Consider the following 55,516-nt stretch of genomic DNA (forward strand, 5'->3'; position numbering starts at 1 on the left):
CAACTCATAGGCATGGCCGATATGCGGCTTGCCGTTAGGATAGGAGATCGCGGTGGTGATGTAGAATGGTGTCTTGTCTGTCATGACGGTCTATCGACTTTACAGGCTGTTTTTTGGATAGACCGCTCTTAAACCATTGTGCGCAGCAGCGAAAGAAAAAGCGTACGTTTTGTACGACTGCTCGCAGACAAAGTGGATTTGGCAAACGCTTAGCATCCGCACTACCGTCACCCCGGACTAGATCCGGGGTCCAGCAGCGATCAAGTCCTTGATCGCGAAAGACTCATTCCCCACGGCACAGACGCGCCGTGGCTGGATGCCGGATCAAATCCGGCATGACGGAGGAGAGTTTATTCACCGTCAAATCGTACGTTCCATACGATTCCCGATCCTCAAACGCCGCGAATATCTTCCAGAATGGAGAGCACCATCTGCTTCTTGTCGAGATTATAGGCCTGCGCCACGGTAATGCGTTCCGAAAGCGCCGAGGAAAGCCGCGCATGCTTTTCCGCCGCCGCGATATCGCCTGCCACCGCCGCTGCCCGTGCGCGCTCCATCAGCTCTTCCGTCACATGCTCCATGAAGAAGCCGAGGACGATGTCTCCGTCCTTCTGCGCGAGAATCTCGGCAAGCTTGTGCATCTGCTTGCGCGCGCCCGGCCCTTCGGCTCCCATGACCTCGGCAAAGGCCTCGACGATGTCCGAGCCGCCGTAATTCAGCAGCTTGAGCGCCTGCGCGACGCTGCCCTTGGAGGCGGCAAGCAGGGCGTCGCGTTTTTCACCCGATGGGCTGATGCCGAGATGATCGAGCGATTGCACCATGGCCGCGTCGGAAAGCGGCAGGAGCCGGAGCGGCATGCAGCGCGAGCGGATGGTCGGCAGCAATTTTCCCGGCGCGTGCGACAGGACGAGGAACATCGCCCGCTTTGGCGGCTCCTCCAGTATTTTGAGGATCGCATTCGCGGCATTGCGGTTGAGATCGTCGGCGGGATCGATGATGACGATACGCCAGTTGCCGGTGCCCGATGTCTGCGAAAAAAAGTGCCCTGCCCGCCGCACCTCGTCCACGGTGATGGCTGATTTCACGCGGCCGGTCTTTTCGTCCACCGGACGGGTGAGATGCAGGAGATTATGCGAGGCCCCGGCGGTGATCTGCCGGCTGACCAGCGATTGCGGATCAGGATCAGCGAGAAAATCCGGCGCTAGCGATGGATCGGGATGACTGAGCACATGATTGGCGAAACGGAAGGCCAATGTCGCCTTGCCGATCCCCTCCGGCCCCTCGATCAGAATGGCATGATGGCCCTTGCCGGAACGATAGGATTGCGTGAGAAACGCTTCCGCCTCTTCATGGCCAAAAAGCTTCGTGTTCTGCTGTGGCGCAATCGCGCCGTCGAGAACGCCCTGAACCTCACTCATGCGCCGCGCCCGCTGCTGTTCCCAGCTGTTCAAGCAAAGGCTCGACGAAGGACAGGACATCCTCCGCCACCTTTCCTTCCGGCTGGTCGGCATTGACGATCCGGCAGCGACGCGGTTCGGCGAGCGCAATATCCAGATAGGCTTCCCGCCGCTTCTCGTGGGTTTCGATTTCCTCTTTCTCGAACCGATCAGGCGCAGCGCCCTCATCCGCACGCTTTCTGGCGCGGGCGAGCCCCTTTTCGGCGGCGATATCGAAAATCAGTGTCAGTTCGGGCACGACGCCGTCAATCGCGATGCGTTGCAGGGTTTCGATGAAGTCCGGCTCCAGATTGCCGGTCGTGCCCTGATAAACGCGAGAAGAATCGAGAAACCGGTCGCAGAGGACGATCTCGCCGCGCGCGAGCGCCGGGCGAATGACCTCTTCGACATGGTCGTTGCGGGCAGCCGCAAACAGGATTGCTTCCATGCGCACGCCGAAGGATTCGGCCGCACCCGACAGGATCACATGCCGGACAGCCTCCGCACCCGGCGAGCCACCCGGCTCGCGCGTCACGACCACCTCGAAACCACGGCCGCGAAGCGCCTCGGCAAGGGTGCGAATCTGCGTCGACTTGCCGGCGCCTTCGCCGCCTTCGAAGCTGATGAACAATCCGGTCTTTTCGGCCAATGTCACGTCCTGCACGGGTTTTCTGGAATTCGAAATGCCTGTTTACAGCATCGAACCGAAATGTGTGAAGCGCTTTTCAGAAAAACCGGTGCCTGAACAAAAGCATAGGAACAAGGCGATGCGTGGAACAGGCTTTCAGAGCCAGAACAGCAGCAGTTCCTTCAGCGCACCCGTTGCATTCTGGGTAAGCGATCCCTTGCCGACCGCCGCCTTCGTATAAAGCGGAACCTCCCGCAACAGGCGCTCACCCGAAAAAATCCTGAGCGTTCCGGCATTTGCGCCAACGTCCAAAGGTGCATTCAGCGGCCAGCGATAGACGATTCGTCCGGAAATACGCTCCGGATTATTGACTGGCACCAGCACGCTGACATCTTCCTTCGGCGAAAGATCGATATGCGCGACATCGCCGCCATAGACGCTGACCGACCCGACAGCCTCGTCCTTGCTGAAAAGATGGCGTTTCTCAAAGGCCGTCAGGCCCCAGTCCACCACCCGGCGGGCTTCCTCCTGCCGCGTCTTGTCGTCCACGATGCCTGAAAGCGCCAGATAGACCCGGCGGCCTTCCCGCTCGGCCGAGACGACGGCCGCAAAACCACTGCCTTCGGCAAAACCAAGCCCGAGACCATCAATACCGCTGCCTGGCATCAACAGCGTGTTCTTGTTGCGTTGGAAAATCCGGTTCCATTCGAAATCCGGCTTGGTGAAAAGCCCGTAACGGTCGGGATAGGTATCATGCAGATGCTGGGCAAGGCGCACCATGTCCCTGGCGGTCGTCTGGTTGCCGGGATCGGGAAGCCCCGTGGAATTGGTAAAGGTGCTGCGGCTCATGCCAAGTTCGCCCGCCCGCGCCGTCATGCGCTTGGCAAAGGCGGCATCCGAGCCCGTCATGCCTTCGGCGATGACAATGCAGCCATCATTGGCGTTCTGGACGATGATGCCGGTCAAGAGATCATTGATGCTGACGGAGGATTTCAGCGCCGCGAACATGGTCGAGGTGCGCGACGGCGCACCGCCCGTGCGCCAGGCATACTCCGAGACGGGATAAGCGGTCTCAGGCGTCACCTGACCCTTGGACAGCGCATCCAGCACCACCTCCACCGTCATCAGCTTGGCGAGCGATGCAGGTGGAAAAGGCTGATTCTCATTCTGCGAAAGAAGCACCGTTCCCGTTTCGGCATCGACCATATAGGCCTGTTCGGCCTTGGCGATGAAGGGGGCTGTCTGTGATTGCGCCGGGCCTGCACTGAAAAACGCAAGCGCAGCCGCCGTGACGACCGAACAATAGGAGCGATGAATGGCCTTGCGCATGAAACCGCCCAGTCCTGCCTGCCGCAACCGGCTGCCCGCGATAAAGGCGAGAGGCCGGCCGTATCCTTCAATCCGTCAGCGCGACTTCGCCTGCTGACGCTTCACATGGGCGAGTATCGATTGCTCATTGAGCGCGCCACGATCGACGAGCACGCTGTCAAAGGCGCTCGCGGTCCTGGAAACCGTAGCAGATTCTTCGGAATAGGCCGCGGCAAATTTGGAAGACGGCGTCGGCACGCGCAGATAATTGCCGCCGGGGGCAGCCGGCTCACGCATGAAATTGCCTTCCGGACGCTCGGCCAGGATAGGGCCGATTTCCGGCAGGATCGCGAATTGTTCGAAAACCGGCGCCGGGCCATTGACCAGCGGCATGGCCTGAAGCGCGGCATTCTTCTTGGAACCGACGAGCGCCGTCTGGGTAGAGCCGCCGTAATTCGGGTTGGAGGTGGGGGCGGGAACGAAATTCGGCGAAGCCGAAGCCACCATCACGCCCGTTGCGATCTGCCCTTCCGGTGCTACACCCGGCGAACGCGATCCCTTCGGAATGTAAGATGCCATCAGATAGGGCATGTCGTGACCGTCAAGCGGTGCGCGGCCGGCATATTGCACCCGCACATTCGCCGTTCCAGTGGCCTTCATGTCCAGAAGATCGGCCGTCTTGCTGGAAACGTCGATCAGGCGGCCTTCATGGAACGGTCCGCGATCGTTGACGCGCACGAGAACCGAAGCGCCATTCTCCATGTTGGTGATGCGCGCGTAGCTCGGCAGGGGAAATGTCGGATGTGCGGCAGAAAGATGTTCTTTGTCGTAGACTTCGCCATTGGCGGTCAGGCGGCCATGAAAGGCGGAACCGTACCAGGAAGCAAGACCGGTCTTGTTGTAACCCGGCTCTTCCTTCGGGAAATAACGGCGGCCCTTGACGGTATAGGCATTGCCGACCAGCTCGCGCCCGCCGCCCTTGGGAATGCTTTTGCCATCGGCCACACGCGGGCTGGCTTTGACGCCATATTCGGATTCGGAAAAATATTCCTTGCTGCGCTTGGGTTTAGGCTTGGTCTCGGACGTCGTGGAACACGATGCAGTCGCAGCGCAAAGCACGGAAATTGCGAGCCACTTCACGCCCGACCTGGCGTTGATGCCGAGTTTCTTGACCGAAGAATTCAAATCGTCTGCCCCACGCTGCTATTGGCTCGGAGAACCGCACCCTCACTTGCCTCGATAATTGCCCCTGCCATCGAAGCACCTAACAGTCGCTTAATCTTGTGCATAACGTGGCGAAAATGCGAACGACTTCTGCAAATTCGATAAAATTGTAACGAACGTGGTTAATGATTTCTATCTTTTAAGCCCGCCTGTCGGGCCCAATCTACCCACCTCGGCCTCCCTTCCCGACCGCATCCTCAAGGAACAAACGGACGACGACCGCGTTTTCTCCCCGCAAACAACGAGCTTCCGCCGGTTTCGGCTGAGGGAGGAAACATGATCAAGTTTATGAAAACCACAGGTCTGGCGATTGGCATCGCCCTCGTATCCTTCGCCGCACCAATCCCTGCAGGTGCACAGGACATGGAGCTCAGAATCGGCCCTGACGGCGTTCGCCCCGTCATCCGAGATCGTGACCGGGATATGGACCGCCGTGGCCCGCCCCGCATGCGCGGTTGCAGCGAACGCGAAGCCCGTGCCGCTGCCCGTGAGGCAGGTTTACGCGATCCCGAGGTCGTACGCGTCACGCCGGGTCGTGTCGTCGTTGAAGGCTTCACGCGCCGGGGACCGGATCGCATCACCTTCGCGAATGAACGGGGTTGTCCGGAAATCTGATCAAATTAGCCGCTCGGAACCCGCCGAAAGGCGGGTTTCCCATTCACGCCGATCTCCAGCCATTCCAAAGCAAAGCAACGCGATCGAAGCATCCTTCGTCGCTGCTCTTTTAGAATGATTTTCGGACTGAATGGCAGATGGGGTGGGATTCGAACCCACGGTACGCTCTCACGCACGCCGGTTTTCAAGACCGGTTCCTTAAACCACTCGGACACCCATCCATCGGTGGTGAGGCTTTATAGCGGTTTGAAAAAGGCCGTCAATCCCGCCCGGGCGAGCGGCGTCGTCCTTCTCTTTATGGTTGGCAGATCATTGCCCCGGGGTCGTTGCCGGCGGCAGCAGGGATCCGTCGCCTGAAGGTATCGACGGCACCTGCTGGGCCGAATCGAACAGCGTCAGGCTCAAAACAATTGCGATTAGCACTAGCAAAAGCGCCACGAAGAAAATTCCGGATTTATCCATGCGTCTGCTCATGTCACGTTATGTTAAAGGCGAATATGTGCAATTCGAGGCAATGCAAAGAATAAAGGGAAAGTCTGTCAAGTTGTCTTACAGATTTACCGAGCTCATCTTTTAAAAATCTGCTGATTGAACAAAATTTATGCGCGGGCGTACTGTTTGGGTCGGAAGTGGCCTATCGCGTCAGCACTCTTGTCACTTATATCAAGCCATCGCTCCCGGGCATTGCCCAACTTTCCCCGAGCGATCAACCTGCCCCGCCTATTTGCGGGGCTTTTTTTTATTTGCGATCACAGAGGCTGAAGCATGCCCGAGGGGCCGGCTACGCGCCAGACGCTCTCCCTTTAGACGCCGATGCCCGGTCCGCCATTGCCATGCCGGCCGTCGCCGCGAAGAATATCCTCGAACAGGTTCAGCAGAGCGGGCGGCAAGGTGTCTGACAATTCCGCGATGATTTCATTGGCGCGATTATAGGAATAGATGGCGCAGAGCGTCAGTACCAGGAGCAGGATCCACGGCCAGATCGGTTTGCGCCTTTGCGGCGCTCCATCAGGTTGTTGCGGTAAAGTCATGCGGGCACCTCCCGTTCAGGCCTTCACGCGCGGCTCGCCTCCCGGCGCATAGGCGGTTTTCTGCAGGAAACGGAATATATTGCCGCACTGGGCGCAACGGATCATGAAATCCGTCGGATCGCCCGAGACGCGCTCAGCGCGAAATCCCCTAGGCATTTCATCGATGCGAAAATCGACGTCACGGCGGCTCTTGTCATCCGATTCCGACGCTTCGGCAAAACCCTGATGACCACATTTGGAACATTCGAGCTTCCGGGAATATCTGTCGCGCGCTGCCATATGCCGTCCTTTGCTTGGTGGTTATCAGGTAGCAGCGGCAAAACATCATTTCAATGCCGATCGCCTCAGGTTAAAGCTTTGCACGGCTATTTCCCGTCCCGGAGAATCATCCGGCGGCCAACCGAATATGGAAGTCCATGAAAGACCAGAAACCCCTGCTTTCATCGTCAGTCATGCTCCGGACCGCCCTCATCGCCGGAATTCTTCTCATCTTTCTCGGCGCGCTCAATGTCGGCATCAAATGGTACGGCGAGCGGATTCTCCAGGCGGGCCATACGGCGGCCACCGAGGACGTGGAGATCGTCATCGGCAACGACCGGCTGAAGCTTGCGAAAAACACCCTGCGAGCGCCTTCCGAGCGCCTCAGCGGAGAACGCGAACGCATCGATCTTTATCTAAGCTGGCCGGACCTCAGGGGCTATGAGGATGCGAATCGCTCTGTTTTCGATGATCCGACGCAGGCGGCGGGGTTGATTTTCATCCAGCTTTCGCAAAGCACCATGTCGGAGGATATGTCCGGTCGCTTCGCGCCGATCTATTCACGCCTGACAGAGGGAGAGCCGGTGCCGCTGAAGCACGGCCTCGTGCTGCACCGTCTGCGCGCCGATTCCGGCTACGGCAAGGAAGTCATATTGACGGGCGAGCGTGAGGGCGGCAACGCCTATGTGGTGCGCTGCCTCCTGCCGCAACCGCCGCAGGAGGCCACTGGCAGCGATTGCCAGAGGGATATTCACACCGGACAGGATCTCAGCCTGTTCTACCGTTTCTCCTCCGCCCTGCTGCCACAATGGCAAAAGCTGGATGCGAATGTGAAAAACTATATCGAGCGACGCCTCGTAAAAGACGGAAATCCGTGACACGGCACGGCACAGATTGTGTGCGAAAAGTCGCATTTTATGGGAGGCAGATACCTTTCATAAACCACTTGGTAACGCCATCCCGATAAAGTTTCGTCTCGGAGCATCGGGCGGGGCGTGTCCGAGCGGAACATAAATATGCGATTGAAGAGTTCAGCAGTGTTGAAAAGTCTATCTGGAGCACATTCGCGCAAAGCGGGTGCAACGTCTTTCGTGAGGTTTATTGCGTTAACCCTTGCTGCGGCGTTCATAACCGCAACATCCGTTCAGACCGCAAAGGCCGACCCGAAATATGCGGGTATCGTCATCGACGCCAAGACCGGCAAGGTCCTCTATGGTGAGGATCCTGACGGCCTGCGTTATCCAGCCTCGCTGACGAAGATGATGACGCTTTACCTGACGTTCGAAGCACTCAATACCGGACGCATCTCGCTTGATTCCAAGGTGCCGGTTTCCGCCAACGCCGCCAAGGAGCCACCATCCAAGCTCGGCGTGCGCGCCGGCGGCAGCATCACCGTGGAACAGGCTATCCTTGCGCTCGTCACCCGTTCTGCAAATGACATGGCAACCGCGCTCGGCGAATATATCGGCGGCTCGGAAGACCGCTTTGCCAGAATGATGACCGCCAAAGCCCGTGCACTCGGCATGACCCGCACGACCTATCGCAACGCCAACGGCCTGCCCAACACGGCGCAGATGACGACGGCGCGCGACCAGGCCCGCCTCGGCGTGGCGCTTCGCCAGCATTTTCCGCAATATTACGGCTATTTCTCCACCCGCACCTTCAACTTCGGCAAGCAGGTTATCGGCAACCATAACCGCCTCGTCGGAACCGTGAAGGGCGTGGATGGCATCAAGACGGGCTACACCCGCGCAGCCGGCAGCAACCTTGCCACGTCGGCGCAGATCGACGGTCGCTCGATCGTCGCTGTCGTTCTCGGCGGCCGTTCGAGTGCTGCCCGTGACGCGACCATGCGCAAGCTTGTTGCTACTTACCTGCCGCAGGCATCGCGCGGCGGCAACAGCAACCTGATCGCGCAGACGCGTTCTGCTCCGGTCGAAGAACCCGTTGCCGTGGCTGCAGCTGTGCCTTCCGTGGCCGTCGCAGCGACCGATTCCGGTCTTCCGCATGCAGGTCCCGTTCCGCAAACCCGTTACGAGGAAGCGCCGGTCACCGCCTTTGCGGGCTCCTCTTCCAATGCAGCCGTCAAGGCCATGGAAGCCGCCACCTGGCAGAAGGGCAAGGATCCGATTGCTCAGGCACCCGCTGCACCGGACCGCAAGTTGATCACCAACTCGACCAAGGTGGACAATATTACCACGGCGTCTGTCGCCTCCGCCCCTTCTGTTTCGGCTCGATCCGAGGCTCCGCAAGGCGGCTGGGTAATCCAGATCGGCGCATCACCGGACGAAAATTCCGCCCGCGGCCTGTTGCAGAACGCGCAGGAAAAAGGCGGCGCGGCATTGCGCTCCGCAAAACCCTTCACGGTCGCCTTCAGCAAGGACGGCTCCCAGATCTACCGCGCCCGTTTCGGCGGCTTTGATGGCCAGAACGCTGCGGTGAATGCATGTAATGTACTGAAAAAGAAAGGCGTCAGCTGCTGGGCGTCACTCCAGTAACTGATGTTTCCGCAGGCGGTGCTTCATTGTCGAAACATCGCCTGTCTCCTCGAATTGTGTAATGAGTAGCGAGGCTTTCCAAGATGGCAGTCAACGAGAATTATTCGGACATTGCGTCTGGCAATGGGCATGGCAGCTTGTCGGTTCTGCATCCCATTCACGAGGCGGCAATGCGTATCGCCGATCTCGGTCTCAACCGTTCCAAGGCAAAAACGCGCGATCTCGTGGCGCTGCTTCTGTCGCATGGCGCCCGTGCCTGGCGCTCCAATCAGCCGGAAGCAAACATCCACCTTCATGTCGCGAGCCGTTCGGGTCGCGCTCCGGTCCATATTCGGATTCGCTGAAAATCAAACGCAGTTGATACGACACAAAGAAAAACCCCGCGGAGCCTGAGCGCCGCGGGGTTTTTCTTGATTGGTACCCGAAGATGACGAGGCGGCTTACGCCTCGTTTTCCGGCGTATCCGGCAGATCGTCGGCGGCATCTTCGCCATTACCGTTCTCTGCTTCGTCGTCGCCTTCCGGCTCGTTGATGCGCTCCACGGAAACCACCTTCTCATCCTTCGCGGTAGAGAAGATCGTCACACCCTTGGTGGCGCGGCTGGCGATGCGGATGCCGTTGACCGGCACGCGGATGAGCTGCCCGCCATCGGACACCAGCATGATCTGGTCGCCTTCGTCCACGGGGAAGGCCGCAACCAGTTCGCCGATCTCGTTGGTCTTCGAGGTGTCAGTGGCGCGGATACCCTTGCCGCCGCGGCCCGAGGTGCGGAAGTCGTAAGAGGAGGAGCGCTTGCCGAAGCCCTTCACGGAAACCGTCAGCACAAATTCTTCACGTGCCTTCAGTTCCTGATAACGCTCTTCGCTCAGTTCACCCTCTTCCGTCACTTCCTCGCCAACGAGTGCAATATCGTCCTCATCGACGCCTGCGGCACGCCGCTCAGCAGCCGAGCGCTTCAGATAGGCTGCACGCTCCCACGGCTCCGCTTCCACATGCCCGACAATGGTCATGGAGATGATGCGGTCGCCTTCGGCCATGTTGATGCCGCGCACGCCGACGGAGTTGCGGCCGGCAAAGACGCGCACATCGTCCACGGGGAAGCGGATGCACTGGCCGAGCGCGGTCGTCAGCAGCACGTCATCGCGGTCCGTACAGGTTTCGACGGAGAGGATTTCATCGCCCTCCTCGTCCAGCTTCATGGCGATCTTGCCATTGCGGTTGACCTGCACGAAATCGCCGAGCTTGTTGCGGCGAACCGTGCCGCGTGTCGTCGAGAACATCACGTCAAGCGTTTCCCAGGTGGTCTCATCCTCGGGCAACGGCATGATGGTGGTGATGCGCTCTCCGGGCTCCAGCGGCAACATGTTGATCAGGGCCTTGCCCTTGGACTGCGGCGTGCCGATCGGCAGACGCCAGACCTTTTCCTTGTAGACGATGCCACGCGAGGAGAAGAACAGTACCGGCGTATGGGTATTGGCAACGAAGAGGCGATTGACGAAATCCTCGTCGCGCGTCGCCATGCCAGAACGGCCCTTGCCGCCGCGACGCTGCGCCCGGTAGGTGGTCAGCGGCACACGCTTGATGTAGCCGAGATGCGAAACGGTGACGACCATGTCTTCGCGGGCGATGAGGTCCTCATCGTCCATGTCGGGGCCGCCCTCGACAATCTCGGAACGACGCGGCGTGCCGAACTCGTTGCGGATCGCGATGAGCTCTTCCGTGACGATCTGCATGATGCGCAGGCGTGACGACAGGATCTCAAGATATTCGCTGATTTCCGCGCCGATCTTGTTCAGCTCGTCGCCGATTTCATCGCGACCAAGTGCGGTGAGGCGGGCAAGGCGCAATTCGAGAATGGCGCGCGCCTGCTCTTCGGAGAGATTGTAGGTACCGTCTTCATTGATGCGGTGACGCGGATCGTCGATCAGACGGATCAGGCTTTCCACTTCCTGCGCCGGCCAGCGCCGGGTCATCAACTCCTCGCGGGCCGAAGCCGGATCGGGAGCGTGACGGATGACGCGGATGACCTCATCGATATTGGCGACGGAAATCGCCAGACCGACCAACACATGCGCACGCTCGCGCGCCTTGCGCAGCAGGTACTTCGTGCGGCGGCTGACGACATCCTCGCGGAAGGAGACGAAAGCGCGCAGCATGTCGAGCAGCGTCATCTGTTCCGGCTTGCCGCCGTTCAGCGCCACCATGTTGCAGCCGAAGGAGGTCTGCAGCGGTGTGTAGCGATAAAGCTGATTCAGAATGACATCGGCATTGGCGTCGCGCTTCAGCTCGATGACGACGCGATAACCCTGGCGGTCGGATTCGTCGCGCAGGTCGGAAATGCCCTCGATGCGCTTTTCCTTGACCAGTTCGGCCATCTTCTCGATCATCGACGACTTGTTCACCTGATAGGGAACCTCGGTGATGATGATCTGCTCGCGGTCGCCACGCATCGGTTCGATGGTCGCGCGGCCGCGCATGATGACCGAGCCGCGGCCCGTCTCGTAAGCTGAGCGGATGCCGGAGCGGCCCATGATCAGAGCACCGGTCGGGAAATCCGGGCCGGGAATGATCTGCATCAGTTCGGGCAGCTCGATCGCCGGATTTTCGATCAGCGCGATACAGCCGTCGATGACTTCGGACAGATTGTGCGGCGGAATATTGGTAGCCATGCCGACGGCGATGCCGCCTGCCCCGTTGACCAGGAGGTTCGGGAACTTGGCCGGAATGACGACCGGTTCCTGCAAGGTGCCGTCATAGTTGTCGCGGAAATCGACCGTTTCCTTGTCGAGATCGTCGAGCAGCGAATGGGCGGCCTTTTCCAGACGGCATTCGGTATAACGTTCGGCCGCCGGCGGATCCCCGTCGATGGAGCCGAAGTTACCCTGCCCGTCAATCAGCGGCAGGCGGAGCGACCAGTCCTGCGCCATACGCGCCAGCGCGTCATAAATCGCCGAATTGCCGTGCGGATGGAATTTACCCATCACGTCACCGGTAACGCGGGCGCATTTGACGTATTTTTTGTTCCAGTCGATGCCGAGTTCGGACATGCCGTAAAGAATACGGCGATGAACCGGCTTCAGGCCGTCTCGCACATCGGGAAGCGCGCGGGAAACGATAACGCTCATGGCGTAATCGAGATACGACCGCTGCATTTCCTCCATGATGGAAATCGGTTCAATGCCTGGCGGAAGTTTTCCGCCGCCGGGGGGGCTCTGGTCAGTCAAAACGGATCACATTCTCTGTTAAGAATCGGATGGATTTTTATAGCGGAAACAGCCACGTTAAGCCAATTTCCCGGCGAGTTTTGAACAGTCTTTTGCGTCATTTGCAAGACATACACCGCTTTTCGCCATTTAGGTCAGCAAAAGCGTCGCCACTCCCTTTTAAAGCGATTGCGACTTGCGTAGTCTCACGCGCAAAAAGGCAATAAGCGGGGAAAAAATGGCCAGCAGCGAAACGCTCATCAACGCGCTTACCACACTTCTGGTCACACTCGATCCGCCGGGTCTCGCCCCCGTCTTCCTGGCGCTCACCGCCGGCATGAACCGCGACCAGCGCAGCCAGGTGGCGCTGCGCGGTTCCATCATCGCCTTCGGCATTCTCGCCGTCTTCGCGCTCTTCGGCCTTGCGATCCTCAACCTGCTCGGCATTTCGCTCGGCGCCTTCCGCATCGCCGGCGGCCTTCTGCTGTTCTGGATCTCCTTCGAGATGATTTTCGAGAAGCGCCAGGAACGCAAGGAAAAGACTTCCGAAATCGCCATCACCAAGGACCACCTCCACAATCTGGCGGTCTTTCCGCTGGCGCTGCCCCTGATCGCCGGACCGGGCGCCATTTCCGCCACCGTGCTGCTTGCCGGCTCAATGAAGACCACCGTCGAGATGGTGGTGCTCATCCTGATCCTCGCTTTCGCCATGGCCCTTGTTTATGCCGCGCTCATCGTTTCGGAGCGGATGGACCGCTTTCTCGGCAATACCGGCCGCGCGATCCTTACCCGACTGCTCGGCGTTCTGCTTGCGGCGCTTTCCGTGCAATTCGTGGTCGATGGCATAAAATCGGCCTTCGCGTTCTGAGGCGCTTCGCGACACCAGCGCAATAAATTCCCGCCAACCGCTGAAATGCCGGAAAATCCTCCCTTTAAATCCGCCCTCTGCTTCGGCTAAAAGACGCATGTTTTTTCGGATTCGAAAGTTATCTCCATGCGTTCCACGCTGCGTCGCCTCATCCCGGATGCCGCACCCGTCAGCAACAGGGAAAGGCTGCGCTCCGCAACCGGCGCCTTTGTCGGCATCCTGCTGACCGGCCTTTTGGGAAGTCTCGCTCTCCGTTTCGATCCCACCCTGCCAGCCATGATCGCGCCGATGGGCGCTTCGGCCGTGCTTTTGTTTGCCGTGCCCTCCAGCCCGCTGGCGCAGCCATGGTCGATCCTCTGCGGCAACCTCGTTTCGGCTTTCGTTGGTGTGACCGTGGCGCTGTTGGTTCCGGATTTGTTTCTTGCCAGCGCGCTCGCCATCAGCCTCGCCATCGCCGCCATGATGGCGCTGCGCTGCCTGCACCCGCCAAGCGGTGCTGTCGCACTGACTGCCGTCCTCGGCGGCCCTGCCGTGCACAGCCTCGGCTATGGTTTCCTGCTGTGGCCGGTCGCCGGAAACTCGCTGATCCTTCTTGCTTTGGCCCTCGCCTATAACAATGCCACCGGTCGCGCCTATCCGCACGGCCTGAAGCTCGGCAAGGCCGCCCACGGCACCACGGATCCGACACCCATCCAGAAAATCGGCTTTTCCTCCACCGATCTCGACGAGGTGCTGAAGGAATATGACGAGTTCATCGATATCGACCGCGATGCGCTGGAAACCATCCTGCGCAGGACCGAGTTGCGTTCCTACCGGCGTCGCGCGCTGCATCTCGATTGCGAAAGCGTCATGTCGCGGGACGTGGTCGGCGTTGCTCCTGACGACAGCCTGCGCCACGCCCATGCGCTGATGCACAGCCATCATTTCAAGGCGCTGCCCGTCACCAATGACAGGGCCGAAATCGTCGGCATCGTCACCCAGACGGACTTTCTGGAAAAGGCGAGCTGGAGAAACGGTCGTCCCTCCATCGGTTTCCTGCAGCGGCTGCGCCTCATCCTCTCAGGCGCAAGCGCACCCAATGATACGGTCAAGGACATCATGACATCACCGGTGAAAACCGTGCGACCGGAAACCTCCATCGAGGAAGCCATCATCCGCTTTGCGGAGGAAGGGCTGCATTATCTGCCGGTGATCGATGCCAGGGGCAAGATGGTGGGCATCGTGTCGCAATCCGATGTCATGGTCGCGATGCTGGCGGACAAAGTCGCGGCATAGCTTGCCGCGACGTGGAAGTATCCTCCTCTCAGGAGGAACCGGCAAAGCCTGAAGTCAGCGTCTCGCCTTCAGGAGGCGCTGCCACAGCGTACCGCCGAAGAACCGACCGAGTACGACAAAATAGGCGATGATCAGCGCGAAGGCGATAAAGGCGGGCGCGCCGTTGAGGGCAAAACCTTCGGGCGTTCGCCCACCCGCGACCGTCGCGACCAGAAATCCGGCGGCGAAAAACGCCGTCCAGAAATCGAGGAAAAAAGCAAGAATGATGCGCCAGGTGGCGGGCTGTTTCGGCTGCACGGTTTCGTCAGTCAAGCTCACCTCCTGTCACGCGTTTCTTGATCCACCGTCCGATCAGAACGGGATGTCGTCGTCCATGTCATTGGAGAAGCCGCCGGCGGGCTGGCTGCCGCCACGGGCAGAGCCGCCGCGCGACGAGGACTGCTGGTCGTAACCGCCGCCATAGCTGGAGCCGCCGCCGCTGCCATAATCGTTGCCGCCGCCGAAATCGCCACCGCCGCTGCGGGCAGCACCGCCGCCCTCGCCGCGACCGTCAAGCATGGTCAGCGTGGAGTTGAAGCCCTGCAGCACGATTTCGGTGGAGTAACGGTCGTTACCGGTCTGGTCCTGCCATTTGCGGGTCTGCAGCTGGCCTTCGATATAGAGCTTGGCGCCCTTCTTGACATATTGCTCGACGACCTTGCACAGGCCTTCGTTGAAAACCACGACGGTGTGCCATTCGGTCTTTTCCTTGCGCTCGCCGCTATTGCGGTCACGCCAGGTCTCCGAGGTGGCGATGCGCAGGTTGGCGATGGGGCGGCCATCCTGCGTCCGGCGGATTTCGGGATCAGCGCCCACGTTCCCGATCAGAATTACCTTGTTTACGCTACCAGCCATCTCGTCATCCTGTCCGCCGGCCATCATGACCGGCAATTGCATTTCAAAAAATTTGCCACACAATAGCTGCCGCCGCCCGCAAAGGGCACCGCAAGCATGGAACTATCCACAAAGAATAATCTTAAGCTGCGGGAGCGGACATTCGCGCTTGCATTTCGTTCCTTTTTTGTTCTATTAAATCGCAGATTTCGAGTCAAGCTTTCCGAAAAGCTGCGACCGAGAGGGAATAGACCTCGACACACCCGGCTGCGTCACTACATAAGGACGCGCTGCCATCAAGCCTGTTATTTTTGTCCGAGCCTTGTCATGAGTGAACTGAAGACGATTTCCATCCGTGGCGCCCGCGAGCATAACCTCAAGGGCATCGATCTGGATTTGCCGCGCAACAAGCTGATCGTCATGACCGGCCTTTCCGGCTCGGGCAAGTCTTCGCTTGCCTTCGATACGATCTATGCCGAAGGCCAGCGCCGTTATGTCGAAAGCCTCTCGGCCTATGCGCGCCAGTTCCTGGAGATGATGCAGAAGCCGGATGTCGACCAGATCGACGGCCTGTCGCCGGCAATCTCCATCGAGCAAAAGACCACCTCGCGCAACCCGCGCTCCACGGTCGGCACGGTCACCGAGATCTACGATTATATGCGCCTTCTCTTCGCGCGTGTCGGTGTCCCCTATTCGCCAGCCACCGGCCTGCCGATCGAAAGCCAGACTGTCAGCCAGATGGTCGATCGCATTCTCGCTTTCGAGGAAGGTACGCGTCTTTATATTCTTGCGCCGATAGTCCGCGGCCGCAAAGGCGAATATAAGAAGGAACTCGCCGATCTGATGAAGAAGGGCTTCCAGCGCGTCAAGGTGGATGGCCAGTTCTACGAAATCGCCGACGTTCCTGCTCTCGACAAGAAATACAAGCACGACATCGACGTGGTGGTCGATCGCGCCGTCGTGCGCCCGGACATGGCAGCACGCCTTGCCGACAGTCTCGAGACCTGCCTCAAGCTCGCCGACGGGCTGGCGATTGCGGAATTTGCTGACAAGCCTTTGCCACCGGAAGAAACCGCCGCTGGCGGCTCCGCCAACAAGTCGCTCAACGAGACCCATGAGCGGGTGCTGTTTTCGGAAAAATTCGCCTGCCCCGTTTCCGGCTTCACCATTCCGGAAATCGAGCCCCGGCTGTTCTCCTTCAACAACCCCTTCGGCGCCTGCCCGAGCTGCGATGGCCTTGGCTCGCAGCAGAAGGTGGATGAAAACCTGATCGTTCCGGAACCGGCACGAACGCTGCGGGACGGCGCGATAGCTCCCTGGGCCAAATCATCCTCGCCCTATTACAACCAGACGCTGGAAGCACTCGGCAAGGCCTTCGGTTTCAAACTCTCGAGCAAATGGTCGGACCTTTCGAAGGACGCACAGAACGCCATCCTGCAGGGCACCGAGGAAAAGATCGAATTCAACTACCAGGACGGCGCCCGCTCCTACAAGACGGTGAAGAATTTCGAAGGCATCGTGCCCAATCTGGAGCGTCGCTGGAAAGAGACCGACAGCGCCTGGGCGCGTGAGGAAATCGAACGCTACATGTCGGCGGCCCCCTGCCCGGCCTGCGCCGGTTATCGCCTGAAGCCGGAAGCGCTCGCCGTCAAGATCAACAAGCTGCATATTGGTGAAGTCACCCAAATGTCGATCCGCATGGCGCGCGACTGGTTTGAAGTGCTGCCGGAAAACCTCAACGCCAAGCAGAACGAAATCGCAGTCCGCATCCTCAAGGAAATCCGCGAGCGCCTGCGCTTCCTCAATGATGTCGGACTGGATTATCTCAGCCTGTCGCGCAATTCCGGCACGCTTTCCGGCGGTGAAAGCCAGCGTATCCGTCTGGCCTCGCAGATCGGCTCGGGCCTGACGGGCGTTCTCTATGTTCTCGACGAGCCGTCAATCGGCCTGCACCAGCGCGACAACGCCCGCCTGCTCGATACGCTGAAACATCTGCGCGATATCGGCAATACTGTCATCGTGGTCGAACATGACGAAGACGCCATTCTGACGGCCGATTATGTCGTCGATATCGGCCCGGCCGCCGGCATTCATGGAGGTCAGGTGATTGCCGAAGGATCACCGCAGGAGGTGATGGCCAATCCGAAATCGCTGACCGGCAAATATCTTTCGGGCGAACTCGGCGTCGCCGTGCCGGCTGAGCGTCGCAAGCCCAAGAAGGGCCGCGAAATCAAGGTGTTTGGCGCGCGCGGCAACAACCTGAAGAATGTCACGGCAGCTGTGCCGCTCGGTGTTTTCACTGCCGTAACCGGCGTTTCGGGCGGCGGCAAATCCACATTCCTGATCGAGACGCTTTATAAATCGGCGGCGCGCCGGGTGATGGGTGCGCGCGAAATCCCGGCCGAGCACGACCGCATCGATGGTTTCGAATTCATCGACAAGGTGATCGATATCGACCAGTCGCCGATTGGCCGCACGCCGCGTTCCAACCCGGCCACCTATACCGGTGCGTTCACGCCGATCCGCGACTGGTTCGCCGGTCTGCCGGAAGCCAAGGCGCGCGGTTACGCGCCGGGCCGTTTCTCCTTCAACGTCAAGGGCGGCCGCTGCGAGGCCTGCCAGGGCGATGGCGTCATCAAGATCGAGATGCACTTCCTGCCTGACGTTTACGTCACCTGCGATGTCTGCCACGGCAAGCGTTATAATCGCGAGACGCTTGACGTCACCTTCAAGGGCAAATCCATCGCCGACGTGCTGGATATGACGGTGGAGGAAGGCGTGGAATTCTTCGCCGCCGTGCCGGCTGTGCGCGACAAGCTGCAATCGCTTTTCGATGTCGGCCTCGGTTATATCAAGGTCGGCCAGCAGGCCAATACGCTCTCCGGCGGCGAAGCGCAGCGCGTCAAGCTCGCCAAGGAACTGTCCAAGCGCTCCACCGGTCGCACGCTCTACATTCTCGACGAGCCGACGACCGGCCTGCATTTCCACGATGTCAACAAGCTGCTCGAAATGCTGCATGCGCTTGTGGAACAGGGTAATTCCGTCGTGGTGATCGAGCACAATCTCGAAGTCATCAAGACGGCGGACTGGATCATCGATATCGGGCCTGAAGGCGGCACGGGCGGCGGCGAAGTGGTGGCGACCGGTACGCCGGAAGACATCGTGAAAGTCGAGCGTTCCTATACCGGTCACTTCCTGAAGGAGCTTCTGGAGCGCCGGCCGGCCGGAAAACGGGAGGCTGCGGAGTAATCCGCAGCTTTCGTCGCAAAGGTTCGAAAGGCCGAAGGCCGGAGGAGGAATAACACATGTCGACATCAGGCACGATCCGCACCGGTATCGGCGGCTGGACCTTCGAGCCCTGGGAAGGCACTTTTTACCCCGAAAAATTGCCGAAGAAGCGCCAATTGGAGCACGCCAGCCGGCAGCTCACGGCCATTGAGGTGAACGGCACCTATTACAGCAGCCAGAAACCGGAGACCTTCGCCAAATGGGCTTCCGAAGTACCCGAGGATTTCGTCTTCTCGCTAAAGGCAAGCCGCTTTGTCACCAACCGCAGGGTTCTGGCCGAGGCCGGTGAATCGATGACGAAGTTCCTGACGCAGGGGCTGACGGAACTCGGGTCCCACCTCGGCCCGATCCTCTGGCAATTCGCGCCGACAAAAAAATTCGACGCGGAGGATTTCGGCGCATTTCTGGCGCTCCTGCCCGAGAAGCAGGACGGTATCCGTCTTCGCCATGTCGTCGAGGTGCGCAACCCGACATTTCAGGTTCCGGAATTCATCGATCTTCTCGCCAAGCACAAGGTCGCCGTCGTCTGCGCCGACCATCATGACTATCCGATGCTGCCTGACGTGACGGCCGATTTCGTCTATTGCCGCCTGCAGAAGGGCGAGGACGACATCAAGACCTGTTATCCGAAAAAAGAAATCGACCACTGGGCCGAGCGGGTAAAGACCTATGCAAAGGGTGGCGTGCCGGACGATCTGCCGCTGATCGCACCGGAGCGAAAAGTCGAAATGACCCCGCGCGACGTCTTCGCTTTCTTCATCACCGGCGGCAAGGTCAATGCGCCCAATGGTGCGCAGGAACTGCAAAAGGCGGTCTGAGCGCTTTCAGCCCGCCATTTCCTTCGTCGAGCTGAAATCGATGGTCGCGAAAGCGGCCTCGATCACCTCCGGGCCAGCCCCCAGCCGGGTGGCATCGCTGGAGAGGATTTGCCGGAAACGGCGCGCGCCGGGCATGCCCTGAAACAGTCCGACCATATGGCGAGTGACGTGGTTGAGACGTCCACCCGCGGCGATATAGTCGGCGGCATAGGCCATCATGGCGTCACGCAGCGCCATCCAGTTCGGCTGCCGGGCCTCTTCGCCATAGATGCGATGGTCGACATCGGCAAGGATGGACGTGTTGTGATAGGCCGCCCGGCCGAGCATCACACCATCCATATGTTGGAGGTGCCCGCTCGCCTGATCGAGATCGGCGATACCGCCATTGATGCCGACAAAGACGTCAGGGTTTTCCCGCTTCATGCGATAGACGAGATCATAATCGAGCGGCGGCACTTCGCGGTTTTCCTTCGGCGAAAGCCCTTGCAGCCAGGCTTTTCGCGCATGAACCCAGACGGCGTCCGCGCCTGCCGCAACAACCCGCTTCAGAAAATCCGGCAAAACCGCTTCCGGCTGCTGATCATCCACGCCGATCCGGCATTTCACCGTAACCGGCACGCGGGCGACAGCCTTCATTGCCGAGACACATTGCGCCACCACATCAGGCTCGCGCATCAGGCATGCACCAAAGGTACCAGATTGCACCCGATCCGAGGGACAGCCGACATTGAGATTGATCTCATCATAGGCGTAGTCCCCGGCGATCCGCACCGCTTCGGCAAGCTTGGCCGGATCAGACCCGCCAAGCTGCAGGGCGACGGGATGCTCCTGAGGATGATAGCCGAGCAGCCTGTCACGCTGACCATGGATGATGGCGTCGGCGACGATCATTTCGGTATAAAGCAGCGCGCGCTTCGACAATTGCCGGTGCAGAAATCTGCACCTCGTGTCGGTCCAGTCGATCATCGGGGCCACGGCGAAGATTTTTTCGCCGCTTGCAAGCGCTTGTCTGTACATGGATTAACCTCTTTGCGCCGGCTTCTACAGCAAAGGACCGTAAAAAGCCAGTTTTGCAGGCAGGGTCATTTTGAACTGGAAATCGCCCCGGAATCGCGGGACAAGAATTGCACCCAAAAAAGACGACAGGAAATCCACATGGCCGCCACCGTCATCCCCGCTCCAAAACCCGTTCTCCTGCCCGTTGAAGGCACGGGCGACCTGTTCCCCGTACGGCGGGTCTATTGTGTCGGCCGCAATTATGCCGATCACGCCATAGAGATGGGCCATGACCCCTCGCGCGAGCCGCCCTTCTATTTCCAGAAAAACCCGGACAATCTGCTGCCCGCAGGACGGGATTTTCCCTATCCGCCGCTGTCATCCAATGTGCATTATGAAGTCGAATGCGTCGTGGTGCTGAAAAGCGGCGGTTCCGATATTCCGGCGGCCGAGGCGCTGAACCATGTCTGGGGTTACGCCGTCGGCATAGACATGACCCGTCGGGACCTTCAGGACGGTCTTAAGAAGATGGGGCGCTCCTGGGAAGGCGCGAAGGCTTTCGAATATTCCGCGCCGATTTCGGCCATCGTCCCCGCAGACAAGATCGGCCATCCCGCTACCGGTGCGATCTGGCTCGACGTCAATGGCGAACGCAGACAGACGGGCGACCTCGCCCAGATGATCTGGAAAGTGCCGGAAGTGATTGCCGAGCTTTCCAAGCTGTTCACGCTTGCCGCCGGTGACGTCATCATGACCGGCACACCGGCCGGCGTCGGCCCCATCGTGCGCGGCGACCGGATCGAATGCGGCGTCGAGGGTGTCGGCACGCTTGCCGTGACGGTTGCCTGAAGGCAGTCAGAAAAAACCAAAAGGGAGGACACCACCATGCCGCTTTACCGCCTTGCCGACCGGGTGCCGCAGACCCCTACCCCGGATAGCTACTGGGTAGCGCCCGACGCCAATGTCATCGGCTCGGTCACGCTCGGCGAGGATGTCGGCATCTGGTTCGGCGCAACGCTGCGCGGCGATAACGAGCCGATCAGCGTCGGGCGCGGCACCAATATTCAGGAAGGCGTGATGGTGCACAGTGATCCCGGCTTTGCCGCTGTCATCGGCGAAATGTGCACCATCGGCCACCACGCCATCGTACATGGCTGCACCATCGGCGATAATTCGCTCATCGGCATGGGGGCGACAATCCTGAACGGCGCAAAGATCGGCCGCAACTGCCTCGTTGGCGCCAATGCGCTGGTGACGGAGGGCAAGGAATTCCCGGACAATTCCCTGATTGTCGGCTCGCCGGCGCGCGCCATCCGGACGCTGGACGATGAAGCCGTCGCAGGGCTCCGCCGCTCGGCGGAAAAATACATCGAAAACTGGAAGCGTTTTTCGAAGGATCTGGCGATCGTCGAGGGATAGGAAACGGCGGGCATCCACGCCCGCCCCGCCTCGAGACTAAGCCGAGCAGGCGGCGCAGAGACCGCGAATTTCAATGGTTGTCTTTTCCGCCTTGAACTTGCTGTCCTTTACCCAGCGCTCAAGGCGGTGGTCGATCTCATGATCGTGAAACTCCGTCACCTGCCCGCAGGATTCGCAGATGGCGAAAGCGACAGTCCCATGGTGGTGCGAGCAGCACTCCGCCTGCGTATGGGTGCAGGCAACAAAGGCGTTGAGGCTCTCAAGCCGGTGCACGAGACCAAATTTCACCAGCTTTTCCAGCGCCCGATAAACCTGCAGCGGCGCGCGAAAACCATCGTCCCGCAGCTTGTCGAGGATCATATAGGCGCTGAGCGGCTGATGCGCATTTGAGAGGGCATTCATGACCAGCGACTGGTTTTTGGTGAGGTTCTGCTGGGTCTGCACATTCATGACTTGCCTCCTTCATCCGCGGCGCGGGAAAAACCCGGCGCCGGCAACAGGCTTATAACGAAGAGGATCACCGCGGCAACCACGATGGAAGGGCCGGACGGCGTATCGTAGGTGAGCGAGCCGAACAGGCCGCCGACAACTGCAACCGCACCGATCAGCGAAGCCACCACCGCCATCACCTCAGGCGTCGCGGAAAAACGTCTGGCAGTGGCAGCCGGTATGATGAGCAGCGAGGTAATGAGCATGATGCCGACCACCTTCATGGCAATGGCGATCACCAGCGCCATCAAGAGCGTAAAGATCAGCTTCGCGCGCTCCGGGTTCAACCCCTCTGCCTCAGCCAATTCTGTATTGACGGTGGAGGCGAGCAGCGACCGCCACAGGAAGACCATGGAAACGATGACCACCAGCCCACCGCCCCAGATCAGGGCGATATCGCTGCGGGTAACAGCGAGAATATCGCCAAACAGGAACGAGACGAGGTCGATACGCACCCAGCTCATGAAAGCGACGATGACAAGACCGATCGCCAGCGCCGAATGGGACAATATGCCAAGGAGTGCATCGGAGGAGAGAGCCTGCCGGCGTTGCAGGAAAATCAAAAGGATCGAAACGGCCGATGCCACCAGAAAAACGCTGACGATGAGGTTGAGCTGCAACAGCAGCGACAGCGCGACGCCGAGCAGCGCCGAATGGGCCATCGTATCACCGAAATAGGCCATGCGCCGCCAGACGACGAAACAGCCGAGAGGACCGGCAGTGAGCGCGACACCGATACCGGCGACCATGGCGCGAACGAAGAAATCGTCAAACATAGCGCTCTCCCTGCCGCTGGCTGGAGGAAGTATGGCCCTCATGCTCATGCTGATGGCCGCAGCCGCATTCGCCATGGTCGTCATGATGGTGGCCATGGTCATGCATATGGTGGTGGCCGTCCTCGGGGTGGCAATGATCGGTCACCGAACCATCCGCATGCTGCACCCGGCCATCGGGCAAATGGGTATGATCGTGATGGTGGCTATAGACGGCAAGCGCCTTGGCTGCCGAGCCGCCGAACAGCCGCATATATTCCGGGCTCTGGCTCACCGCCTGTGGCGTGCCCCGGCAGCAGACATGGCCGTTCAGGCATATGACGGTGTCGGTTTCCGCCATCACCACATGCAGGTCATGCGAGATTAACAGAATTCCGCAATTATTTGAATTTCTGATATTTTTTATCAGATCATAGAGAGCAATCTCACCGGAGAAATCGACACCCTGCACGGGCTCGTCAAGAACCAGCAGATCGGGCTTGCGGGCGATGGCGCGGGCCAGAAGCGCGCGCTGGAACTCGCCGCCGGAAAGGTGCTGGACCTCGGCGTTGGCGAGATGCGCAATGCCAGTCGCATTCAGCGCCGCGTCGATTTCACGGGCTGGCAGCGGCCCGGTCAGCGTCATCAGCCGGCGCACCGAAAGCGGCATGGTCCAATCAACGGAGAGCTTCTGCGGCACATAACCAACCCTCAGACCGGCAATGCGCGAGACCTCGCCCTCGGTCGGCTTCAGCACACCGATCGCCATTTTTGCGCTCGTTGATTTGCCGGAACCGTTCGGCCCGATCAGCGTGACGATCTCGCCTTTGCTGACGGAAAACTCCACGCCGCGCACCAGCCAGCGGCCGTTGCGCTGCACGCCGGCATTGGCAAGGGAAACCAGTATCTCGTTGCCCCGATGGGCGGAATGAAGCATGGGATTGTCCGTTCGGCGATGTTGCTTACCGCTATTGCATACGTTATAGAGTAACGCAATAAATGTAATAACATAACTATACTTCTTCAAGTGGAGTGCATTTCATGAAATCGTTCCTGATCCCGCTCATGGCATCGGTGGCTATCGCAGCCGCCGCTTCCGGCGCCACCGCCGCGCCCGATGTCGTGGTCTCGATCAAGCCCATCCATTCCCTCGTCGCCGCAATCATGCGGGGCGTCGGTGAACCGCAGCTCATCGTCGACGGCGCGGCCTCACCGCACACCTATAATCTCAGACCGTCCAATGCGCGCAAGCTGGAAAAGGCCGATGTGGTCTTCTGGGTTGGGCCGGGCCTTGAAGCATTTCTGGAAAAGCCGCTGGAAGCGCTTGCCAGCAAGGCAACCGTGGTGGAGCTGGAAGACGCCAAGGGGCTGGAGAAGCTGCCCTTCCGCGAAGGCGGCCCCTTTGAAGCACATGACCATGGCGACGAAGGCCATGATGCGCATGACGGTCACGCCGAAGAGGAAGGCGCACACGATCATGGACACGACCATGCGGAAGGTCACGGGGACCACGACCATGGCGCATACGACACCCATCTCTGGCTAGATCCCGCCAATGCCAAGGCCATGGCGCAGACGATAGAAACCGCGCTGATTGCAGCCGATGCCGGCAATGCCGCGACCTATCAGGCCAACACCAAAAAACTGATCGACGATCTCGATGCGCTTGATGCTGAACTCAAGGAAACGGTCAAGCCGGTGAAGGACAAGCCCTTCATCGTCTTCCACGATGCCTATCAGTATTTCGAGCATCGTTACGGCGTGAAGACGGCGGGATCGATCACCGTCAGCCCCGAAACCCTGCCAGGTGCTGACCGTGTCAAACAGATGCAGGAAAAGGTTCGCCAGCTCGGCGCAACCTGCGTCTTCGCTGAACCGCAATTCGAGCCGAAGCTGATTTCGGTCATCACCGAGGGTACTGCAGCAAAATCGGCAACGCTCGACCCGGAGGCAGCGACGCTGGAGCCCGGTCCCGATCTCTACTTCAAGCTGATGCGCGGCATTGCGGGCTCTCTGAAGGATTGCCTGTCCTGATGCGTATTGTCGTGCGCTGACGCCCCGGCTGTCATTCCGGGCCTTCAGCCGAAAGCCAGTCAGCGCACGATAAAAACATCATTTATACCAACATCTTACGCTAACAGATTAAAGTAAAACTTTAAAAAAGTCGCGAACGCAACGGGGTCAAGACTTGCAGCACCTATTGCGAAGCGAGCCATCTACGGCTTCGGCGCCATCGAAGACCAGACCGGGCTGCTGATGCTCTGCAAGGTTTCCGGCGGCGCGCCGTTGATGCGCGCCAGAAGGGCCTTTGCAAGCTCCCTGCCCGCCAGCTTGATATCCTCATTGACGGTGTGGATCTGCGGTTTGATCCAGTTCAGGAACTCCGCGGACTGTTTCGAGACGATATCGATATCCTCACCGATCCTCACACCCGCCGCCTCGAAGCCGGCCACCAGCGCGATGGTGCTGCTACCGCTGATCGAAACGATACCGTCGGGGCGGTCATCCGACTGCATCAGCCGCTGACCGAAATCGCGGATTTTCTCAAGCGGCGTTTCGATGGTGATGGCGTCCAGCGGAAATTCGGTGAGACCAAAATCCCTGATCCCCCTGTTGAACCCCTTGCGGGCGTGATCGTGGAACGAAAACCGCGATGGCGGCACGATGACGGCGATCCTTTTGCGTCCGCATTGCGCCAGCCGCTCGACCGCCTCATAGGCATAGGCCTCATTGTCGAAATCATGAAAGGCGTGTTCGATACCCATGTCCGAACGCCCATGGGTGACGAAGGGCATGTTACGCTCAGTCATGAAACGGACGCGTGGATCGTTAGGCTCGATCTTCGAAATAATGACCCCATCCGCAGAACCGGTATCGAGAATATAGCGGATCGGCACCATGGAATCCTTGGCATGGATGTGGGGCGTCACGACCAGATGATATTGTGTCGTAGAAAGAACCTCGGTGATACCAAATACCATCTGGCTGGTGAAACCCATCAGCTCTTCATCGACACTCAGAACAAGGGCAATCACATTGGTCTTGCCGGTGCGAAGGCGCACGCCCGCGCGGTTTGGCTGGTAGCCGATCTGCCGGGCAATCAGCCGCACGCGCTCCTTGGTTTCAGCACCGATGTCAGGCGCATCCTTCAGCGCGCGCGAGACGGTGGTGATGCCGAGACCCGTCATATAGGCGATTGTCTTCAAGGTCGGGCGCTCGCCCGTCGTTGCAGGAGTTTCGCCCCCGCCGGATTTGCCAGTATCGTTCATGTCATTTCGCCACGCTTTACCGAACGATAATCATAGATAGCTTTTTCTCTGTTGCAAAGGCAAAGGTCCGCGGTCAACGGCCGGTCTTGTCCGACTATCCGCCAATTCAGCTAAAACGATATAGGTCCGGAAAATATTTCACGGTACTTCCCCCTTCTTCCGGCACAGAATTTCCAGAAATCCACGGATACACATCTTAACTGAAAAGATTAATATCTTGATGCAAATCACTGATATAAAAATATAAAGTTTATAATTTTTCTTGGGATTTGACCTGGTCATCCCGACGCAGATGTGCCCGTCATTATTCATGTCGCTCGTTGTCACTCAAAGGAATGACGGAACGATTGTTTTACGGTAACGTTGCCGGAGGGAGGAAATAGCAAAGCCGGATAAGCGTGTCGCAGCCGCTTTGCGGGCATCCATTCCCCCAGATTCTGACACAAGCCTGCACCATAATGCCGGCCAGTCTTCTTCGAATTCATACTATGCAGGGTCCGATTATGATTTCTTCTTCCTCGCCCGAAACTGTCATTGATCTGGCTGGGCCCTGGCGCCTGACCTCGGTGGAAGGAGACCATACCACCCAGCTTTCCGTACCGGGCGATATTCACAGCGCGCTCAAAAATGCGGGCATCATTCCCGATCCCTATCACGGCGCCAATGAAAAGGTGGTGCAATGGGTGGCTGAGCGCGACTGGCTCATCGAGCGCACATTCATTCTCGATGAGGCGGATTCCAGCTGGTATCTCGATATCGACTACCTCGACACCGTCGCCATCGTCTTCGTCAACGACGTCCCGGTCTTGACCGCCGACAATTGCTTCCGCCGCTACCGCCCGGATATCTCACGCGCGGTGCGGCCGGGTGAAAACACCATCCGCATCCATTTCCATTCTAACATCGCGGCCGGCGCAGAACGGCAGGCGCGGCAGCCTTTTTACATCCCCTATCACCCCGGCAATTCACCCATTGCCAACGGCAACATGCTGCGCAAGCCGCAATGCCATTTCGGTTGGGACTGGAACATCGCAATTGCGCCGCTCGGCCTCTACGGCAAAATCCTGCTGAAGCGGCTCGATACGGCCCGCATTGAACATGTCGTCACCTCACAGCACCATGTCGAAGGCGGCGTCGAGCTGCATGTGGCTGTCACGCTGTTTGCCGAGGGACCGGCGAGCCTGCCGGTCTACCTGTCCCTCAACGATGAAAGGCTGAGACTCGATTGCGGCGTCGGTACCGGCGAAACGGTGGTGCGCCACGTCTTCTTTGTGGAGAATCCGGAGCTCTGGTGGCCGGCCGGCAGTGGCGAACAGACGCTCTACAAGCTGACGGTGGAACTGCCTGATGAGACCGTCACCCGCCAGATCGGCTTGAGGACGATCGAGCTTCTGACGGACAAGGACGAAGCCGGAAGCCGCTTCGCCTTCCGCATCAACGGCCGCGAGATCTTCTGCCGCGGCGCCAACTGGATCCCCGCAGATGCACTTTATTCGCTCGCCAGCCGGGAAAAGACCGAAGATCTCCTCTGCTCTGCGGTGGAGGCCAATATGAACATGATCCGCGTCTGGGGCGGCGGTTTTTATGAGGAGGACTGGTTCTACGATCTCTGCGACCGGCTCGGCCTGCTGGTCTGGCAGGACTTCATGTTTGCCTGCAATCTCTATCCCTGCAGCGAGGACTTTCTCGACAATGTCGAACATGAGGTCGACTACCAGGTGAAACGCCTCTCCTCGCATCCGTCCATCGCGCTCTGGTGTGGTGATAACGAGCTGGTGGGTGCGCTGACCTGGTTCGATGAATCCCGCAACAATCGCGACCGTTATCTCGTGGCTTACGACCGCCTGAACCGCACGATCGAAAGAGCCCTGAAAAAAGCCGCTCCCGAAGCGCTCTGGTGGCCCTCCAGCCCGGCCTCCGGTTATCTCGATTATGGCGACGCCTGGCATGCGGATGGTTCCGGTGACATGCACTACTGGTCCGTCTGGCACGAAAACAAGTCGTTCGACAATTACCGCTCGGTCAAGCCGCGTTTCTGCTCCGAATTCGGTTTCCAGTCCTACACATCCATGCCCGTCATCCGCACCTATGCGGAAGAAAAGGACATGAACATCGCCTCCCCGGTCATTGAGCTGCACCAGAAGAATGTCGGCGGCAATGAGCGGATCGCCGGCACCATGTTCCGCTATTTCCGTTTCCCGAAGGATTTCGAGAATTTCGTTTATCTGAGCCAGGTCCAGCAGGCGCTGGCCATCCGCACGGCTGTTGACTACTGGCGTTCCCTGAAGCCCCATTGCATGGGCACGCTTTATTGGCAGCTCAACGATACCTGGCCGGTCGCCTCATGGTCCAGCCTCGATTATGGCGGCGGCTGGAAAGCACTGCATTATGCCGCCCGCCGCTTCTTCCAGGCGGTGACCGTCTCGGCCATTCCCTCCGAGGATGGGCGCCGGGTGAGCTTCTCCATGGTCAACGACACGGCGGAAGACGTCGAAATCGACATGAACATCGTTGCGCTGACCATGGACGGCAACCGCGTGCCGCTGAAATCCGCCAACGGCACCTGCGCAACGGACAGGGCCGCAACGCTGACCGAGATAGACATGGATAGCCTGCCCGACGGCGCCATCCTCGCCTGGAGCTTCATCGCTTCCAACGGTATGACCGGCGAAGGCCACCATGTGCGCGACACCTACAAGGCGCTGGAGCTTCAGCCTGCAGGGCTCGAATTTTCCGTCGGCCCGTTGAAAAACAACCAGTACGAAATCGATGTCACCGCTGCAGGTCTCGCGCTCTTTGTCATGCTGGAGGCAGATCAGCCCGGCCGTTATTCCGACAATCTCTTCGATCTGGCCGCCGGCGAAACGCGCCGTATCATCTTCACGCCGAAGGCGGGCGGCCCCCAGCCGCATTTCCGCATCTTCGATCTTCATACCTGCCAATCCTCGCATTGAAACCATGCGGAGAAAGGCATAACCATCCCTCTCGGGAATGACAGGTGAACCTGCGCCTGTTTTCATCGCTTCAAAAAGTTGCCGGGTTCTCCGGCAGCCAGTCATCAGCAAGTGGAGGAAGACCCATGGTTTGGCAACCGGCCGAAAACCGATACGCGTCCATGAAATATAATCATTGCGGCAAGACCGGCCTGAAACTGCCGGCGATTTCGCTCGGCCTCTGGCACAATTTCGGCAACGACACGCCGCACCAGACGAAACAGGCCATCTGCCGCCGCGCCTTCGATCTCGGCATCACCCATTTCGATCTCGCCAATAATTACGGCCCGCCGCCCGGCAGCGCCGAAACCGCCTTCGGTGAAATCCTGAAGACGGATTTCAGAGGTTATCGCGACGAGATGATCATCTCCTCCAAGGCCGGTTACAACATGTGGCCCGGCCCCTATGGCGAATGGGGCAGCCGCAAATACGTAATCGCCTCCTGCGACCAGAGCCTGAAGCGCATGGGTCTGGATTACGTCGATATCTTCTATTCCCACCGTTTCGACCCCAACACGCCGCTTGAGGAAACCTGTGGCGCGCTGGACCAGATCGTGCGCTCGGGCAAGGCGCTTTATGTCGGCATCTCGTCCTACAACTCGAAGCGCACCCGTGAGGCCGCCGCCATCCTGAAGGACCTCGGCACGCCCTGCATCATCCACCAGCCGAGCTATTCGATGATCAACCGCTGGATCGAGGAGGATGGTCTCGTCGATACGCTGGAAGAACTGGGCATCGGCTCCATCGTCTTCTCGCCGCTGGCGCAAGGCATGCTGACGACGAAATATCTCGGCGGCGTGCCTGATGGCAGCCGCGCGGCGCAGCGCAAGTCGCTGAACCCGGCCTTCCTCAACGAACGCAACGTCGAGAACATCCGGGCGCTCAACGGCATTGCCGAGCGGCGCGGCCAGACGCTGGCGCAGATGGCGATTGCCTGGGTTCTGCGCGGCGGCCGCATCACCTCGGCGCTGATCGGGGCAAGCCGCGTCGAACAGGTTGAGGATTGCGTGAAGGCACTCGACCGGCCGGATTTCACGGCCGAAGAGCTTGCGGAAATCGACGGTTACGCCAAGGAAGCGGATATCAATCTCTGGGCAAAATCCGCCGAACGCGTCTGATGCAGAAGAGACCGCCCGGTTCCGCCGGGCGGTCTGGCTACCCCGAAAAACTCAAAATAAAAGATTAACTCACGCTCCTAACCATTAACAACCATTACATAAATGTAATTTTAAATTCAGTTTCCGTTCATTCGTTTATTCGTAAGTTCTCCTCATCGAAACACGAGGAAACATTCATGAAAAAGTTCATCACCATTCTTCTGGCTGCCACCGTTCTCGCTGCTCCGATGGCGCAGGCACAGAGCCGTCATGACGATCGCCACCGTGGTGTTACCGTCGAGCGCCAGATCACCACGAAAAAGGTCATCGTCAAGAAGCACCGCTGGGATCGCGGCCAGCGCCTGTCTGCAGGCGAACGCCGTCACACGGTCGACCGCCGCGACTATCGCCGCTACCGTCTTGCCGAGCCGCGCCGTGACCAGCGCTGGGTGCGCGTCGACAACCAGTTCCTGCTCATCAACGCCGTCACCGGCTTGATCGTCGGCCTCTCTGCCGCACGCTGAGTGAAATCATCGGATGCCGTGGAAAAGGCCCGCTTAGGCGGGCCTGATAATTCTTGCGAATATCGCTCCAAATTCGACGTCATCCCCGGGCTTGACCCGAGGATCCATTGATCGCAATGGGTTGTGGATTCTCGGGTCAAGCCCGAGAATGACGGAGAGGTTTCGACATATCCACCAAGCAAAAAGGGTCGGCTCAAAGCCGACCCTTTTGTCGTTTATAGTTTCAGCCGATCAGAAGATATCGGCGCCGCTGCCCCACGGGCCATGCGGCTTGTCGACGCCGTCGGTGCGTTCGAAACCATGTGCGCCGAAGAAGTCGCGTTGCGCCTGGATGAGGTTGGCGCTGCCGCGACCACGGCGATAGGCGTCGAAATAGCCAAGCGCCGAAGCCAGTGCCGAAACCGGCAGGCCGGAGAGAACGGCATAGGAAACAACACGGCGCAGCGGTGCGTCGGTATCCTTGACGATGCCGGAGAAGGCCGGCGTCACGATGAGGTTGGCCACATGCGGGTCCTTGGTGAAGGCCGAGGTGATCTCATCGAGGAATTCCGAGCGGATGATGCAGCCGGCGCGCCAGATGCGGGCGATCGTCGGCATCGGCAGGTTCCAGTTGAACTCCTTCGATGCGGCCGACATGATGGCGAAGCCCTGCGCATAGGCGCCGACCTTGGCGGCCAGAAGCGCGCTTTCGAGATCGGCGATGAAGGCCTTTTTGTCAGCGGGTGCCGGTGCAACGGTCGGTAGACCGAAGATCTTCTCGGCAGCTTCGCGCTCGTCCTTCTGCGAGGAGAGAATACGGGCAGCCACGGCCGCCTCGATGGCGGTTGCGGCGACGCCCATGTTCTGCGCCTCGATGACCGACCACTTGCCGGTGCCCTTCTGGCCGGCCTTGTCGAGGATCAGATCGACCATCGGCTTACCGGTGATCGGATCGGCGGCGCGCAGAACCTTCTCGGTGATTTCGATCAGGTAGGAGTTCAGACGGCCCTTGTTCCATTCGGCGAACACGTCGGCGATTTCGACTGCGCTCATGCCAAGGCCGTCACGCAGGATGCCGTAGATTTCGGCGATCATCTGCATGTCGGCATATTCGATGCCGTTATGGATCGTCTTGACGAAATGGCCGGCGCCGTCATTGCCGAGCCATGCCACGCACGGATCATCGTTGTACTTGGCGGAAATGGAGGTCAGCACCTTCTCGACGCGCTTCCAGCTATCCTCGGTGCCGCCAACCATGATCGACGGTCCATGACGGGCACCTTCTTCGCCGCCGGAAACACCCATGCCGATAAAGGTCAGGCCGCTATCCTTCAGATTGTCGAAACGGCGGATCGTATCGCGGAAATTCGCATTGCCCGCATCGATCATGATGTCGCCGTTAGAAAGATGGGGTTTAAGGATTTCCATCTGCTGGTCGACAGGGTCACCAGCCTTGATCATGATGATGATCGGGCGCGGAGGACGAATGGCGGCGACGAATTCCTCGATGGTTTCGCAAGGGATCAGCTGTCCCTGCAAGTCCCCGGCTTCAGCGTAGAATTTTTTCGTCGCTTCAGGGGTTCGGTTGAATACGGCAATCTTGTTGCCCTTTTCCGCGATGTTCAACGCCAGGTTCGAGCCCATGACGCCGAGACCGATCAAACCGATTTCTGCCTGTTCCACGGATGTGCCTCCATCTTGCTTTTAGGTGGTCGTGTTGTGGCACTGTAATGAACAAACGGCAAGGCTAGCCGCGACTGAAACGATTAAATTTTGATGACGCAAATCAGCTTTGCATATTTGCGACAGGTCAGGGCCGACTCGAAACGACAAGCTCGCCTCGCCTCTTATGATCGCCGGGGTCGGTCGTCACCGTCATCCAGTGCACGCCAGGCGGCCCCGTCCATATCCTCATACTGGCCAGAGCGCACCGACCAGAGGAAGGCGAAAAGGCCGAGCGCACCTAGAAACAGCGCGACGGGAATGAGATAGATCAGCATGTTCATGCCAGTTGCGCCCCCTCTCCCGCAAATCCTGTTTTAACGTCGTTCCGAGAGCGCACGGTTTCAGCCGTGCCGGCAAGACGCAACGCATTGGCGACGACGATCAGCGAGGATGTCGACATGGCGATGGCCGCGATCATCGGCGTCGCATAACCGGCAATCGCAATCGGCACGGCGATGACATTGTAGCCGATGGCGAGAGCGAAGTTCTGCCGGATGAGCCTTCCTGCCCGCTGCGACGTCTCGATCGCAAAGGGCACCGCATCGAGATCCTCCTGCATGAACACGAAATCGGCAGCCTGCCGGCCGATATCGGCGGCGGTGGCGGGCGCCATGGAAACATGGGCGGCGGCAAGAGCCGGCGCATCATTGATACCATCTCCCACCATCAGCACTCTGCGACCCTCGCCAGCGAGCGCAGCGCAGCGGGCCGCCTTGTCCCTCGGCGAAAGGTCTGCACTCCAGTTGCCGATCCCCAGCCGCTGCGCCATGGCGCTGACAGCCGCCGCCCGGTCACCCGAGACGATTTCCTGCACGAGGCCACGCACTGAGAGGCTGCGCAATGCCGCAACCGCACCCGCGCACGGATTGTCCTCGAAGCCGAAGCTCGCCAGATGCCGGCCGTCAAGGGACAGCACGACTTCCGACCGCGCATCGCCATTGTCGACGCCCGCTTCATCGGGGCAGGCGAAACGGCGATTGCCGAGCCGGTAGGTTCCGGCTTCCGTCTCGGCCTCGACGCCGGAGCCCGGAATTTCCCGCACCGTCTCATAGGTCGGCATGGCACCGTTATAGGCGGCATGCAGGGCTTTCGAGAGGGGGTGGCGCGAATGGGCGGCAAGCCCCGCAGCAATCGCCATGGTGGCCGGCTTCACATCGCCTGTCTCGACCAGTCTCGGCTTTCCAACGGTCAGGGTGCCGGTCTTGTCGAACAGCACGGTATCGATTTCGGCCAGCCGCTCCATGGCCGAGCCTTCCTTGACCATGATGCCGTGCCGGAAGAGCCTTCCTGCGGCCACCACCTGCACGACGGGAACGGCAAGGCCAAGCGCACAGGGGCAGGTTATGATGAGAACCGCAATGGCGATCAGCATCGCCTGTTTCCAGTCGCCGCCGAAAAAGCCCCAGCCAAGAAATGTCACCAGCGCGAGAAGATGCACGACGGGCGAATAATAGCTCGCGGCGCGATCTGCGATACGCCGATACCGCGCCCGGCCGCCTTCGGCCGCCTCCATAAGCCCGATCACCTCCGACAGGAAGGACTCCTTTGCCGAGGCGGTTACCCGCGCGATCAGCGAACCGGTGAGGTTGAGCGTACCGGCCTGCAGGCTGTCACCTGCCGTAACGCGGCACGGTGCGCTTTCGCCATTGACGATGGACATGTCGAGATCACTGCTGCCGGAGACGACCACGGCATCCACCGCCACACGGTCCCCGGCGGCGATCGCAATCGACATTCCGGGTTGGACATCGGCAAGCTGGCGGTATTCCCGCGTTCCATCCTCACCGATCACGGTCGCGCCGCGCGGCGAAAGCCTTGCAAGCCCGGCAATGGCCGAACGCGCCTTGTCGCGCATGATATGGTCAAGCGTGCGGCCGATCAGCAGGAAGAACAGCAGCGACACGGTCGCGTCGAACCACGCATGTTCACCGTGATGGATCGTTTCCCACAGCGAAACGGCATAGGAGAGCGTGATGGCAAGTGCGATCGGCACATCCATGTTGGTGCGGCCGTGTTTCAGCGCATTCCAGGCCGACTGGTAAAAGAAGCGGCCACCATAGATCAGCGCCGGCGCGGCGATCATCGCCGAAATCCAGTGGAACATGTCGCGTGTCGCCGCATCCGCGCCTGACCAGACGGAGACGGAAAGGAGCATGATATTGGCGGAGGCAAAACCGCACAGCGCCACCGCCCTGATCAATTGCGAACGCAAGGCGTCGGAAGCATCCTGACCGCTGGCGAAAAGATGCGTGCGATATCCGGTCGAAAGAATGGCGCGGGCGAGATCGGAAGGATCGGTCCTGACGCCATCGACCTCTTCCTTCCAGACGATTGCGACGCGTTTGGACGACAGGTTCACGCGCGCCCGCTCCACTTGGCGGAGACGGCCAAGCGCGGTTTCGATGGTGGTCATGCAGGCGCCGCAATAGACATCCGGCACGCTGAGATCAGTCTGCCGCAGCCCCTGCCCCAGCTCGCGGCTCGCCAGCAGCAATTCCTCCGACGATGGCGGATTGACCGGCTCGCCAAGCTGCAGCGAGCCTTCCGTTCCCGGTGCGCAGCAGCTCATTTGCGCCCCCTGATGACGGCGATCCGCGTCCCCTCATGCACGATGATCCGGCCATCCTTGACGGCGGTGACCTCGACGATCCATTGCCCCGGCAGCATGTCATGCGCGCCGGTGAAGACGCCGGTGGACAGCGGGGTGAGCTCCATGTCGAAATTCTGGCTTTCACCGACCGGCCGGCGGAAATGCGCCGTCACCGTATCCGTATCGACGGGGCCGGTGTCGGGATGGAAAACCTCGTAGCGTACGGTCTGTTCGTCCACCACGAGCTTGCCCTTGATGCCGGTCGCAGCCCGTGCCTTGGCGGCTTCCGCCTTGGCGTTGAACTGCTGGCTGGCGACATAGGTATTGGGCACGACAAGCCCGCTCCAGCTGTTCACCGCATTCCAGGCCATGATCATGTTAACGGTGATGATGGTGCCGAAGAACAGCAGCATGACGCCAAGCATGTGCCAGCCGGTAAAAATGAAGCCGGGTGTCTGGCGATTGTTCACGGTCATTTTTTCACTCCCGGAGCGTTGAAGACAGCATCGTAACGGGCCGTCTCATGGCCGCCCGTATCGCTGACGATGAACTCGAAATTTTCAGCCGTGCGCGCGACATCCTTGCCCGGCAGGGTGACGAAGACCTTCAGCGTCGTCGCCTCATCCGGCTCGACCGTGACGTCGAAAGTGCGCGAGGCCGTATCCGGCATGCCGTTTATCTTCATCACCGCATTCGGGATGCCCTCGATCGTGAGGCTCATCGTGCGCGGCTGCGGCACCATGTTGAGAATGCGCACGGTATAGCCGTTGCGGATCGAACCGTTCGATTCCAGCACATATTGCGGATTGCGGTCGTGCAGGACGTTGAGCGCCAGCCGCTCGCGCGTCACCAGCGCAAACAGCATGCCGATGCCGACCGCCGACCAGATGGCCGTATAAAGCAGCGTGCGCGGCCGGAAGACGATGCGCCAGTTGAAGTGGCGGATGCTCTTCCTGAAGCTGCCATCCTCCTCGCGCACATTGGCAGGCCGGATGGCGTGCGTTCCGTTGCCGGTCGCCAGCGCCATGTTGGACTGGTATTCCGCAAGCGTCGCATAGGCGATCAGCCCGCGCGGTTTGCCGATCTTGTCCATCACCCCGTCGCAGGCGTCGATGCAGAGCGCGCAGGTGATGCATTCCAGCTGCTGCCCGTCCCTGATGTCTATGCCCATGGGACAGACGGCGACACAGGCGTTGCAATCGACGCAATCGCCGATGCTCTCGCCCGCCGCAGCGGCTTTTTTGGCGTGCCGCGAGCGCGGTTCGCCGCGCCAGTCATTATAGGTGACAACAAGCGAATTCTCATCCAGCATCGCCGCCTGGATGCGTGGCCAGGGACACATGTAGGTACAGACCTGCTCCCGCATCAGCCCACCGAAAACATAGGTGGTGGCGGTAAGCGTGGCGACGGTCGAATAGGCGATCATCGGCGCCTGCCCCGTCATGAACTGCATCGCCAGCGTCGGCGCATCGGCGAAATAGAAAATCCAGGCGCCGCCGGTCAGAACGCCAATCACCAGCCAGATCGCATGTTTCAGCACGCGCTTGCGCAATTTGCCGAATGTAAGGGGCGCGGCGTCCAGTTTCATGCGGGCGTTCCTGTCACCCTCTATCGCCCGTTCAACCACCAGAAACAGATCGACCCAGACGGTCTGTGGACAGGTATAACCGCACCATGCGCGCCCCACGGCTGAGGTGACGAGAAACAGCCCCAGCCCCGCCATGACCAGCAATCCCGCAACGAAAAAGAACTCCTGCGGCCAGATTTCGATGAAGAAGAAATAAAAGCGCCGGTTGGCGATATCGATCAGCACAGCCTGATCGGGTGCATAAGGCCCCCTGTCCCAGCGCAGGAACGGCGTCAGATAATAGATGCCGAGGGTGACGAGCATCACCAGCCATTTGAACCGCCGGAACCGACCTTCCGCGCGCTTGGGAAAAATCTTCTTGCGGGCTTCGTAGAGCGGTTTGCGCGTTTTTGCGGAATTGACGGCTTCCGCCTCCAGCCTTTCGACGGGCTGTTGCGGGCTGTCCTGTCCGGCGCGATAGATGTTCATGGTAAGATGTCCGTTTTTATCTCCTTGCTTTCTCCCATCTCCCCGGTGAAACATCCTTGACTTACATCAAGTGACGACAAAGTGGCGCAGTATGGGAACGCGCCGCCAAGGGAGGATGAAATGCCTGTCATGCAGTCGAGAATCATTCATCTGTCGATCGAAAAACCCTGGGCCCAGGTCTACGACTTCGCCTCAGACCCGCAGAACATGCCCAGCTGGGCCGCAGGCCTTGCGGGCGGCCTCAAATCCGATGGCGAGGACTGGATCGCCGAGGGCGGACCGCTTGGCGAGGTGCGCGTCAATTTTGCGCCCGCAAACGAATTCGGCGTCATCGACCATGTCGTGACATTGCCGGATGGCATCAAGGTTTATAACGCGCTACGGGTGACGCCGAACGGCAGCGGTACGGAGGTGAGTTTCACCCTCCTTCGCCTTCAGGATATGACGGATGAGGATTTCGAGCAGGATGCAAGAGCGATCACGGCCGATCTCGAAACGCTGAAGGCGCTGCTCGAAAAGGACTGATGGAGGAACGATGACCACGAATACAAACGACCGGCGGATCGACTATGTCGAATTCAACGTCACCGATATCGAGCGCAGCAAGGAATTTTACGGCGGCGCCTTTGGCTGGTCCTTCAAGGATTACGGTCCGCAATATTGCGAATTTTCCGACGGCCGGCTGACCGGCGGGTTCACCACCACGGCACCCGTCTCGGCCAAAGGCGGGCCGCTCGTGATTCTCTACGCCGCCGATATCGAGGATGCCCAGCGCCGCGTCGAGGCCGCCGGCGGCCAGATCAGCGTCGCGCTTTTCGAGTTTCCCGGCGGACGCCGTTTTCATTTCACCGATCCGGATGGATACGAACTGGCCGTCTGGTCGAAAAACTGATTGGCAGGAGCCCGTCATGACTTTGACAACGCCGCCTTTTTCGTTGGTCGGTATCGATCATATCGTCTTCATCGTCGACGACATGATGCGGGCGCTCGATTTTTACCGGAATGTGCTGGGTTGTAGGGATGGTTACTCTTACCCTGCTCTCGGGATGGAACAAGTCTGGTGCGGAAATGCCTTGATCGTGCTGTGGGATGTCACGCATCCCGGTGGCACAAAGGCTGCTCCGCCCGTCGCCGGAGGACGTAATGTCGATCACATCTGCATAGCGACCGGCCCTCTGAACCATGATGCGCTTCGCGCACATCTGGCGAAATTTAACGTCACGATAGAACAGGAAGCCTTTCACGGCGGCGCGAGAGGAATGGGACATTCGTTCTATTTCCGTGATCCCTTCGGCAACAAGATCGAGTTGAAGGGACCAGCCGAATATCCGGATGGACGGGCGGAAAACGCCTGATCTAAACAATAAAAAAGGGCGCCTCCCCGGCGCCCCTTCTTTACATTCCGCTTGCTTCACTCGCCCCCACCAAGCGAATGCACGAAGATCGCCAACTGCTTGACCGTCGTATCGCCAAGACGCTCACCCCAGGCGGGCATGACGCCATGCTTGGGCGAACGGATCTGCGCGACGATGCCCTCTTCTCCATGCGCCTTCAGCCAGATCGCATCGGCGAGGTTCGGTGCGCCAAACTCGCGCTTACCCTTGGCATCCTCGCCGTGGCACGAAGCGCAATTGTCGGCAAAGACCTGCTTGCCGGGTTCCACCAGCGCCGGGTTGGCGGGCTTTCCCGTCAGGCTGACGACGTAAGCCGCAACCTCGCGGATTTCGTCCGACTTGAGAATGTCGCCGAAGGCCGGCATTTCCGACGCGCGCGTGTCAGCATCATCTGCAAAACGGATGCCGTGCTTCACCGTCGTGTAGATGTCGTCAACGCTGCCGCCCCACATCCAGTCGTCATCATTGAGGTTGGGATAACCCTGCCCGCCTTCCGCACCGGAACCGTGACACTGAATGCAATTGACCTTGAAAGCGGCTGCACCGCCGGAAAGGGCAAATTGCATCAGGGTCGGATCGGCCTGAATATCGGCAAGCGACGACTTGGCGATCTTGTCGACAAAAACGCTCTGCGACTGTTTTGCATCGGCGATTTCGGCGGCGATCTCACCACGGCTGCTCCAACCGAGCAGCCCTTGCGTCGCCCCGTTGATCAGCGGCCATGCCGGATAGGCGATGGTATAGCCGATGGCCCAGAGGATCGTGAAGTAGAAGGTCCAGACCCACCAGCGCGGCATGGGATTGTTCAGCTCACGGATACCGTCCCATTCATGGCCGGTGGTTTCGACGCCGCTGATGTCATCAATGTGTTTTTCGGACATATCCTAGTCCTCCTTGAGCGGAATGCTGGCGGCATCGTCCGCGGCCTTCTTCGAGCCGGGGCGAAGGGTGAAAACGACGACGCCGGCGAAGAACAGGGTCATGGCAAGCAGGCCCCAGCTGTCGGCGAAATGGCGCATGGCCGTGTAGGTTTCCATGGCTTACACCTCCTCACCGGTATCCGGCGGCATCGTCATAGGTCGAAAAATCGACCAGCGTGCCGAGCATCTGCAGATAGGCGACCAGCGCATCCATTTCGGTGAGCTTGGCTGGATCGCCGTCGAAATCGCCCACCTTCGCCTTGGGATACCGCGCCAGGAGTTCCGACGAATCCGCATTCGGGTCGGCCTGGGCGGCAAGATCGGCCGTGGATTTCTCGATCATCTCGTCGCTATAGGGCACACCAACGGCGCGGTTGGCCTTCAGCTCCATGGAGACGTCGGTGATCTTCAGCGGCGTGGTCTTGAGGAACGCATAGGACGGCATGATCGATTCCGGCACCACCGAGCGCGGATCGGCCAGATGCTGCACGTGCCATTCGTTCGAATAGCGGTCACCGACGCGCGCGAGGTCCGGCCCCGTGCGCTTCGAACCCCACTGGAACGGATGGTCATACATGGATTCCGCCGCCAGGCTATAGTGCCCGTAACGCTCCACCTCGTCGCGGAACGGACGGATCATCTGGCTGTGGCAGACATAACATCCCTCGCGGATGTAGATGTTGCGCCCGGCCAACTCCAGCGGCGTGTAGGGCCGCATGCCCTCCACCTTCTCGATGGTGTTTTCGAGATAGAAGAGCGGTGCGATTTCCACGATGCCGCCGATAGAGACGACCAGCAGGGAGCCGACCAGAAGCAGCGTGGCGTTGCGTTCGATGACGCCGTGTTTGTCGAGTATGGACATCGGCCTCTCCTTATTCAGCGGGCTGCAGCGAAGGAGCCGCGTCCTCGCGGACGCCCTCCTCGCGTTGATGACCGAGGATGGTCATCGTGACGTTGTAAGCCATGATCAGCGCGCCGCTGAGGAACATCAGGCCGCCCAATGCACGCATCACATAATAGGGGAACAGCGCTGCGACCGATTCCGCGAAGGAATAGACGAGGAAGCCCTGGCTATCATATTCGCGCCACATCAGCGCCTGCTGGATGCCGGCCACCCACATGACGGCGGCGTAGACGACGATGCCGAGCGTGGCGAGCCAGAAGTGCCAGTTGACCAGCTGCAGGCTGTAGAGACGCTCCCTGCCCCACAGTTTCGGCGTCAGGTAATAGATCGCGCCGAAGGTGATCATGCCGTTCCAGCCGAGTGCGCCGGAATGAACATGGCCAATGGTCCAGTCGGTATAGTGGCTGAGCGAGTTGACGGCCTTGATCGACATCATCGGACCCTCGAAGGTCGCCATGCCGTAGAAGGCAACGGCCATCACCATCATGCGCACGACAGGGTCCGTGCGGATCTTGTCCCATGCGCCCGAAAGCGTCATCAGACCGTTGATCATGCCGCCCCACGAGGGCATCCACAGCATGACCGAGAACACCATGCCGAGCGTCTGCGCCCAGTCCGGCAGCGCGGTATAATGCAGATGGTGGGGGCCGGCCCAGATATACATGAAGATCAGCGCCCAGAAGTGGATGATCGACAGGCGGTAGGAATAGACCGGACGGTTCACCTGCTTCGGAATGAAATAATACATCATGCCGAGGAAGCCGGCGGTGAGGAAGAAGCCGACGGCATTGTGGCCATACCACCATTGCGTCAGCGCATCCTGCACGCCCGAAAAGGCCGAGTAGCTCTTGACGCCAAGGAACGAGACCGGAATGGCGAGATTATTGACGATATGCAGCATGGCAATCGTTACGATGAATCCCAGGTAGAACCAGTTCGCCACATAGATATGCGGCTCCTTGCGCATGAAGATCGTGCCAAGGAAGGCGACGAGATAGGCAACCCAGACGATGGTCAGCCAGATATCGACATACCATTCCGGCTCCGCATATTCGCGACCCTGGGTAATACCGAGCAGGTAGCCGGTGGCGGCCATGACGATGAAGAGATTATATCCCCAGAACACGAACCAGCCGAGATTGCCGCCGAAGAGGCGCGCGCGACAGGTTCTCTGCACCACGTAGAAAGACGTGGCAATCAGCGCATTTCCCCCGAAAGCGAAGATCACCGCTGATGTGTGCAGCGGCCGCATGCGGCCGAAATTGAAATAGGGCGCGATGTTGAGATCGGGAAAGGCGAGTTGCAGCGCCACCACGACACCCACCAGAAAACCGACGACACCCCAGAACACGGTGGCGATGACGCCGTATTTCACCACCTCATCGAAATATTCCGACTTGAGGCGCGCACGCGCCGCCTGGTCGACAGGCGCAAAGGAGACACGGCGCAGCAGAAGCACCGTGCTGACCAGAAGTGTAAAGAACAGCACCCACATATGGGCAGCGAAAAGACTGTCATGGGCAAAGGCTGCCCCGAGCAACGCGAGAAAGGCCCCGAGGGCCACGATCGCGGTTTCTAACGTGTAATTCATTGTTGGTTTCCCCCAACGTGCAAGCCGACCGACGAAAGGCACGGCACGCGCCTGGGAGAGCGGGAACGCGCCTTTGCGTCGGTTGGAGCATTGCCACCGCGCGGGAAAGCCCACCTTGATCCAGATCAAGAATGCAAAGCTGTCGCAGCCCTGGCAAAACAGGGCGCGGCTCTACGAGAGGAATTTGCGTAAAAGCAAAAAACGCAGGGCGATATCGACCAGGGTGTCGTCTCAGCCCTTCATCTTCAGGGGCAGCCCGGCGGCGACAAAATAGACCTCGCCGGCAATTGCCGCGATTCGCTGATGCAGGCGGCCGGCGTGATCGCGGAATTCACGCGCCATGCGGTTTTCGGGCACGATGCCGAGACCCACTTCATTGGAGACGAATATCAGCGTCGCCTGCGACGATATGATCGCCGCCTCAACTGCGGTGAAGGCAGCCTCGATATCGGCATTCTCCATCATCAGATTGGTGAGCCACAGGGTGAGGCAGTCGATGAGAATGACATTTCCCGCGTCGTCGAGCCGCTGCAGAACGGCGGCGATATCGACCGGCGCTTCATGGGTGGTCCATTCCCCGCCGCGCCGCTCCTGATGATGGCTGATGCGGTCGCGCATCTCGTCATCCCATGCTCGCCCTGTGGCGAGGTAATGCAGGCGTCCGCCGGATTTTCCCGCAAATTCCTCGGCAAAACGCGATTTGCCGGAGCGCGCGCCGCCAAGAATGAAAACGGAGCGGTTTTTATCTGTCATGGGAAACCTGAAGGAAAAGAATGAATCGGACCGGCATCTTTGCGGTGACGCAAGCCAGGGACAGGCGGTCATGAAGGGAACGATTCGTAGAAAAAGGCGTCCCCCGGTTGTTCATGCCGGACTGCCGCTGATACCGGACCGGAGAAACAAGACCTGCCCGCAGGATGCGGGACATGGAAAGCCCTGATTACCCCGGATACCGGAAACACCGGTCCTGATGAAAGGCTAGGTGCGAAATGCCATCCTGTCAATCGGCGGGTGACCGTGCCGGGATTTACGCGGAACCGGTACGCAAAACCTTACCCGGAACCGGCAGACCTGTCGTCCGCAAGTGGATTGATAAAGCGACTTGGTTACCGGAAAGTTAGCGAAAAAACGAATGATGAAACCGCAACGCCGAAGGAGAATATCGAGTGACGGCAGTCACCGCCATTGCCTTGCCATGGCCTTCAAATCAATATGCTTTCGAAGATTCGCAAACAGCAAGGTGGCCTGCCCGTGATGACCGTCATGGACTATATCTCGATCGTCGTTTTCATCCTGCTATGGGCCATCTATACCCATGTAACGACGGGAACGAGGCTGTTTTCGAGAGCCAGCCTCAATCAGGCCATGGCCGAGCGCCGTCGCCACTGGATCATGAATTCGCTGAAGCGCGACCTGAAGATGATCGACACGCAGATCATGGCCGGCCTGCAGAACGGCACTGCCTTTTTCGCCTCCACCTCCATCTTCGCCATCGGTGGATGTTTCGCTCTTCTGGGCGCGACCGAACAGGTCGAATCGGTGTTTCGCGACATGCCTTTCGTGCATTATGCCGGGCGCACGGCCTTCGAACTGAAGGTCATAGGGCTCACCTGTCTTTTCGGTTACTCCTTCTTCAAATTCGGCTGGTCCTACCGCCTGTTCAACTATTGCACGATTCTTTTCGGCGCCATCCCCATGGTCCACGATGTCAACGCGGATCGCGAGGCAGCGGAGCGGGCGGCCGAAAACGTCATAAAGATGAACATCATCGCTGCTAAGAACTTCAATGACGGCCTGCGGACGATCTTTCTGTCCATCGGTTATCTCGGCTGGTTCATCAGCCCCTATGTCTTCATTGCCAGTACGGTCATCATCATCGTGGCGCTGTTGCGCCGCCAGTTCTTTTCCGAGGCCCGGCGCGCGATCATGGAAGAAAACCAGCCTTGAAATAGCCGCACTTCAAGGGCCAAGCCCTCGGGTCATTTCGAGCGAATCCAAGTGAATGTCAGCTCCCTCGAAAAGCTGAAAAAAGCGGGAAACATGGACACAGACGCAGCCGCAAACGAAAATCGCCGCAAAGGCCGCATCGGCGGCCTCGACACCCTGCGCGGGCTGGCCCTCATCGCCATGGCGTCCTATCACTTCACATGGAACCTGGAATATTTCGGCTATCTCGAACCCGGCACGGCGACGACAGGCCTGTGGAAACTCTATGCGCGCGGCATCGCCAGCTCGTTCCTGTTTCTGGCCGGTTTCAGCCTGTTTCTCGCCCATGGCAAGGGCGTGAACTGGCCGTCTTTCGGCAAACGTTTTGCGATGGTGGCCGGTTCGGCGCTGCTCATTACCGTCGCGACCTATTTTGCCTTTCCGGACAGTTTCATCTTCTTCGGTATATTGCACAATATCGCCGCCGCAAGCCTCGTGGGGCTGCTGTTCCTGCGAGCCCCTGCAGTCGTGACGCTGCTTTTTGCGGTGATCGCTTTCATCCTGCCGCAATATCTGCAATCCGAACTGTTCAACGCAAAATGGCTGGCCTGGATCGGTTTTTCCACCATGCCGCCGCGCTCGAACGATTATGTTCCACTGCTGCCCTGGCTTGCGCCCTTCCTCGCCGGGCTTGCGGTTTCGCAATTCGTCACGCCACGCGATTGGCTCGATCGCTTTCGAAGCCCGAGTTCACCTCGTAACCTGATCGCCAGCGCCGGCCGCCACAGCCTCGCCTTTTACCTCATCCACCAGCCGGTGCTGATCGGCCTCGTTTACACCCTGTCGCTCATCGCTCCGCCTCCGCCTGTCGATCAGGTCGAGCTGTACAAATCGAGCTGTGAAAAAAGCTGCGTCGAGCAGGCAAACGGGCTGGAACTATGCCAGCGTTTCTGCGGCTGCACGCTGGAGAAGCTGCAGGCCGAAAACCTGTTCGATATGGTGATGGAAGGCAAACTCAGCGCGGATCAGCAGACGAAGGTCAGCGAAGTGGCGCAGCAGTGTACGGCTGAGGCGCAATAGGGATAAACGTCAGGGCTTACGATCCATTTCTTCTCCCCGCCGGGGAGAAGAAATGAGCGAAACCCGCTCGTTCCATATGCAGCAAAAGTGGAAAGACTTCAGAGCCATTCGCGACGTACATTAACGGAGTAGCCAAACCGCTACAGGACGGGGTTCAGGTCCCCACGCCGATTTCGGCAAGCCGCGTCAGACAGGCTTCTTCGACATTGTCGAGTTCCGCCAGCGTCTCCTCGATGTCCTTGCGTTTTTGCCTGAGATCGGCACGCTTTTCATCGACCTTCTTCATCAGAAGCACCAGTTGGCCCGATTCGCCCGGCGGCTCCTTGTAGACGTGAATGATTTCGCGAATTTCGGAGATGGTGAAACCGATACGGCGGCCGCGCAGGATTTCCTGAATGAGGCGGCGGTCCGCAGCCCTGAAAAGCCGGGTGCGCCCACGACGCTCAGGGTGAATAAGCCCCTCGTCCTCATAAAATCTCAAGGTACGGGTGGAAACACCGAATTCGCGTGTCAGTTCGGTTATGCTATAATACTTGTCCAAGGGCCTATCCGATTCATAACCGGATAATATTATTTGACCTTCACGTAAAAGTCAATTTTCGCCCGCTTCCCCTATCCGGAAATACCGTACCACCAGGTCGCGATCCCCAGAAAGGCGAAAAAGCCGACAATATCGGTGACCGCCGTGACGAAGACTGCCGAAGAAACGGCCGGATCCGCTCCGAACTTGTCGAGCACCAGCGGAATGAGAATGCCCGCCAGCGCCGCCGCCAGCATGTTGAGACACATGGCCGTGGCGATGATGCCACCGATATGGATATCCTGAAACCAGACACCGGCGACAATGCCGATGGCGCAACCGAACAGCATGCCGTTCAGGATACCCACACCCGCCTCGCGCCTGATGATGCGGGCGGCGTTGTGAATATCGAGGCTTTTGGTGGCGAGCGCCCGCACCGACACCGTCATGGTCTGCGATCCGGCATTGCCGCCCATGCCGGCCACCGCCGGCATCAGGATCGCCAGAGCGATAATCTGCTGGATCGTCGCATCGAACAGGCTGATGACCGAGGCGGACAGAAAGGCGGTAAGGAGATTGACGGCAAGCCAGGGCACACGCGAGCGCGAGGTGCTGACAATGCTATCAGACAGCTCTTCGTCACCGACACCGCCAAGGCGCAGCAGATCCTCTTCGGCCTCTTCCTGAATGACGTCCACCACGTCATCGATGGTCAGCACGCCCACCAGCCGGCCGTTGTCATCGACTACGGCTGCGGAGAGAAGGTCGTATTGCTCGAAAAGCTGCGCGGCCTCTTCCTGGTCCATCTCGGCCGGAATGGAGTGGTTGGTCTCGTGCATGATCGTTTCGATCTTCACCTGACGCTTAGCGCGCAGCACGCGATCGAGATCAAGCGCACCGACCAGCTTGAACGTGGGATCGATAACGAAAATTTGCGAAAACGATTCCGGCAGTTCTTCTTCTTCGCGCAGATAATCGATGGTCTGCCCCACGGTCCAGAACGGCGGCACGGCCACGAATTCCGTCTGCATGCGGCGGCCGGCCGAACTTTCCGGATAATCCAGCGCCCGCATCAACCGCACGCGTTCGGTGAACGGCAGTTGCGAGAGAATATCCTCGCGGTCTTCGTCGTCGAGGTCCTCAAGAATATAGACGGCGTCGTCCGAATCCAGCTCGCCGATGCCAGCGGCGATCTGCTCGTTCGACATCTGGTCGACGATATCGAGACGGATGCCCTCATCCACCTCGGTCAGCGCCGTCATGTCGAAATCGGAACCAAGAAGCCGCACCAGCGCATGGCGCTGTTCAGGCAGGATGGATTCCAGGAGGTCGCCGAGTTCCGATTCGTGCAGCCGCGCCACATTCTTGCGCAGGAAAAGCAGATCGCGGTCAGCGATCGCCGCACCCACCATCGTCAGAAAGTCGGAGCGCACAGACCCATCTTCGGCGTAAATATCGGAGGGCGCTTCTGTCGGCTTCACGTCCTCGGGCGCGACAGGATCGTCGTCACGGTCTGTCATCTGGCGTCCCCTCGTATTCAAATGCCGCAGTGCACGGATGCGCAGGCAGAATGGCGTTAAAAGGTATATTGTCAACAACCGGATAGCGGCAAATGAACAAGCTTTCCGACTGCGGCGCAAAATCCATTCAACATTCCACTTCCTATTGGCCGGCAGGGTCTCAGCCAGCGGCCACAAGCATGTTTAGCCAATCTTTGCAGCTTGCTTTGCGACAACGTCCACCCCCTTTACGCCGTTCCCATTTCAAATGTCGAACGGGCAAATAAGGGTTTCACCGCAATGCACAATTAAGACATTGACAGGCGGTGTGGATCAGCGCTTTTGAAGTTGCTTTTGACAAACGGCAAGCGCCGGCAGGCGGGCGCGAGAAGACATATCCCGGGAATCACAACCATGAGCAAGACGGATTTCATAGGCAAGGCATCCTCCGCCGCAGGTGGCTGGGGCGCACTCAAAAGCGTCGGCAAACGCCTTCTGGAATCCGGCGCACCGATTTCCGGCGCCCGCACACTTTTGAAGACCAACCAGCCGGATGGTTTCGACTGCCCGGGCTGCGCCTGGGGTGACCCAGAACACGGCTCCTCTTTCGAATTCTGCGAAAACGGCGTCAAGGCAGTGTCATGGGAAGCGACGGAGGCGCGCGTACCACCGGATTTCTTCGCCAGCCGCACCGTCTCCGAACTGCGCAGCTGGTCTGACTACGATCTGGAAAAACAGGGCCGCCTGACCCATCCCATGCGTTATGACCGGGCAAGCGACAGATATCTGCCCGTTTCCTGGGACGATGCCTTCGCCGAAATCGGTGACATCCTCAACAGTCTCGACAGCCCGGACCGGGCGGAGTTCTATACCTCCGGCCGCGCCTCCAACGAGGCCGCCTTCCTCTATCAGTTGATGGTCCGGCTCTACGGCACCAATAATTTCCCCGACTGCTCCAACATGTGCCACGAAGCGAGCGGCGTCGGCCTGAAGGAATCGATCGGCGTCGGCAAGGGCACCGTGCTGCTTGAGGATTTCGAGCAGACCGACGCCATTTTCGTCATCGGGCAAAATCCCGGCACCAACCATCCCCGCATGCTGGGCGACCTGCGCCGCGCCGCCCTTCGCGGCGCCCGGATCGCCGTCTTCAATCCCATCCGGGAAAAGGGTCTGGAGCGTTTCGCCGACCCACAGGACAAGGTCGAGATGATTACCGGCGGCAGCACTCGCATTGCCACCAATTATTACCAGCCGCGCCAGGGCGGCGACATGGCGGCGGTGCGCGGCATGAGCAAGGCGGTCTTTGCCGCCGACGAGGCCGCAAGGGCGGTGGGCGAGCCGGCCATCATCGATTACGACTTCATCGCCGAACATGCGGCAGAGTTCGAGGCCTATCGCGCCGCCGTCGAAGCGACGAGCTGGGAAAGCATCCTCGACCAGTCCGGCCTCACCCGCGCGGAGATCGAGGAAGCCGCCCGTATCTACATGAATGCCGGGTCCGTCATCGCCACCTGGGCCATGGGCGTCACCCAGCACCGTCACTCCGTCATCATCGTTCGTGAAATCACCAATTTCATGCTGCTGCGCGGCAATGTCGGCCGTCCGGGCGCCGGCCTTTGCCCGGTGCGCGGCCATTCCAACGTGCAGGGTGACCGTACCGTCGGCATCGACGAAAAAGCACCGCCGGCGCTTCTCGACGCGCTGGAGAAGGAACTTGGTGTGCCTATGCCGCGCAGACCCGGCCACAATACCGTGGAAGCCGTCGCCGCGATGCTGGACGGCAAGGCTCAGACCTTCATCGCGCTTGGCGGCAATTTCATGCGCGCGACACCCGATAGCCCGCTGATTATCAAGGCTTTCGAAAAGCAGAAGCTGACCGTCAACATCGCCACCAAGCTCAACCATTCGCATCTGGTGCCGGGCGAAACCTCCTTCGTATTGCCCTGCCTCGGCCGAACGGAAATCGACCGCAATTCGGCCGGCCGGTCGCAGATCGTTACGGTGGAAGATTCCATGAGCATGGTGCACGGCTCCGGCGGCATCAATTCGCCGGCCTCGGAGGAGCTGCGTTCGGAAGTCGCCATCGTTGCCGGCATCGCCGAAGCAACGCTTGGCAATGCGCATGTCGACTGGAAGGCGCTTGCCGATGATTACGATCTCATCCGCGACATGATCGAGCGGGTCATTCCCGGTTTCGACAATTTCAACGAACGCGTCCGTGTGCCGCGCGGTTTTCATCTGCGCAATGCCGCGGCCGAACGGGAATGGAACACGCCGGCGAAAAAGGCCACCTTCTATAGCGGCCCGCTGCCCGAACAGACCGAACACCAGCAGGCGCTGATGCGCGACAACCTCTTCGTATTGCAGACCTTCCGCAGCCATGATCAATACAACACCACGATCTACGGCATGGATGACCGCTATCGCGGCGTCTATGGCGAACGCCACGTCATATTCATGAACCCTGGAGATATGGAAGCGCTCGGCGCCCATTCCCGCCAGCGCGTTGATGTCATCGGCGAATATGGCGATGGCATGGAGCGTATCGCGGAAGATTTCCGACTGGTGCCCTATAATATCCCGCGTGGCAGCGTCGGCGGTTATTACCCGGAACTGAACGTGCTGGTGCCGCTGTCGAGCTATGGCGAAGGCAGCTTCACGCCGACATCGAAATCGGTGCTCGTCTCCGTTCGCCTGCGCCCGGACGCCTCCTGATGGAAGAGGAGCAATCCGCCGCTGCGTTCATGGCGGCGGTGGAGCGGGTTCAGGAAAGCTCCTCACAGGTGCTGACGGCCACGGGCGCGGCGATCCTTCTGGCGGTTTATCTGAACATCGCCGCCGACAGCCGCAGCATCGCCAACCGGCTTGGGCTTGCACACGCCCTTATTCTGCGCGAAATCACTCTCCTGTCACCGCGTTTCGTACGGGTGATAAAACGCGACGCCCGCACCCAGCGCAGCTTTCTGGAGACGACTGAAGAAGGACAGGCGCTCGCCGCCGCCTCTTCATCCCGGATTTGAAACGAACGGAGCATTCCTTGGCAATCAGACCGATCCTGCCCTATCCCCATCCCGGTCTGTCCGAAATCTGCGCGCCGGTCACGGTTTTCGACGAGCAGCTGCACGATCTGGTCACCGACCTGATCGACACGATGCGCGCCGCGCCCGGCGTCGGCATCACCGCCGCCCATATCGACGTCAAGCAGCGCGTTTTCGTTCTGGAGCTGACGCCGGGAACTGTCCTCACCTACGTCAACCCTGAAATCGTCAGCCAATCCGCACAGACGATGCGGCATGTGGAAGGCAGTGTCTCCATGCCGGGCTTTACCGACGAGGTTGAGCGGCCTTCCGAAGTCGAGGTGAGGTTTCAGGATGTATCCGGCGGCGAACACCGGCAGACCGCCGAGGGGTTTCACGCCATCTGTATCCAGCACGAGATCGACCAGCTGGACGGTATTTTCTGGCTGAAGCGTCTCTCGAAACTCAAGCGCGACCGGCTGGTAAAAAAATGGGAAAAATCCCGAAAAACTTGATGGTCAGCCGGTAACCGACAGCACAAATTCCGCATCGCCCTTCAGCGTGTTGCTGACGGTACAGATATCCTCGGCCATATGGGCGATGCCGCTGCGGGTGGCCTCATTGAAATCCCCCTTTATCTCGATCCGGACATCGAAACGCACGATCCACGATGGCTCCTCATCGGCCTTTTCGCCCGACACATGCACCGTGACCTTTTCGAACCGGTCGAGCACAGCCATGCGGCTCGCCGCAATCCGGGCGCTAAGCGCCAGGCAGGCCGCCAGCGACGAATAAAGAAGATCGAGCGGATTGAAACCCGGCTCTGAGGCCCCCGTCACCACCGTCAGGGCGCCTCCGGTGGCCGTGACGACGTCGGGATGCCCAAGGCGGCCAAGTGTAACGACAGCCCCTGTCGGCCGCTTTTTAACCCTGAACTGATTCACACCCGACCTCACACCGCGATTTCACCGATGGAACCAAAATTAGCCTCGCGCTTTTACTCACGCAACGGTGAACGACCGTCGAATATTGATTAAAAAGGGAGCTGGGACATATGGTTACATCTACGCTCGTCAGCATTCTGATCACCTTCCTGGTGATTGTGCTTGTCTTGTGGCTTATCGCACGACTGCCGGTCGGCGGCGGTGCGAAACAGATCGCTCAGGTGATCGTCATCATCATCGGCATTATTTCGCTGCTAAAATATCTCGCCGTCTTCTGATGTCCCGGCGTAGTGCAGACGAAAAAAGGCGGCGAAAGCCGCCTCTTTTTATGCGCGGTTTTCACCCGCCTGATCGCTATTGGCGAGGCTCGAACTGATAGGCTTTCTTCAGCGTAATATCCCGGACGCTGCCAATGCCGAGAAACGGCGTATTGTCGGCATCAAAAATCGCCCTGCCCTTCGCCACGATCCACCGGCTTGAACCATCCGGTAGATTGACCTTGTAGCGCTGATCGAAAAACACGCCGGTGGTGATGCTCTCAAAAATGGCCTGCGCCACCTGATCGCGCATTTCGACATCGATTCTTTCGAGAATCTCCTCGATCGTCACCCCGCGCGACGCAACTGGTTCGGGAAACCCATGACATTCCGCGGTGACAGCATCCATGATCAGTCTGTTGTCGGAAATGCTCCACATGTAATAGCCGAGCGCATTGTCTGAATCCGTTTTGTCCCCCAGCACGAAAACCCCCAGACATTTTTCCTGACAAAAGCTAACATCAGACCTCTAATATTCCACCCCTCGTTTTTTAGGGAGAAGCTGCCGTCCACCAGAGCGTGCATTGATATCCACCGAAATTTCATGACGGCCTGATCGGAGTAAGGGCTCAAAGGAGCGATAAGTTCCTAAGAGATATCGCAAAGCCACCAACCTGTTCCTACATAGCGCTGTGATGAAATTTCAAAGGAGGCCAATATGCTGCGAACCGCTCTCACTTTCGGACTGCTGATGGTAACTGTCGTTCTCGCTGGGTGCCAGACATGGGAAAGTCCATATCGCGGAAGCGGATGGCGGATGGACCAGGTCATGGACGGTGACCCGTATCGCGTCGGAGATGGCAACCATCAGGAAAACGGTACGGCCTCAAATATCATTCGACGCTAAATCGCGACGACTATGCTGAAGTAGCAGCAAGTCGGGAATTTCCGAACCGAATTATAAAGCCCGGGCAGTGGCGCAAATCACATCGACGCAGCCCGGGTGACTTCCAATACGGCCCAACGAACCCGGGGCAGAAAACGGAGAGCTAGCTAAACGACTGGCTAAAAAAGAAAAAACCCGCCGAAGCGGGTTTCTTTGGTGCGGTCGAGAAGACTCGAACTTCCACGGGTTGCCCCACAGCGACCTCAACGCTGCGCGTCTACCAATTCCGCCACGACCGCATCGTGGTAGGCGTCGACTTGCGCCGACGGGGGTGCATGTAGCAAAAGGATTTTCGGTGCACAAGAGCGTCGTGACAGTTTTTTGAAATTAAAAATCGCACTGCACCATCCTATATGCAGGAAGCCCGGAAATGCTGGGGTTGCGGCCCTGTCGTCATTTTGCGAGAAGGCTGTGGAAAGGACTTTTTCATGCTCACACGCACCGATATCGAGACAAATATGCTTCCCGCCGCCGGTTCGCCGCCCGTCCGCTGGCGAATCTCGGAAGGTCTCGTGCCTTACGAACTGGCGATCGAGGAGATGGAACGCGAAGTTGCCGCCATCGCCAGCGGGGAGGCTGACGAACTCGTCTGGCTTCTGGAACATCCGCCGCTCTATACCGCGGGCACAAGCGCCGATGCCGTTGATCTCATTGAGCCTGATCGTTTCCCCGTCTTCGCCACCGGTCGCGGCGGTGAATATACCTATCACGGGCCGGGACAGCGGGTCGTTTACGTCATGCTCGACCTGAAGCGGCGGCGGCAGGATGTGCGCGCCTATGTGGCGGCGCTGGAGGATGTCATCATCCGCACGCTCGACAAGATGAATGTCCGGGGCGAGCGGCGCGAGGACCGCGTCGGCGTCTGGGTCAGGCGTCCGGAAAAACCTCTTCTGCCCGATGGCGGCATGGCCGAGGACAAGATCGCCGCGCTCGGCATCCGCCTGCGCAAATGGGTGAGCTTTCACGGGCTGTCGATCAATGTGGATCCCGACCTCACGCATTTTTCCGGCATCGTTCCCTGCGGCATCAGCGCCTATGGCGTCACCAGCCTTGTCGATCTCGGATTGCCGGTTATGATCGGCGACGTCGACGTTCTGCTGCGCGAGGCCTTTGAGGAGGTGTTTGGCGCGGCAGTGCCCGAAACCGGCGCTGGCGGCTGATTGCACCGCAACCTTTGCCGCAGGCCGGTGTTTCCAGCATCGATCACCATAAGAGGAGGAACGACCATGTTCACAACGTCCGCCTATGCCTGCGACGACGGTTCTTCGCCGATGAAGCTCGCGACCATCAAACGTCGCGATCCCGGCCCGCGCGATGTCGAAATCGAGATCGAATTCTGTGGCGTCTGCCACTCCGATATTCATACGGCCCGCGGCGAATGGCAGGGATCCCTCTACCCCTGCGTTCCCGGCCACGAAATCATCGGCCGCGTTGCACGGGTGGGCTCGCAGGTGACCAAGTTCAAGACAGGTGAGCGTGTCGGCGTCGGCTGTATCGTCGACAGCTGCCGTGAATGCGCAAGCTGCGCGGAAGGGCTGGAGCAATATTGCGAAAACGGCATGACCGGCACCTATAATTCGCCTGACAAGGCGATGGGCGGCGGCGCGCATACGCTTGGTGGGTATTCCGCCCATGTGGTCGTCGACGACCGTTACATCCTCAACATTCCCGAAGGCCTCGATCCGGCCGCCGCCGCACCCCTGCTCTGCGCGGGTATCACCACCTACTCGCCGCTGCGGCACTGGAATGCCGGTCCCGGCAAGCGTGTCGGCGTCGTTGGTCTCGGCGGCCTTGGCCATATGGCGGTCAAGCTCGCCAACGCCATGGGCGCGACTGTCGTGATGATCACGACGTCGCCCGGCAAGGCGGATGACGCTAAAAAACTCGGCGCCCACGAGGTCATCATCTCGCGTGATGCCGAACAGATGAACAAGGCCGCTTCCAGTCTCGATCTCATCATCGACGCTGTGGCCGCCGACCACGATATCAACGCCTATCTCGCACTGCTGAAACGTGACGGCGCGCTGGTGCAGGTGGGCGCACCGGAAAAGCCGCTCTCGGTGATGGCCTTCAGTCTCATTCCCGGCCGCAAGACGTTTGCCGGCTCGATGATCGGCGGCATTCCCGAAACGCAGGACATGCTGGATTTCTGCGCCGAGAAAGGCATCGCCGCCGAGATAGAGATGATCAATATCGATCAGATCAACGACGCTTATGAACGCATGATAAAAAGCGATGTGCGTTATCGCTTCGTCATTGATATGAAGAGCCTGCCGCGCCAGAAGGCCGCCTGACCCCTGAAGGGGGGCGACCTTGCAGGCGTCCCCTCTCCCGTTGGACCTTTGGGTCGAAAGCGCAGCCTGATCCATGACCAGCCAGACCGGTTTCAACGATATCGCCAAGGGCATGACCATCATGGCGGGTTGCATGCTGGTGCTGCCGGTCATGGATGCGATCGCCAAATACATGGCGGTGAGCGGCGGCATGTCGCCGGCGCAGGTGACCTTCTACCGCTTCTTTTTCCAGGTGCTCTGCACCCTGCCGCTACTTCTTGTGGTGTCACCCAGGGCGCTGTTCAGCGCCAAACGGCCATGGATGAACTGCCTGCGCGGCGTGCTGCACGCCTCGGCCAGCCTGATGTTCTTCGCCGCCGTCAAATACATGCCGCTTGCGGATGTCTTCGCGATCTATTTCGTCGAACCATTCATGCTGACGATGATGTCGGCCATCTTCCTTGGCGACAAGGTTGGCTGGAAGCGCTGGACGGCGATCGCAGTCGGGTTTGGCGGCGCCTTGATCGTCATTCAGCCGAGTTTCGAAATCTTCGGCTGGACATCGCTTCTGCCGGTTGCCTGCGCCTTTCTGTACACACTTTACCTGTTCCTGAACCGCGCCATCGGCGATGCCGACAGCCCGCTGGTCATGCAGACCATGTCCGGCATTGCCGGTACGGTGTTCATGGGGGCGGCCCTTCTTGCCGGTGATGCACTCGGCGACAAGGATTTTGCCGTCTCGCTTCCGCAATCCGGCTTTGCCCTCACCCTGCTAATCCTGTTGGGATCGATATCCGGCTACATGCACCTGTTGATTGTCAGGGCCTTCCGGCTGGCGCCGCTTTCTCTGCTGGCGCCGTTCCAGTATTTCGAGATCATCTCGGCGACTATCCTCGGTTATGCGCTGTTTTCCGATTTCCCGACGCCATCAAAATGGCTCGGCATTCTCATCATCGTCGCATCCGGCCTGTTCATCATCTGGCGCGAGCGCCAGCAAGCCGGTGCAAACCCGCCGCTTGACGGGCAATGACTG

Annotated in this window: 56 protein-coding genes and 2 tRNA genes (1 of these 58 running past the window's edge); 26 read left to right on the plus strand and 32 right to left on the minus strand. The window is 59.4% G+C overall.

Annotation, left to right across the window (positions count from 1 at the left end; genetic code table 11):
- From metG to MRBLRC7O_RS05895, 5 genes are all read right to left on the minus strand, one after another.
- Positions 1-84, minus strand: partial view of a methionine--tRNA ligase gene (metG, locus tag MRBLRC7O_RS05875; RefSeq protein WP_080866133.1) — the 5' end (the start) only. The gene continues 1,467 nt to the left of window position 1, outside the view; only the first 84 of its 1,551 coding nucleotides appear in the window; it begins with the start codon at positions 82-84; its stop codon lies beyond the left edge, outside the window.
- Positions 85-392: 308 nt separating this feature from the next.
- Positions 393-1,418 (minus strand): DNA polymerase III subunit delta', encoded by a 1,026-nt coding sequence (locus MRBLRC7O_RS05880; protein WP_060725005.1) that lies wholly within the window; start codon positions 1,416-1,418, stop codon positions 393-395.
- Entirely contained in the window at positions 1,411-2,085 is a 675-nt protein-coding gene (gene tmk / locus MRBLRC7O_RS05885) for a dTMP kinase (RefSeq protein WP_080866134.1), read from the minus strand. The genes MRBLRC7O_RS05880 and tmk overlap by 8 nt, the downstream gene beginning before the upstream one ends.
- A gap of 135 nt (positions 2,086-2,220) precedes the next feature.
- Entirely contained in the window at positions 2,221-3,393 is a 1,173-nt protein-coding gene (locus MRBLRC7O_RS05890) for a D-alanyl-D-alanine carboxypeptidase family protein (RefSeq protein WP_080866135.1), read from the minus strand.
- Between the two features lie 75 nt (positions 3,394-3,468).
- Positions 3,469-4,557, minus strand: a complete 1,089-nt coding sequence (locus MRBLRC7O_RS05895; RefSeq protein ID WP_099085419.1) for a septal ring lytic transglycosylase RlpA family protein — start codon at positions 4,555-4,557, stop codon at positions 3,469-3,471.
- Between the two features lie 315 nt (positions 4,558-4,872).
- Between MRBLRC7O_RS05895 and MRBLRC7O_RS05900 the strand changes: the two genes are divergently transcribed.
- Positions 4,873-5,211: a hypothetical protein gene (locus MRBLRC7O_RS05900; protein ID WP_003502734.1), complete on the plus strand. Its 339-nt coding sequence runs from the start codon at positions 4,873-4,875 to the stop codon at positions 5,209-5,211.
- Between the two features lie 131 nt (positions 5,212-5,342).
- On the opposite strand, the gene MRBLRC7O_RS05905 is transcribed toward MRBLRC7O_RS05900, so the two are convergent.
- The 4 genes from MRBLRC7O_RS05905 to MRBLRC7O_RS05920 form a co-directional block, all read right to left on the minus strand.
- Positions 5,343-5,432, minus strand: a tRNA-Ser gene (locus MRBLRC7O_RS05905).
- A gap of 88 nt (positions 5,433-5,520) precedes the next feature.
- A complete protein-coding gene (locus MRBLRC7O_RS05910) occupies positions 5,521-5,673 on the minus strand; it encodes a hypothetical protein (protein ID WP_003502736.1) in 153 nt (50 codons plus the stop codon).
- Between the two features lie 341 nt (positions 5,674-6,014).
- Positions 6,015-6,242: a hypothetical protein gene (locus MRBLRC7O_RS05915; protein ID WP_003502740.1), complete on the minus strand. Its 228-nt coding sequence runs from the start codon at positions 6,240-6,242 to the stop codon at positions 6,015-6,017.
- A 15-nt stretch (positions 6,243-6,257) separates the two neighbouring features.
- On the minus strand, positions 6,258-6,521 hold the full coding sequence (locus MRBLRC7O_RS05920) for a hypothetical protein (RefSeq protein WP_003502742.1): 264 nt from the start codon (positions 6,519-6,521) through the stop codon (positions 6,258-6,260).
- A 137-nt stretch (positions 6,522-6,658) separates the two neighbouring features.
- Between MRBLRC7O_RS05920 and MRBLRC7O_RS05925 the strand changes: the two genes are divergently transcribed.
- The 3 genes from MRBLRC7O_RS05925 to MRBLRC7O_RS05935 all read left to right on the plus strand — a co-directional run bounded on the left by MRBLRC7O_RS05925 (position 6,659) and on the right by MRBLRC7O_RS05935 (position 9,342).
- A complete protein-coding gene (locus MRBLRC7O_RS05925) occupies positions 6,659-7,378 on the plus strand; it encodes a hypothetical protein (RefSeq protein ID WP_003502745.1) in 720 nt (239 codons plus the stop codon).
- Positions 7,379-7,516: 138 nt separating this feature from the next.
- Positions 7,517-8,998, plus strand: a complete 1,482-nt coding sequence (locus MRBLRC7O_RS05930; protein ID WP_080570138.1) for a D-alanyl-D-alanine carboxypeptidase family protein — start codon at positions 7,517-7,519, stop codon at positions 8,996-8,998.
- Positions 8,999-9,081: 83 nt separating this feature from the next.
- Entirely contained in the window at positions 9,082-9,342 is a 261-nt protein-coding gene (locus tag MRBLRC7O_RS05935; protein WP_003502750.1) for a hypothetical protein, read from the plus strand.
- Positions 9,343-9,438: 96 nt separating this feature from the next.
- Here the strand turns inward: MRBLRC7O_RS05935 and gyrA are convergent, their stop codons facing one another.
- Entirely contained in the window at positions 9,439-12,222 is a 2,784-nt protein-coding gene (gene gyrA, locus MRBLRC7O_RS05940; protein ID WP_080866136.1) for a DNA gyrase subunit A, read from the minus strand.
- Between the two features lie 217 nt (positions 12,223-12,439).
- Here gyrA and MRBLRC7O_RS05945 point away from each other — a divergent pair, with 217 nt between their 5' ends.
- Both MRBLRC7O_RS05945 and MRBLRC7O_RS05950 read left to right on the plus strand, forming a co-directional pair.
- A complete protein-coding gene (locus MRBLRC7O_RS05945) occupies positions 12,440-13,069 on the plus strand; it encodes a MarC family protein (RefSeq protein ID WP_003502754.1) in 630 nt (209 codons plus the stop codon).
- A 126-nt stretch (positions 13,070-13,195) separates the two neighbouring features.
- Positions 13,196-14,344: a CBS domain-containing protein gene (locus MRBLRC7O_RS05950; RefSeq protein WP_003502756.1), complete on the plus strand. Its 1,149-nt coding sequence runs from the start codon at positions 13,196-13,198 to the stop codon at positions 14,342-14,344.
- Between the two features lie 54 nt (positions 14,345-14,398).
- Here MRBLRC7O_RS05950 and MRBLRC7O_RS05955 read toward each other — a convergent pair whose 3' ends face one another.
- Positions 14,399-14,662, minus strand: a complete 264-nt coding sequence (locus tag MRBLRC7O_RS05955; protein ID WP_223564850.1) for a hypothetical protein — start codon at positions 14,660-14,662, stop codon at positions 14,399-14,401.
- A 33-nt stretch (positions 14,663-14,695) separates the two neighbouring features.
- Positions 14,696-15,280, minus strand: coding sequence for a single-stranded DNA-binding protein (locus MRBLRC7O_RS05960; RefSeq protein WP_003502762.1), 585 nt, complete (start codon positions 15,278-15,280; stop codon positions 14,696-14,698).
- A gap of 264 nt (positions 15,281-15,544) precedes the next feature.
- On the opposite strand from MRBLRC7O_RS05960, the gene uvrA reads away from it, so the two are divergent.
- The gene (gene uvrA, locus MRBLRC7O_RS05965; protein ID WP_003502764.1) at positions 15,545-18,466 is read left to right on the plus strand and encodes an excinuclease ABC subunit UvrA; all 2,922 of its coding nucleotides are present in this window, start codon (positions 15,545-15,547) and stop codon (positions 18,464-18,466) included.
- A 56-nt stretch (positions 18,467-18,522) separates the two neighbouring features.
- The gene (locus MRBLRC7O_RS05970; protein WP_003502766.1) at positions 18,523-19,323 is read left to right on the plus strand and encodes a DUF72 domain-containing protein; all 801 of its coding nucleotides are present in this window, start codon (positions 18,523-18,525) and stop codon (positions 19,321-19,323) included.
- A gap of 6 nt (positions 19,324-19,329) precedes the next feature.
- Here MRBLRC7O_RS05970 and dusA read toward each other — a convergent pair whose 3' ends face one another.
- Complete coding sequence (gene dusA, locus MRBLRC7O_RS05975; protein WP_003502768.1) at positions 19,330-20,340, minus strand: tRNA dihydrouridine(20/20a) synthase DusA; 1,011 nt, start codon at positions 20,338-20,340, stop codon at positions 19,330-19,332.
- A 138-nt stretch (positions 20,341-20,478) separates the two neighbouring features.
- Here dusA and MRBLRC7O_RS05980 point away from each other — a divergent pair, with 138 nt between their 5' ends.
- On the plus strand, positions 20,479-21,168 hold the full coding sequence (locus tag MRBLRC7O_RS05980) for a fumarylacetoacetate hydrolase family protein (RefSeq protein WP_003502771.1): 690 nt from the start codon (positions 20,479-20,481) through the stop codon (positions 21,166-21,168).
- Between the two features lie 36 nt (positions 21,169-21,204).
- Entirely contained in the window at positions 21,205-21,738 is a 534-nt protein-coding gene (locus tag MRBLRC7O_RS05985; RefSeq protein ID WP_003502773.1) for a gamma carbonic anhydrase family protein, read from the plus strand.
- Between the two features lie 36 nt (positions 21,739-21,774).
- On the opposite strand, the gene zur is transcribed toward MRBLRC7O_RS05985, so the two are convergent.
- Genes zur through znuC form a run of 3 tightly spaced genes read right to left on the minus strand, consistent with a single transcriptional unit; the run spans position 21,775 to position 23,916 of the window.
- Complete coding sequence (gene zur / locus MRBLRC7O_RS05990; RefSeq protein WP_367727385.1) at positions 21,775-22,188, minus strand: zinc uptake transcriptional repressor Zur; 414 nt, start codon at positions 22,186-22,188, stop codon at positions 21,775-21,777.
- The gene (znuB, locus tag MRBLRC7O_RS05995; RefSeq protein WP_003502777.1) at positions 22,185-23,003 is read right to left on the minus strand and encodes a zinc ABC transporter permease subunit ZnuB; all 819 of its coding nucleotides are present in this window, start codon (positions 23,001-23,003) and stop codon (positions 22,185-22,187) included. The genes zur and znuB overlap by 4 nt, the downstream gene beginning before the upstream one ends.
- Positions 22,996-23,916 carry a zinc ABC transporter ATP-binding protein ZnuC gene (znuC, locus tag MRBLRC7O_RS06000; RefSeq protein WP_003502779.1) on the minus strand — a complete coding sequence of 307 codons (921 nt, stop codon included), beginning with the start codon at positions 23,914-23,916 and terminating at the stop codon, positions 22,996-22,998. Before znuC ends, znuB begins: the two co-directional genes overlap by 8 nt.
- Before the next feature lie 104 nt (positions 23,917-24,020).
- Here znuC and znuA point away from each other — a divergent pair, with 104 nt between their 5' ends.
- Positions 24,021-25,013, plus strand: coding sequence for a zinc ABC transporter substrate-binding protein ZnuA (gene znuA, locus MRBLRC7O_RS06005; protein WP_003502781.1), 993 nt, complete (start codon positions 24,021-24,023; stop codon positions 25,011-25,013).
- Positions 25,014-25,195: 182 nt separating this feature from the next.
- Here the strand turns inward: znuA and MRBLRC7O_RS06010 are convergent, their stop codons facing one another.
- Positions 25,196-26,248: a LacI family transcriptional regulator gene (locus MRBLRC7O_RS06010; RefSeq protein ID WP_003502783.1), complete on the minus strand. Its 1,053-nt coding sequence runs from the start codon at positions 26,246-26,248 to the stop codon at positions 25,196-25,198.
- A gap of 488 nt (positions 26,249-26,736) precedes the next feature.
- Here MRBLRC7O_RS06010 and MRBLRC7O_RS06015 point away from each other — a divergent pair, with 488 nt between their 5' ends.
- The 3 genes from MRBLRC7O_RS06015 (at position 26,737) to MRBLRC7O_RS06025 (ending at position 30,862) form a co-directional block, all read left to right on the plus strand.
- Positions 26,737-29,202: a beta-mannosidase gene (locus MRBLRC7O_RS06015; RefSeq protein ID WP_003502785.1), complete on the plus strand. Its 2,466-nt coding sequence runs from the start codon at positions 26,737-26,739 to the stop codon at positions 29,200-29,202.
- Positions 29,203-29,327: 125 nt separating this feature from the next.
- Positions 29,328-30,359: an L-glyceraldehyde 3-phosphate reductase gene (mgrA, locus tag MRBLRC7O_RS06020; protein WP_080866137.1), complete on the plus strand. Its 1,032-nt coding sequence runs from the start codon at positions 29,328-29,330 to the stop codon at positions 30,357-30,359.
- A gap of 176 nt (positions 30,360-30,535) precedes the next feature.
- Entirely contained in the window at positions 30,536-30,862 is a 327-nt protein-coding gene (locus tag MRBLRC7O_RS06025) for an RcnB family protein (protein WP_003502789.1), read from the plus strand.
- A 231-nt stretch (positions 30,863-31,093) separates the two neighbouring features.
- Here the strand turns inward: MRBLRC7O_RS06025 and gndA are convergent, their stop codons facing one another.
- The 5 genes from gndA to ccoG form a co-directional block, all read right to left on the minus strand.
- Positions 31,094-32,524 carry an NADP-dependent phosphogluconate dehydrogenase gene (gene gndA / locus MRBLRC7O_RS06030; RefSeq protein WP_003502791.1) on the minus strand — a complete coding sequence of 477 codons (1,431 nt, stop codon included), beginning with the start codon at positions 32,522-32,524 and terminating at the stop codon, positions 31,094-31,096.
- Between the two features lie 164 nt (positions 32,525-32,688).
- A complete protein-coding gene (gene ccoS / locus MRBLRC7O_RS06035) occupies positions 32,689-32,847 on the minus strand; it encodes a cbb3-type cytochrome oxidase assembly protein CcoS (RefSeq protein ID WP_003502794.1) in 159 nt (52 codons plus the stop codon).
- The gene (locus MRBLRC7O_RS06040) at positions 32,844-35,135 is read right to left on the minus strand and encodes a cation-translocating P-type ATPase (RefSeq protein ID WP_080866138.1); all 2,292 of its coding nucleotides are present in this window, start codon (positions 35,133-35,135) and stop codon (positions 32,844-32,846) included. Before MRBLRC7O_RS06040 ends, ccoS begins: the two co-directional genes overlap by 4 nt.
- Complete coding sequence (locus MRBLRC7O_RS06045; protein WP_003502798.1) at positions 35,132-35,632, minus strand: FixH family protein; 501 nt, start codon at positions 35,630-35,632, stop codon at positions 35,132-35,134. Before MRBLRC7O_RS06045 ends, MRBLRC7O_RS06040 begins: the two co-directional genes overlap by 4 nt.
- Positions 35,629-37,212 (minus strand): cytochrome c oxidase accessory protein CcoG, encoded by a 1,584-nt coding sequence (ccoG, locus tag MRBLRC7O_RS06050; RefSeq protein ID WP_003502800.1) that lies wholly within the window; start codon positions 37,210-37,212, stop codon positions 35,629-35,631. Before ccoG ends, MRBLRC7O_RS06045 begins: the two co-directional genes overlap by 4 nt.
- 120 nt (positions 37,213-37,332) lie before the next feature.
- Between ccoG and MRBLRC7O_RS06055 the strand changes: the two genes are divergently transcribed.
- From MRBLRC7O_RS06055 to MRBLRC7O_RS06065, 3 genes are read left to right on the plus strand one after another with little or no spacing between them, the layout of a single operon-like run.
- Positions 37,333-37,737, plus strand: a complete 405-nt coding sequence (locus MRBLRC7O_RS06055; RefSeq protein ID WP_003502802.1) for an SRPBCC family protein — start codon at positions 37,333-37,335, stop codon at positions 37,735-37,737.
- Between the two features lie 10 nt (positions 37,738-37,747).
- Complete coding sequence (locus tag MRBLRC7O_RS06060) at positions 37,748-38,104, plus strand: VOC family protein (RefSeq protein ID WP_003502804.1); 357 nt, start codon at positions 37,748-37,750, stop codon at positions 38,102-38,104.
- A gap of 16 nt (positions 38,105-38,120) precedes the next feature.
- Positions 38,121-38,567 (plus strand): VOC family protein, encoded by a 447-nt coding sequence (locus tag MRBLRC7O_RS06065; protein WP_003502805.1) that lies wholly within the window; start codon positions 38,121-38,123, stop codon positions 38,565-38,567.
- 56 nt (positions 38,568-38,623) lie between these two features.
- On the opposite strand, the gene ccoP is transcribed toward MRBLRC7O_RS06065, so the two are convergent.
- From ccoP to cobU, 5 genes are all read right to left on the minus strand, one after another.
- A complete protein-coding gene (gene ccoP, locus MRBLRC7O_RS06070; protein ID WP_080866139.1) occupies positions 38,624-39,487 on the minus strand; it encodes a cytochrome-c oxidase, cbb3-type subunit III in 864 nt (287 codons plus the stop codon).
- Between the two features lie 3 nt (positions 39,488-39,490).
- On the minus strand, positions 39,491-39,643 hold the full coding sequence (locus MRBLRC7O_RS06075; RefSeq protein WP_003502810.1) for a CcoQ/FixQ family Cbb3-type cytochrome c oxidase assembly chaperone: 153 nt from the start codon (positions 39,641-39,643) through the stop codon (positions 39,491-39,493).
- Positions 39,644-39,656: 13 nt separating this feature from the next.
- Complete coding sequence (gene ccoO, locus MRBLRC7O_RS06080; RefSeq protein ID WP_003502812.1) at positions 39,657-40,388, minus strand: cytochrome-c oxidase, cbb3-type subunit II; 732 nt, start codon at positions 40,386-40,388, stop codon at positions 39,657-39,659.
- Positions 40,389-40,398: 10 nt separating this feature from the next.
- Positions 40,399-42,021 carry a cytochrome-c oxidase, cbb3-type subunit I gene (ccoN, locus tag MRBLRC7O_RS06085; RefSeq protein ID WP_003502814.1) on the minus strand — a complete coding sequence of 541 codons (1,623 nt, stop codon included), beginning with the start codon at positions 42,019-42,021 and terminating at the stop codon, positions 40,399-40,401.
- Between the two features lie 231 nt (positions 42,022-42,252).
- The gene (gene cobU / locus MRBLRC7O_RS06090) at positions 42,253-42,774 is read right to left on the minus strand and encodes a bifunctional adenosylcobinamide kinase/adenosylcobinamide-phosphate guanylyltransferase (RefSeq protein WP_003502816.1); all 522 of its coding nucleotides are present in this window, start codon (positions 42,772-42,774) and stop codon (positions 42,253-42,255) included.
- A gap of 501 nt (positions 42,775-43,275) precedes the next feature.
- On the opposite strand from cobU, the gene MRBLRC7O_RS06095 reads away from it, so the two are divergent.
- Positions 43,276-43,968, plus strand: a complete 693-nt coding sequence (locus MRBLRC7O_RS06095; protein WP_003502819.1) for a DUF599 domain-containing protein — start codon at positions 43,276-43,278, stop codon at positions 43,966-43,968.
- Positions 43,969-44,061: 93 nt separating this feature from the next.
- Positions 44,062-45,027 carry a heparan-alpha-glucosaminide N-acetyltransferase gene (locus MRBLRC7O_RS06100; RefSeq protein ID WP_111820795.1) on the plus strand — a complete coding sequence of 322 codons (966 nt, stop codon included), beginning with the start codon at positions 44,062-44,064 and terminating at the stop codon, positions 45,025-45,027.
- A gap of 154 nt (positions 45,028-45,181) precedes the next feature.
- On the opposite strand, the gene MRBLRC7O_RS06105 is transcribed toward MRBLRC7O_RS06100, so the two are convergent.
- Both MRBLRC7O_RS06105 and mgtE read right to left on the minus strand, forming a co-directional pair.
- Positions 45,182-45,568 carry a MerR family transcriptional regulator gene (locus tag MRBLRC7O_RS06105; protein WP_003495942.1) on the minus strand — a complete coding sequence of 129 codons (387 nt, stop codon included), beginning with the start codon at positions 45,566-45,568 and terminating at the stop codon, positions 45,182-45,184.
- 71 nt (positions 45,569-45,639) lie between these two features.
- Positions 45,640-47,067, minus strand: coding sequence for a magnesium transporter (gene mgtE / locus MRBLRC7O_RS06110; protein ID WP_003502821.1), 1,428 nt, complete (start codon positions 47,065-47,067; stop codon positions 45,640-45,642).
- A 393-nt stretch (positions 47,068-47,460) separates the two neighbouring features.
- Here mgtE and MRBLRC7O_RS06115 point away from each other — a divergent pair, with 393 nt between their 5' ends.
- The 3 genes from MRBLRC7O_RS06115 to MRBLRC7O_RS06125 are packed head-to-tail and all read left to right on the plus strand — an operon-like array spanning position 47,461 to position 50,578.
- The gene (locus MRBLRC7O_RS06115; protein ID WP_162690823.1) at positions 47,461-49,761 is read left to right on the plus strand and encodes an FdhF/YdeP family oxidoreductase; all 2,301 of its coding nucleotides are present in this window, start codon (positions 47,461-47,463) and stop codon (positions 49,759-49,761) included.
- Positions 49,761-50,066 carry a hypothetical protein gene (locus tag MRBLRC7O_RS06120; protein WP_080866140.1) on the plus strand — a complete coding sequence of 102 codons (306 nt, stop codon included), beginning with the start codon at positions 49,761-49,763 and terminating at the stop codon, positions 50,064-50,066. The genes MRBLRC7O_RS06115 and MRBLRC7O_RS06120 overlap by 1 nt, the downstream gene beginning before the upstream one ends.
- Before the next feature lie 17 nt (positions 50,067-50,083).
- Complete coding sequence (locus tag MRBLRC7O_RS06125; RefSeq protein WP_080866141.1) at positions 50,084-50,578, plus strand: peptide deformylase; 495 nt, start codon at positions 50,084-50,086, stop codon at positions 50,576-50,578.
- A 3-nt stretch (positions 50,579-50,581) separates the two neighbouring features.
- On the opposite strand, the gene MRBLRC7O_RS06130 is transcribed toward MRBLRC7O_RS06125, so the two are convergent.
- Positions 50,582-51,007: an OsmC family protein gene (locus MRBLRC7O_RS06130; protein WP_080866142.1), complete on the minus strand. Its 426-nt coding sequence runs from the start codon at positions 51,005-51,007 to the stop codon at positions 50,582-50,584.
- A 110-nt stretch (positions 51,008-51,117) separates the two neighbouring features.
- Between MRBLRC7O_RS06130 and MRBLRC7O_RS06135 the strand changes: the two genes are divergently transcribed.
- The gene (locus tag MRBLRC7O_RS06135) at positions 51,118-51,285 is read left to right on the plus strand and encodes a Thivi_2564 family membrane protein (protein ID WP_003502827.1); all 168 of its coding nucleotides are present in this window, start codon (positions 51,118-51,120) and stop codon (positions 51,283-51,285) included.
- A gap of 76 nt (positions 51,286-51,361) precedes the next feature.
- On the opposite strand, the gene MRBLRC7O_RS06140 is transcribed toward MRBLRC7O_RS06135, so the two are convergent.
- Positions 51,362-51,748, minus strand: a complete 387-nt coding sequence (locus MRBLRC7O_RS06140; protein WP_020012558.1) for a PAS domain-containing protein — start codon at positions 51,746-51,748, stop codon at positions 51,362-51,364.
- 616 nt (positions 51,749-52,364) lie between these two features.
- A tRNA-Leu gene (locus MRBLRC7O_RS06145) sits at positions 52,365-52,449 on the minus strand.
- A 189-nt stretch (positions 52,450-52,638) separates the two neighbouring features.
- Here MRBLRC7O_RS06145 and lipB point away from each other — a divergent pair.
- The 3 genes from lipB to MRBLRC7O_RS06160 all read left to right on the plus strand — a co-directional run bounded on the left by lipB (position 52,639) and on the right by MRBLRC7O_RS06160 (position 55,513).
- Positions 52,639-53,370: a lipoyl(octanoyl) transferase LipB gene (lipB, locus tag MRBLRC7O_RS06150; protein WP_099085404.1), complete on the plus strand. Its 732-nt coding sequence runs from the start codon at positions 52,639-52,641 to the stop codon at positions 53,368-53,370.
- Positions 53,371-53,436: 66 nt separating this feature from the next.
- Positions 53,437-54,504, plus strand: a complete 1,068-nt coding sequence (locus MRBLRC7O_RS06155; RefSeq protein WP_080866144.1) for an NAD(P)-dependent alcohol dehydrogenase — start codon at positions 53,437-53,439, stop codon at positions 54,502-54,504.
- A gap of 73 nt (positions 54,505-54,577) precedes the next feature.
- The gene (locus tag MRBLRC7O_RS06160) at positions 54,578-55,513 is read left to right on the plus strand and encodes a DMT family transporter (RefSeq protein WP_162690824.1); all 936 of its coding nucleotides are present in this window, start codon (positions 54,578-54,580) and stop codon (positions 55,511-55,513) included.
- Positions 55,514-55,516: the final 3 nt, after the last annotated feature.

It is taken from the genome of Agrobacterium radiobacter, from assembly GCF_040801995.1.
Taxonomy (GTDB): domain Bacteria; phylum Pseudomonadota; class Alphaproteobacteria; order Rhizobiales; family Rhizobiaceae; genus Agrobacterium; species Agrobacterium radiobacter.

Coding starts and splice junctions, on each gene's coding strand:
- MRBLRC7O_RS05930 (WP_080570138.1), top strand. CDS start 7,517: ATGCGATTGAAGAGTTCAGCAGTGTTGAAAAGTCTATCTGGAGCACAT.
- MRBLRC7O_RS05935 (WP_003502750.1), top strand. CDS start 9,082: ATGGCAGTCAACGAGAATTATTCGGACATTGCGTCTGGCAATGGGCAT.
- MRBLRC7O_RS06100 (WP_111820795.1), top strand. CDS start 44,062: ATGGACACAGACGCAGCCGCAAACGAAAATCGCCGCAAAGGCCGCATC.
- zur (WP_367727385.1), bottom strand. CDS start 22,188: ATGAATGTGCAGACCCAGCAGAACCTCACCAAAAACCAGTCGCTGGTC.
- mgrA (WP_080866137.1), top strand. CDS start 29,328: ATGGTTTGGCAACCGGCCGAAAACCGATACGCGTCCATGAAATATAAT.
- MRBLRC7O_RS05880 (WP_060725005.1), bottom strand. CDS start 1,418: ATGAGTGAGGTTCAGGGCGTTCTCGACGGCGCGATTGCGCCACAGCAG.
- MRBLRC7O_RS06015 (WP_003502785.1), top strand. CDS start 26,737: ATGCAGGGTCCGATTATGATTTCTTCTTCCTCGCCCGAAACTGTCATT.
- MRBLRC7O_RS06120 (WP_080866140.1), top strand. CDS start 49,761: ATGGAAGAGGAGCAATCCGCCGCTGCGTTCATGGCGGCGGTGGAGCGG.
- ccoN (WP_003502814.1), bottom strand. CDS start 42,021: ATGAATTACACGTTAGAAACCGCGATCGTGGCCCTCGGGGCCTTTCTC.
- uvrA (WP_003502764.1), top strand. CDS start 15,545: ATGAGTGAACTGAAGACGATTTCCATCCGTGGCGCCCGCGAGCATAAC.
- ccoS (WP_003502794.1), bottom strand. CDS start 32,847: ATGAACATGCTGATCTATCTCATTCCCGTCGCGCTGTTTCTAGGTGCG.
- dusA (WP_003502768.1), bottom strand. CDS start 20,340: ATGTACAGACAAGCGCTTGCAAGCGGCGAAAAAATCTTCGCCGTGGCC.
- MRBLRC7O_RS05890 (WP_080866135.1), bottom strand. CDS start 3,393: ATGCGCAAGGCCATTCATCGCTCCTATTGTTCGGTCGTCACGGCGGCT.
- cobU (WP_003502816.1), bottom strand. CDS start 42,774: ATGACAGATAAAAACCGCTCCGTTTTCATTCTTGGCGGCGCGCGCTCC.
- znuB (WP_003502777.1), bottom strand. CDS start 23,003: ATGTTTGACGATTTCTTCGTTCGCGCCATGGTCGCCGGTATCGGTGTC.
- mgtE (WP_003502821.1), bottom strand. CDS start 47,067: ATGACAGACCGTGACGACGATCCTGTCGCGCCCGAGGACGTGAAGCCG.
- MRBLRC7O_RS06060 (WP_003502804.1), top strand. CDS start 37,748: ATGACCACGAATACAAACGACCGGCGGATCGACTATGTCGAATTCAAC.
- ccoP (WP_080866139.1), bottom strand. CDS start 39,487: ATGTCCGAAAAACACATTGATGACATCAGCGGCGTCGAAACCACCGGC.
- MRBLRC7O_RS05960 (WP_003502762.1), bottom strand. CDS start 15,280: ATGCAATTGCCGGTCATGATGGCCGGCGGACAGGATGACGAGATGGCT.
- MRBLRC7O_RS06115 (WP_162690823.1), top strand. CDS start 47,461: ATGAGCAAGACGGATTTCATAGGCAAGGCATCCTCCGCCGCAGGTGGC.
- MRBLRC7O_RS05970 (WP_003502766.1), top strand. CDS start 18,523: ATGTCGACATCAGGCACGATCCGCACCGGTATCGGCGGCTGGACCTTC.
- MRBLRC7O_RS06155 (WP_080866144.1), top strand. CDS start 53,437: ATGTTCACAACGTCCGCCTATGCCTGCGACGACGGTTCTTCGCCGATG.
- MRBLRC7O_RS05980 (WP_003502771.1), top strand. CDS start 20,479: ATGGCCGCCACCGTCATCCCCGCTCCAAAACCCGTTCTCCTGCCCGTT.
- MRBLRC7O_RS05985 (WP_003502773.1), top strand. CDS start 21,205: ATGCCGCTTTACCGCCTTGCCGACCGGGTGCCGCAGACCCCTACCCCG.
- MRBLRC7O_RS06135 (WP_003502827.1), top strand. CDS start 51,118: ATGGTTACATCTACGCTCGTCAGCATTCTGATCACCTTCCTGGTGATT.
- MRBLRC7O_RS06025 (WP_003502789.1), top strand. CDS start 30,536: ATGAAAAAGTTCATCACCATTCTTCTGGCTGCCACCGTTCTCGCTGCT.
- MRBLRC7O_RS06040 (WP_080866138.1), bottom strand. CDS start 35,135: ATGAGCTGCTGCGCACCGGGAACGGAAGGCTCGCTGCAGCTTGGCGAG.
- MRBLRC7O_RS05915 (WP_003502740.1), bottom strand. CDS start 6,242: ATGACTTTACCGCAACAACCTGATGGAGCGCCGCAAAGGCGCAAACCG.
- MRBLRC7O_RS06095 (WP_003502819.1), top strand. CDS start 43,276: ATGACCGTCATGGACTATATCTCGATCGTCGTTTTCATCCTGCTATGG.
- MRBLRC7O_RS06075 (WP_003502810.1), bottom strand. CDS start 39,643: ATGGAAACCTACACGGCCATGCGCCATTTCGCCGACAGCTGGGGCCTG.
- MRBLRC7O_RS06045 (WP_003502798.1), bottom strand. CDS start 35,632: ATGACCGTGAACAATCGCCAGACACCCGGCTTCATTTTTACCGGCTGG.
- MRBLRC7O_RS05950 (WP_003502756.1), top strand. CDS start 13,196: ATGCGTTCCACGCTGCGTCGCCTCATCCCGGATGCCGCACCCGTCAGC.
- ccoG (WP_003502800.1), bottom strand. CDS start 37,212: ATGAACATCTATCGCGCCGGACAGGACAGCCCGCAACAGCCCGTCGAA.
- MRBLRC7O_RS05945 (WP_003502754.1), top strand. CDS start 12,440: ATGGCCAGCAGCGAAACGCTCATCAACGCGCTTACCACACTTCTGGTC.
- MRBLRC7O_RS05900 (WP_003502734.1), top strand. CDS start 4,873: ATGATCAAGTTTATGAAAACCACAGGTCTGGCGATTGGCATCGCCCTC.
- MRBLRC7O_RS06160 (WP_162690824.1), top strand. CDS start 54,578: ATGACCAGCCAGACCGGTTTCAACGATATCGCCAAGGGCATGACCATC.
- MRBLRC7O_RS06065 (WP_003502805.1), top strand. CDS start 38,121: ATGACTTTGACAACGCCGCCTTTTTCGTTGGTCGGTATCGATCATATC.
- znuA (WP_003502781.1), top strand. CDS start 24,021: ATGAAATCGTTCCTGATCCCGCTCATGGCATCGGTGGCTATCGCAGCC.
- MRBLRC7O_RS06010 (WP_003502783.1), bottom strand. CDS start 26,248: ATGAACGATACTGGCAAATCCGGCGGGGGCGAAACTCCTGCAACGACG.
- MRBLRC7O_RS05920 (WP_003502742.1), bottom strand. CDS start 6,521: ATGGCAGCGCGCGACAGATATTCCCGGAAGCTCGAATGTTCCAAATGT.
- MRBLRC7O_RS05925 (WP_003502745.1), top strand. CDS start 6,659: ATGAAAGACCAGAAACCCCTGCTTTCATCGTCAGTCATGCTCCGGACC.
- lipB (WP_099085404.1), top strand. CDS start 52,639: ATGCTCACACGCACCGATATCGAGACAAATATGCTTCCCGCCGCCGGT.
- znuC (WP_003502779.1), bottom strand. CDS start 23,916: ATGCTTCATTCCGCCCATCGGGGCAACGAGATACTGGTTTCCCTTGCC.
- MRBLRC7O_RS06055 (WP_003502802.1), top strand. CDS start 37,333: ATGCCTGTCATGCAGTCGAGAATCATTCATCTGTCGATCGAAAAACCC.
- ccoO (WP_003502812.1), bottom strand. CDS start 40,388: ATGTCCATACTCGACAAACACGGCGTCATCGAACGCAACGCCACGCTG.
- MRBLRC7O_RS05910 (WP_003502736.1), bottom strand. CDS start 5,673: ATGGATAAATCCGGAATTTTCTTCGTGGCGCTTTTGCTAGTGCTAATC.